Origin of the sequence: Oceanicella actignis (assembly GCF_008124525.1) — a bacterium.
Taxonomy (GTDB): domain Bacteria; phylum Pseudomonadota; class Alphaproteobacteria; order Rhodobacterales; family Rhodobacteraceae; genus Oceanicella; species Oceanicella actignis.
The window spans coordinates 164,649-207,591 of sequence record NZ_VNHJ01000007.1; the positions used below are offsets into that span (position 1 = coordinate 164,649).

Genomic DNA, 42,943 nt, shown 5'->3' on the forward strand with positions numbered 1-42,943 from the left:
GGCCCGCCTCGCGCATGCCCATGCGCCCATAGAGCGCCAGCGCCGGCGCGTTGTCGGCCGTCACGGCCAGCGCCAGGGTCCGCGCGCCGTGGTCGAGGGCGAAGCGCGCCGCGCCCCTGAGCACGCCGCGCCCCCCGCCCTGGCGGCGGCGCTCGGGGCGCACGACCATGGCATGGACCATCGCCACAGGCCCATGCACGGCGACGAAGCCCACGCCGGCCACGGCCATGTCGGTGCGCGACATGACGACCGTGCGCGGTCCCTCGGCGCGGGCCATGACGGCGCGGCGCTCGGGCCCGATGCCGGCGGCGGTCCAGATCTCGTCAAGCAGGGCGAGGCGCGCGCGCACCTCGACCGCGCGCACGCCGCGCGCCGGCTCGATCGCGGCGATGCGCTCGGCCGGGGCGACGAGGAACAGCGTTTCGTCGCGCCGCGCAAGGCCGCGGGCGGCCAGGGCGGCGTCCAGGTCCTCCTCTCCGGCGCGGATGCGGAACAGCGGCGCGCGGCCCTGCGCGCGCATGGCCGCGATGGCCGCATCCGGGTCGGCGTCCGCCCTGAGCCGCGTCGCCGCCGACACGCGCGCGCCGCCTCCGCCGCCGTCGCGCAGCCGCCAGCCCGGCGCGCTCAGCTCGTCGACGGCAAGGGGCGGCCAGGTCGCTTCGAGCGCCGCCTCGAGCGTCGCCAGATCCGCCTCCGGCGTCATCGCCTCGCCGCCCATGGCCCGTCCTCCTTGCGGCCGCGCTCAGCCCTTCTCGCGCAGAAGGCGGCTTTTCTCGCGCGCCCAGTCGCGGCGCTTTTCCGTCTCGCGCTTGTCGGCCAGCTTTTTGCCCTTGGCCACGCCGAGCAGAAGCTTGGCGATGCCGCGTTCGTTGAAATACAGCTTGAGCGGCGCCAGCGTCATGCCCTGCCGCCCCACCGCCTGCGCCAGGCGCGCCAGCTGCCGGCGGTGGACCAGCAGCTTGCGCCGGCGGCGCTCGTCATGGCCGAAGGCGCGCGCCTGATCGTAGGCGGGAATGTAGCTGTTGATCAGCCACAGCTCGCCATCCTCGATGGCGGCGTAGCTTTCCGCGATGTTGGCCTGCCCGTTGCGCAGCGACTTCACCTCGGAGCCCTGCAGCGCGATGCCGCACTCCAGCTCGTCCTCGATGAAGTAGTGGTGGCGCGCCTTGCGGTTCTCGGCCACCAGCTTGATCTTGGGATCGGCCTTCTTCGCGGCCATGTCAGGCGTCGATCAGACCGGCATGGACCATGGCCGCGCGCACGGCGGCGCGGGTCGGCTCCTCGATCTCGACGAGGGGCGAGCGCACCTCTTCCGAGCAGCGGCCCAGCAGCGAGAGCGCGTATTTCACCGGGCAGGGGTTGGGCTCGAGGAACAGCGCGACATGCAGCGGCATGAGCCGGTCCTGCAGCGTCAGCGCGCGGGCGTAGTCGCCGGCCAGGCAGGCCTCCTGGAACTCGGCGCACAGGCGCGGCGCGACGTTGGCGGTCACCGAGATGCAGCCCCGCCCGCCATGGGCGTTGAAGCCCAGCGCCGAGGCGTCCTCGCCCGACAGCTGGATGAAGTCGGGCCCGCAGGCGGCGCGCTGGCGCGACACGCGCGAGACGTCGCCCGTCGCGTCCTTGACGCCGACGATGCGCGGCAGCTGCGCCAGGCGGCCCATCGTCTCGGGGGTCATGTCGATCACCGAGCGGCCGGGGATGTTGTAGATGATGATCGGCAGGCCGCAGCAGTCGTGCAGCGCCGTGTAGTGGCGGATGAGGCCGCGCTGGCTGGGCTTGTTGTAATAGGGCGTGACGACCAGCGCGCCGTCCGCGCCGACCTTCTCGGCGAAGCGGATGAGGCTGATCGATTCCTCGGTGTTGTTCGAGCCGGCGCCGGCGATGACCGGGATGCGCCCGGCGGCGGTCTTGACGATGATCTCGACGCAGCGCTCGTGCTCGGCATGGGACAGGGTCGGGCTCTCGCCGGTGGTGCCGACGGCGACGAGGGCGTGGCTGCCCTCCTGCACATGCCAGTCGACCAGTTTCTCGAGCGCGGCCTCATCCACCTTGCCGTCCTTGAACGGCGTGACGAGTGCGGGGATGGAACCTTTGAACATGGAGCGCTCCGTGCGTTGCCCGCGCGCGGCGCGGCGGGTCTTCGATCGCGTCAGGGTCTTCGACCGCCCCGGGGCCACGCGTCGCCGCGCGTCGCGCCGCCCCGGGCGGGGTCGCCGGAACCTAGCCGCGAACGCGCGCGCCCGCAAGACGGGCCGACGCCGGCGCGCGCGCCGGGCGGCCGCCCTTCCGCCCTGCGGCGGACGCCCGCCTCGGCGCCGGACGATGCGGCGCGGGCGCCAGGGGGCGCGCCGCAACAGGCCGACGCCGGCGCGCGCCGGGCGGCCGCCGTTTTGCGTGGCGCCGAATGATGGGGGCGCGGGCTCGGATGGGCGCGGCGGGACGCGGCGGGACTCAGCCGGCGGCCTCGGGATCGCGAATCCGCGCCAGCAGCGCCGCCAGGGCGGCGGCCTCTTCGGGCGCCAGGGCGCGGGCGCAGCGGCGCTCCCACTCGGCCTCGTCGCGCGCGGCGGCCTCGAGCAGGGCCTCGCCGGCCGGCGACGGCGCGACGCTGGCGTCGGCGCCGGGCCGGGCCAGGCCGCGGGCGATCAGCGCCTCGTCCTCGGGCGCGCGCGGGCGCGGCCCCTCGGCCAGCAGCTCGAGCCGCGTCCACGCCGCCTCGTCCAGTCCCGCCGCGGCCATGGCGCGCGCGCGCGCCCGCCCCAGCAGGTCGGCGGCGCGCGCGGCGGCGCGGCGCAGCGGATCGGGCGTGGGATCGGCCGCGCCCATCACGGTGCCGAAATCGCCGCCGAAGAAGGTCAGCGGCGCGCCGCCCCGCTCGGTGCAGCGCTCGACGCGGCCGATGAACAGCTCGTGATCGCCGGCGGGGTGGATCGCCTCGTGCACGCACTCGAAGACCGCGATGGCGCCGTCAAGCACCGGCGCGCCTCCAAGGCCCGGGCGCCAGCCCACGCCCGCATAGCGGTCTTCGACGCGGCTGGCGAAGCGGCGGGCAAGCTCGGCCTGCCCCGCGCCCAGCACGTTCACCGCATAGGCCTTGGCGGCGCGGTAGGCGGGAAGGCGCTCGGAGCTGCGCGCCAGGCTCCACAGAATCAGCGGCGGATCCAGCGACACGGAATTGAAGCTGTTGGCGGTGAAGCCGATGGGCGCGCCGTCCGGGGCGCGCGCGGCGATGACCGTCACGCCCGTGGCGAAACGTCCCAGCGCGCCGCGCAGCCCGGCCAGGTCGCGCGGGTCGATCCTGTTTCCGCCTTGCCGCGCCTCGTTCATCGCCGCCCGTCTCCTTGCCCTGCGAACGCGTCCGGGGACCCGTCCGGTCCCGTCCGGCCAAGTCAGACATAGCCCGCGCGCCCGCTTTCGTCGAGGCGCGCCGGGCGCCGGCGCGGCGGGGCGGGAAGGCGGGGCGGGAAATCGTTGCGCGGCGCCAACCGATACGTTACAAAACATTCTCGAAACGCAGCAGGCTCGTAACAATAAAAGGCCGCCGCGGATCGAACGACACCTTCAGGGAGGAAGCCATATGCGCATGTTCCGCACCATCGCCGCCGGCGCCGCCGCGGCGCTGATCTCGACCGCCGCCATGGCGGCGGAATACACGCTCACCATCTCGAGCTGGGCGCCGCCGACCCATGGCATCAACGCCAAGATGTGGCCCGGTCTGATCAAGATGATCGAGGACGCCACCGACGGCCGCGTCACCGCCGAGGTCAAGCTGGGCATCGCGCCCCCGCCCGCCCAGATGGACCTGGTGCAGGACGGCGCGGCGGACATGTCGATCATCTTCCACGGCTATCAGGCCGGGCGCTTCGTCACCACCAAGCTCATCGAGCTGCCCGGCTACGAGGGCAGCGCCGAGGCCGCCTCGGCCGCCTACTGGCGCGTCTTCGAGAAACACCTGTCCAAGGCGAACGAGCATCGCGGCGTCAAGGTGATCGCGCTGCACACCCATGGCCCGGCGCAGCTGCACACCAACGTCAAGGTCACCGCGCTCGACCAAATCAAGGGGCTGAAGCTGCGCGTGCCCGGCGGCGTGGGCGGCGACGTGGGCGCGGCGCTTGGCGCGACGGGCATCAAGGTGCCGGCGCCCAAGGTCTACGAGACGCTGGCCTCGAAGGCGGCCGACGGCGTGGTGATCCCGATGGAAAGCCGCAAGGGCTTCCGCCTGGTCGAGGTCGCGCCCTATGTCTACCGCATGCCCGGCGGCTTCTACCGCGGCTCGTTCGCGATGATCATGAACGAGGACGCCTTCGCCGCCCTGCCCGAGGACATCCGCAAGGCGCTTGAGGAAAAGGTGTTCGGCGAGCCCGCCAGCCGCATGCTCGGCAAGGTCTGGGACGAGATCGACGCCATCGGCCTGGAAGAGACGCTCAAGACCCCGGGCAACGAGATCGTCGACGCCTCGGCCGAGGACGTGGCCGCCTACAAGCCCATCGCCGACAAGATCATCGCCAAGGTGCTGGACGAGGTCGCCGCCGCCGGCGTCGACGCCAAGGCCGCCTACGCCATGATCCGCGAGGAAATGGCCAAGGCCGAGTGACCCCGACCCCGACGCCGGCGCGCAGGCGCCGGCGCGATCGGCCCTGACGCCCCGGGGCCCGCGCCCCGGGGCCGCGCCCCCGCCCCCCTTTCCCGACGCATCAGCCCGGAGCCCGCGATGTCCGCGTTCCTTCGCCTTGCGCGTCTGGCCTCGCTAGCGCCCGTCGCGGCGGCCTGCGCCGCGCTCTTCGCCCTCATGCTCATGACCTTCGCCGACGTGCTCATGCGCTCGGCGCTGGACGATCCGATCGAGGCGGCCACCGAGCTGACGCGCGTCTTCATGGCGATCATCGTCTTCTCGAGCCTGCCGGTGGTTTCGGCGCGGGGCGATCACATCTCGGTCGATCTTCTGGACCCGCTGTTTCGCGGCCGCGCGCGGCGGGTGCGCGACGCGCTGGTGGCGCTGGCCTGCGGGGCGATGCTGACCTGGCCGGCGGGGCAGGCCTGGAAGCTGGCGCTGCGCGCGCGCTCCTATGGCGACATGACCGAATACCTGCACATACCCCAATACCTGCCCGCCGGCTTCGTCAGCCTGATGACCTGGGCGGCGGCGGCGGCGCTGATCGCGCGCGGGGCGCTGCTGTTGCTGGCCCCGCACGCCCTTCGCGAAGAGGAGCCGGGCGCATGACCGAGGCGCTGATCGGATTCGCCGCCGTTCTGGGGCTGGTTCTGCTGCGCGTGCCCATCGCCTTCGCCATGGGGCTGGTGGGCATGATCGGCTACGCGATGGAGACGAGCATGCGCGGCGCGGTCTCGATGGCCGGCCGGCTGCTGATCGACACGGCGCAGGATTACGGGCTGTCGGTGGTGCCGCTGTTCGTGCTCATGGGCCTGTTCGTGAACAAGGGCGGGCTGAGCCGCGAGCTTTACGCCGTCTCGCACGCCTTTCTGGGGCACCGGCGCGGCGGGCTGGCCATGGCCACCATCGTGGCGTGCGGAGGCTTCTCGGCGATCTGCGGCTCGTCGCTGGCCACGGCGGCGACCATGTCCAAGGTCGCCATGCCGCAGATGCGCCGCTACGGCTACGCCGACAGCCTGTCCACCGCCGCCATCGCGGCGGGCGGCACGCTGGGCATCCTGATCCCGCCTTCGGTGATCCTGGTCATCTACGGGCTGCTGACCGAGACCTCGATCGGCAAGCTGTTCATCGCCGGGATCGTGCCGGGGCTGATGGGCGTGCTGTTCTACCTGGCCGCCGTGGCCTGGACGGTGCGGCGCAACCCGGCCGCCGGCCCGGCGGGCGAGCGCACCGACTGGCGCGGGCGCCTGGCGGCGCTGCGCGACGTGTGGGCGGTGCTGCTGCTGTTCTTCCTGGTGATCGGCGGGCTTTACGGCGCGCTGGACGTGTGGCCGCTGCACCTGACCTTCTCGCCCACCGAGGCGGCGGGCATGGGCGCGACGGGCGCGTTCCTGATCGCGCTGGCGCGCGGCGGGCTTGACCTGCGCGGCATCTTCCAGACCCTGCGCGAGACCGCCGACACCACCGCGACGCTGTTCGCGGTGCTGATCGGGGCGTGGATCTTCTCGAACTTCGTCAACATCGCCGGTCTGCCCGAGGCCCTGCGCGCCGTGGTGCAGGAGAACGCCGTCGCGCCCTGGATGGTGATCGCGCTGATCCTGGCGGTCTATCTGGCGCTGGGCTGCGTGTTCGAGTCGCTGTCGATGCTGCTGCTGACGGTGCCGATCTTCTTTCCCCTGGTGACGGGGCTGGGCTACGATCCCGTCTGGTTCGGCATCATCGTGGTGGTGGTGACCGAGATCAGCCTGATCACGCCGCCGGTGGGACTGAACGTGTTCATCCTCAAGGGCGTGGTGGGCGACGTCGGCACCGCCACGATCTTCCGCGGGGTCACGCCCTTCTGGGTCGCCGACATCCTGCGGCTGGCGCTTCTGGCGCTGGTTCCGGCCATCACGCTGTTCCTGCCCGAATCGATGGGTCCGTAAGGCGCGGGCCCGCAGGCGGGCCGGCAAGGAGGACGCGATGAAGGACATGCAGGGCCGCCGCGCGGCGGTGACGGGTTCGGCCACGGGGCTTGGGCGGGCGATCGCGCTCAAGCTGGCCGAGCGCGGCGCGGACGTGATCGTCAACTGCGCGCGCAGCCTGGACGAGGCCGAGCGCACCGCCGACGAGATCCGCGCGCTGGGCGTCGAGGCGCGCGTGGTGCAGGCCGACGTGGCCCGCGAAGAGGGCTGCGCCGCCCTCGCCCGCGCCGCCGCCGACTGGGGCGCGCTGGACATGCTGGTCAACAACGCCGGCATCACCCGCCACGCCCCCGATCATGGCGACATGGACGCGCTGTCGGCGCAGGACTTCCTGGACGTCTACGCGGTGAACGTGGTCGGCGCCTTCATGGCCACCCGCGCCATGCGCCCCCTGCTCGAGGCGGCGGCCGCGGCGTCGGGGCGGGCCTCGGCGGTGCTCAACACCTCGTCCATCGCGGGGGTGACGGGGATCGGCTCGTCGGTGGCCTATGCGGCGTCCAAGGGCGCGCTCAACACCATGACCCTTTCGCTGGCGCGGGCGCTGGCGCCGAGCATCCGCGTCAACGCCATCTGCCCCGGCTTCATCGGCACGCGCTGGTTCCGCAAGCTGATGGACGACGACGCCTACGCCCGCCAGGTCGAGCAGGTGAAGGCCCGCACCCCGCTGCGCGCCGCCTCCGAGGCCGAGGACATCGCCGACGCCGCCCTGTTCCTGCTGTCGGACGCGGCGCGCCACGTGACGGGCGAGCTCCTGTCGGTGGATGCGGGGCTGCATCTGGGCTTCGCGCCGCTCAAGGCGCGCTGAGCCGCGCCCGGCCGCCGCGCCTCGCGGCCCCGGCCGCGCCGCCCGCGATCCGTCGCGCCCCTGATCCGTCGCCCTGCCCCGCGCCCGCGGCCCGGCCGCGTCCGGCGCCGCCCCCGCGCCGCCGCCCCGCTCCGCCCGCGCCGGCATCAGTCGCCCGCGGCCGCGCCTTGACCGGCGCCGGCGCGACCCGCGGCCGCGGCCGCCTCGTGATGTCGGCGGATCGCCTCGTAGGCCTCGTTGATGGCGGCCATACGGGCATTGGCCAGGCGGATTCCCTCTTCGGGAACGCCGCGCGCCAGCAGACGGTCGGGGTGGGTCTCGCGCACCAGCCGGGCGCGGGCGCGACGCGCCTCTTCGAGGCTGGCGCCCGGGCTCAGGCCCAGCACCTCCCACGGGTCGGGCGGCGCGCCGGGGACGTAGCGCGCGATCAGGGCGCGCCAGACCCGCTCGTCCAGGCCGAAGATCTCCCACACCCGGCGCAGGAACCCCTCCTCGGCGGGGTCGAATCGCCCGTCCGCGGCGGCGATGTGGAACAGCCCCTCGAGCAGATGGGCAAGGGGCTCCTTGCGGTCGCGGAACATGCGCGCGATGCGCCGCGCATAGCCCTCGAAGCCGGCCACGTCGCCGCGCGCCAGGTCGAAGACGCGCGCGGCCGCGGCCTCGTCGCGGGGCGGGATGCGGAACACCTCGCGAAAGGCGGCGACCTCGTCGCGGGTGACGCGGCCGTCTGCCTTGGCCATCTTGGCGCCCAGCGCGATGACGGCGATGGCGAAGCCGGCGCTCCGTTCGGGGGGCGTGCGCAGGCGGTCGAACACCGAGGCGAGCGACTCGCCCTGGCGCAACGCCGCGATCAGCTCGCCGATGCGTGACCAGATGGACATGGGCGGACCTTATCCCGCCGCGGGCCGGGCCTCCAGCCCCGCGCGCCCGCCCGCGCGCGCGTTGCGCCGCGCCGCGCCGGGCGCTAGGCATGAGGCGGGCGCCCCGCGCTTCGGGGCCCGCATGGCAGGAGGACGACGATGGAGCTTTGGGATTTCTGGATCGACCGCGGCGGCACCTTCACCGACATCGTCGCGCGCGATCCGTCCGGCGCGATCCGCACCGCCAAGCTCCTGTCCGAGAACCCCGAGCAATACGAGGACGCGGCCCTGGCCGGCATCCGCCGCTTCCTGGGCCTTGGCCGCGACGCGCCCATCCCGGCCGACCGCATCCGCTCGGTCAAGATGGGCACCACCGTGGCCACCAACGCCCTGCTCGAGCGCAAGGGCGACCGCACGGTTCTGGTCACCACCCGCGGGCTGGGCGACCAGCTGCGCATCGCCTACCAGAACCGCCCGGACCTGTTCGCGCGCGAGATCGTCCTGCCCGAGCAGCTCTACGAGCGCGTCATCGAGGCGGACGAGCGCGTGCGCGCCGACGGCTCGATCGAGCGCCCGCTGGACGAGGGCGCCCTGGCCGCTGCTTTGGCCGAGGCGCGCGCCGAGGGGATCGACGCCTGCGCCATCGTCTTCATCCACGGCTATCGCCACACCGCGCACGAGCGCCGCGCCGCCGAGCTGGCCCGCGCGGCCGGCTTCGGCCAGGTCAGCGTCAGCCACGAGGTCAGCCCGCTGATGAAGATGGTCAGCCGCGGCGACACCACCGTGGTCGACGCCTATCTGTCGCCCATCCTGCGCCGCTACGTCGACCGCGTGGCCGCCGCCTTCGAGGGCGACATGAGCGGCAAGCTGATGTTCATGCAATCCTCGGGCGGGCTGACCGACGCGCGCCGCTTCCAGGGCAAGGACGCCATCCTGTCGGGCCCCGCCGGCGGCGTGGTCGGGGCGGCGCGCACCTCGCAGATCGCCGGCGAGAACAAGATCATCGGCTTCGACATGGGCGGCACCTCGACCGATGTGTGCCATTTCGCCGGCGAGTTCGAGCGCGTGCTGCACACCGAGGTCGCCGGCGTGCGCATGCGCGCGCCCATGATGCACATCCACACCGTCGCGGCGGGGGGCGGCTCGCTGCTGACCTTCGACGGCGCGCGCATGCGCGTGGGCCCCGAAAGCGCCGGCGCCGACCCCGGCCCCGCCTGCTACGGACGCGGCGGGCCGCTGGCCGTGACCGACGCCAACGTCATGACCGGCAAGCTCAGGCCCGAATTCTTTCCCGCCATCTTCGGCCCCGACGCCGACCGGCCGCTGGACGTCGAGGCCACCCGCCGCGCCTTCGCCGACATCGCCGCGCGCATCGGCAAGACGCCCGAGGAAACGGCCGACGGGTTCCTGCGCATCGCGGTCGAGAACATGGCCGCCGCCATCAAGAAGATCAGCGTCCAGCGCGGACATGACGTGACCGAATACTGCCTGACCGTGTTCGGCGGCGCCGGCGCGCAGCACGCCTGCATGATCGCCGACACGCTGGGCATGGAGCGCTGCCTGATCCACCCGCTGGCCTCGCTGCTGTCGGCCTACGGCATGGGCCTGGCCGAGATCCGCGCCGCGCGCCAGCAGGCGGTCGAGGCGCGGCTGGACGCGGCCTCGCGGCTGCAGGCGGCGGCGGATCTGGACCGGCTGTCGGTGGCCGCCGCGGCCGAGGTCGAGGCCCAGGGCGTGGACCCGGCCCGCATCGCGCTGACGGCGACGGCGCTGCTCAAGGTCCAGGGAACCGACACCGCCCTGCCCATCCCCTTCGGCACGGAAGAGCGGATGCGCGCCGACTTCGCCGCCGCCCATCGCGACCGTTTCGGCTTCGATCCGGGCGACAAGCCGCTGGTCATCGAGGCCGTCGCCGTCGAGGCGGTGGGCCAGGCCGCCGACCTGACCGAACCCGAACACCCGTTGATCGAGCGCGACGAGGCCGAGATCGAGACCGCGCTGACCGACCGCATCTATTCCGACGGCGCCTGGCGCCCGGCCCGCTTCGTGCGCCGCGAGGCCATGCGCCCCGGCGACCGCCTGACGGGCCCCGCCGTTCTGGTCGAGCCGCACACCTCGATCGTGATCGAGGAGGGCTGGCAGGCGCGCATCACCGCCCATGACCATGTCATGCTGCGCCGCGTCAAGCCGCGCCCCGACCGCCGCGCCGTCGGCGCCGAGGCCGACCCGGTCATGCTCGAGGTCTTCAACAACCTCTACATGTCCATCGCCGAGCAGATGGGCGCCGTGCTCGAGAACACCGCCGTCTCGGTCACGATCAAGGAGCGGCTCGACTTCTCCTGCGCCGTCTTCGACGATCGCGGCGACCTCATCGCCAACGCCCCGCACATGCCCGTGCATCTGGGCTCGATGGCCGCCTCGGTGAAGGCGATCATGCGCCAGAACCCGGACATGAAGCCGGGCGACGTGTTCGCGCTGAACGCGCCCTACAACGGCGGCACGCATCTGCCCGACATCACCGTGGTCATGCCCGTGTGGAACGAGGCCGGCGACGCGCCGCTGTTCTACGTCGCCGCGCGCGGGCACCATACGGACGTCGGCGGGCTGACCCCGGGCTCGATGCCCCCCGACAGCCGCAGGGTCGAGGACGAGGGCGTGCTGATCGACAACTTCAAGCTGGTCGATCGGGGCCGCCTGCGCGAGGAAGAGACGCTGGCGCTGTTCTCGTCCGGGCCGTGGCCGGCGCGCAACCCGGCCGAGAACCTGGCCGACCTCAAGGCCCAGGTCGCCAGCTGCGCCAAGGGCGCGCAGGAGCTGCGCAAGATGGTGGCCCATTTCGGCCTCGACGTGGTGCGCGCCTACATGCGCCACGTGCAGGACAACGCCGAGGAATGCGTGCGCCGGGCCATCACGCGGCTGAAGGACGCCGAATACGTCTATCCCATGGACCCCGACTATGACGGGCGCCCGCGCGAGATCCGCGTGAAGATCACGGTCGATCGCGAACGCCGCGAGGCGACGATCGACTTCACCGGCACGACGGCCCAGCTGCCCACCAACTACAACGCCCCCGAGCCCGTGACCCGCGCGGCGGTGCTCTACGTCTTCCGCTGCCTGGTGGACGACGCCATCCCCATGAACGAGGGGGTGATGAAGCCGCTCCGGGTCATCCTGCCCAAGGGCACGATGCTGTCGCCCGAATACCCGGCGGCGGTGATCGCGGGCAATGTCGAGACGTCGCAGGCGGTCACCTCGGCGCTGTTCCTGGCGCTGGGGGTGCAGGCGGCGGCGCAATCGACCATGAACAACACCACCTGGGGCAACGCGCGCCACCAGTATTACGAGACGATCTGCGGCGGCTCGGGCGCGGGCTGGCTCAATGACGGGCGCGGGCATCACGGGACCTCGGCGGTGCACACGCACATGACCAACTCGCGCCTGACCGATCCCGAGGTGCTGGAATGGCGCTTCCCGGTGCTGCTGGAAGAGTTCTCGATCCGCCGCGGCTCGGGCGGCAAGGGCCTGTTCCATGGCGGCGACGGCACGCGCCGGCGCATCCGCTTTCTCGAGCCGATGACCGTGGCGATCCTGTCCGGTCACCGCGTCGTGCCCCCGCCGGGGCTGGACGGCGGCGCCCCCGGCGAGGTCGGGCGCACGCGCGTCGTGCGCGCCGACGGCTCGGTCGAGGAGCTGCGCTCGGCCGACAAGCGCGAGATGGCGGCGGGCGACGTGTTCTGGCTCGACACGCCCTCGGGCGGCGGCTGCGGGCGCCCGCCCGAGTGAACGGCAACCCGGGGGCGGCGCGGGCGCGCCGCCCCGCCGCCGGGCGGCGGCGCGCGAAAGGAGCGCAAGCATGGCCATTCTCATCTGGATCGGCGCGGCGATGGCGGCTGCGGGGCTGGGCGGGTTGATCTGGTGCATCGTCCAGGCGCTGCGCCTGCGCCGCCAGGCCCCCGACGCCGAAGCCGCGCGCAGGCGGCTTGCCCGGCTGCAGGCCGCGAACCTCGCCTCGGTCGCGTTGGGCTTTCTGGGGCTTGCGCTGGCGGCGGCGGGCGTCATTCTGTCCTGAGGGCGCAAGGACGCCTGACCGCGAAAGGGCGATCGATGGAAGAAGAACTGGCGCCGCTCGCCGCAAGCGCGCGCGCCCTGGCGCTCGAGGCGCTGAACTGGCTGGATGCGCGGCTCTTGTCGCTGGCCAGCGCCTACCAGCTGGCGGCCATGGCCGCGGCGCTGGCGGCGGCGTTCCTGGCGCATCGGCTGATCCGCCGCGCGCTCGAGCGCATCGCCGCGCGCCCCATGCCGCGGCTGCTTCGTCAGGCGCTGCGCACCGCCTCGTCGATCAGCCTGCCGGTGGCGTGGACGGCGGGCATGTGGATCTCCATGGCCGTTCTGCGCGACTTCGGCCAGCCCGTGGCGCTGCTGCGCCTGACCGCAAGCCTGGTGAACGCCTGGGTGGCGATCCGCATCGTCACGGTCCTGATCCCGAGCGCGGGCTGGGCGTCGGCCTTCGCCTGGTGCGCGTGGAGCGTGGCGGCGCTGAACGCGCTGGGGCTGCTCGATCCCACCGTCGAGACGCTGCGCGAGATCGGGCTGAACGTGGGCGGCGCGCGCATCACGGCCTGGTCGGCGCTCAAGGGCGCGGCGCTGACGGCGGCGCTGGTCTGGGGGGCCAACCTGGCGTCCGGGCTGCTCGAGGGCCGGCTGCAGCGCGCCCGGGCCATGAGCCCTTCGATGCGGGTGCTGATCGGCAAGGCCGCGCGCTACCTGGCGATCGCGCTGGCCATCACGGCGGGCCTCGGCGCGGCGGGCATCGACCTGACGGCGCTGGCGATCTTCTCGGGCGCGATCGGCGTGGGCATCGGCCTTGGCATGCAGCGCACCGTCGCCAACCTGGTGGCGGGCTTCGCGCTGCTGGCGGACCGCTCGCTCAAGCCCGGCGACGTGATCGAGATCGAGACCGCCTCGGGCGCCACCTATGGCGTGGTGCGGATGATGGGCGCGCGCTACGTCGCCGTGCAGGCGCGCGACGGCACCGAGACGCTGATCCCAAACGAGCTGCTCATCACCAGTCCGGTCACGAACTGGACCTACTCGAACAAGGCGGTGCGGCGCTCGATCTCGGTGGGCGTCGCCTACAGCTCGGACGTCGAGAAGGCCATGGAGCTGTGCCTGGACGCCGCCAGGCGGACGCCGCGCGTGCTCAGGGCGCCCGAACCGGTGTGCCTGCTGCGCGGCTTCGGCGACAGCTCGGTCGATCTGGAGCTGCGCATCTGGATCGACGACCCGGAGGGGGGCGTGTCGAACGTGGCCTCGGAGGTCAACCTGCACATCTGGCGCCTGTTCCGCGCGCACGGCATCGAGATACCCTTCCCCCAGCGCGACGTGAACTTCCGCACGCCGCTGCCGGTCGAGCTGCGCCGCCCGCCCCGGCGCCCCGAGGCCTGACCGCGCCATCGGCGGCCGCGGTCGGGGGTCGGAGGCGGGGGACCAGAGACGCGGGACCGGAGGCGGGGCGCGGAAGCGGGCGCGGCGGAGCGCGCCTCATCGCCCAAGGCCGCCGCGCCGTCGGGGACCGCCGCGCCGCATCGTCGGGAGCGTCACAGCGTCAGCACGCCCCAGGCCCAGCCGATGATGCGCTGCGCGACGGGCACGGTCATGCCCGGGCTGCGCAAGGCGCCGGCCAGCACATGGCGGTTCGGATCGTCGCCCGGACCGGGGGCGACCTTGTGCGCCACCTTGGGCCCGCCCCAGGCGGCGAAGACGCGCTCGGTCTCGGCGGGGTCGACCACCCGATCCTCGGGCGACCAGATGAACAGCGCCGGCGTGCGCGCCCTTGCGTAATCGGCCGCGCGCGCCGCCTTGACCAGCGCCGCCATGGGCAAGAGCGCCTCGAAGGGATAGCGCAGCGTCCACCAGCGCGCATGCCCTTCGCTCAGCGGCTCGGACACGATCTCGTCGCCCGCGACCAGGCGCAGGACCGGATCGGCGAAGGGCAGCGTCAACAGGTCCGCCCCCGCCGCGCGGACGCGGAAATTGGGCGAGACCAGCACGATGCCCCCGACGCGCGTCATCCAGTCGGGGCGCAGCGCGGCCATGGCCGCCAGCGTGCCGCCGGTCGAGGTCGCGATGACCAGGACGCGCCCGCCCAGCATGCGGCCGATCTCGAGCGCCTCGGCCGTGTCCTCGAACCAGGCGCGCGTGTCGGCCTGCGCCAGCGCCGCGCCGTCGCGCCCATGCCCGCGCAGCCGCGCGAAGAACAGGTTCGCCCCCAGCGCGCGCGCCACCAGGTCGGGAACCGGGCGCAGCTCTTGCTTGGTGGCCGAGAAGCCGTGCAGATACACAACCGAAACCGGCGTCGGCGCCGGCGCCGCCGGGTTGGCCCACACGATCTCCTTCTGCGCGCCGGGGCGCAGGCCGGGCACGGCGGCCTCGCGCGCGGCCAGCCACGCTTCCAGCCGCGCGAATTCCGGCAGGGCGGGCGGCGCGGCGGCGTCGTCGAAGCGCGCGCGCGGACCGAACAGCAGCGCCGCGGCGATCGCCACCGACAGCGCCGCCGCCAGATGGGCGCCCAGCCGCAGCCAGCGCCTCACAGCGCCCCTTCGCGCTCGAGCCGCTCGGCCAGATCGTCGAGCGTGCGGCGCGCGCGCGCGCCCAGCTCGTCGATCTCGTCCTCCGAGATCACCAGCGGCGGCGCGATGATCATCGTGTCGCCCACCGCGCGCATGACCAGCCCGTTGCGCACGGACAGGTCGCGGCACAGCGCCCCCGCGCCCACATGCTCGGGGAAGCGCGCCATGTCGGGCTTCGAGCGCACCAGCTCGAGCGCGCCGACCAGCCCGCGGCAGCGCGCCTCGCCCACCAGCGGATGGTCGGCCAGCGCGCGCCAGACCTGCGCCAGGCGCGGCGCGGCGATCCGAGCGGCGCGCTCGACCAGGCGCTCTTCCTGCATGATGCGCAGATTGGCCAGCCCCGCCGCCGCCGCCGCCGGATGGCCCGAATAGGTGAAGCCGTGGAAGAACTCGCCGGCCTTGTCGATCACCGGCCCGGCGACGCGGTCCGAGATGAGCACGCCGCCCATGGGCTGATAGCCCGAGGTCATGCCCTTGGCGATGGGCATCAGGTCGGGCTCGATGCCGAAGGTCTCGGACCCCCACCACGCGCCGGTGCGCCCGAAGCCGCAGATCACCTCGTCGGCGACCAGCAGGATGTCGCGCTCGCGGCAGATGCGCTGGATCTCGGGCCAGTAGCTGTCGGGCGGGATGACGACGCCGCCCGCGCCCTGGATAGGTTCGGCGACGAAGGCGCAGACATTGTCGGCGCCCAGCTCGTCGATCATGGCCTCGAGCTCGCGCGCGCGCGCGAGGCCGAATTCCTCGGGGGTCATGCCGCTGTCGCGCCCCTCGCCGAACCAGTAGGGCTGGCCGATATGGCGCACGCCCTCGATGGGCAGGCCGGACTGGGCGTGCATCGGCGCCATGCCCCCGAGGCTGGCCGCGGCCACGGTCGAGCCGTGATAGCCGTTGCGCCGGGCGATGAAGATCTTTTTCGAGGGCTTGCCCATGCAGTCCCAGTAGACCCGCGCAAGGCGGAACACGGTGTCGTTCGCCTCGGAACCCGAATTGGTGAAGAACACCCGGTTCATGTGCGCCGGGGCCTGGGCGCACAGGGCCTCGGCGAACTCGGCCGCGGCGGGATGGGTGCACTGGAAGAAGGTGTTGTAGTAGGGCAGCTCGCGCATCTGGCGGGCGACGGCCTCGACGATCTCTTCGCGGCCATAGCCGACGTTGACGCACCACAGCCCGGCCATGCCGTCGAGGATGCGCGCGCCTTCGCTGTCGGTCAGCCACACGCCCTCGGCCTTGACGATCACGCGCGCGCCCTTGGCGTTCAGATCCTTGGTGTCGGTGAAGGGGTGCCAGTGATGGGCGGCGTCGATGGCCTGGTATTCGGCCGTGGTTCGGATGTTGCGGTGCAGCGTCATGTCGTTTCCCTTGCAATGCGGACGGCGCGGGTCCGCCGCGAAATTTCCCTGGCCCCTCGGGCGGTTCAGGCGGCGTCGAGCCCCTCGGAGGACAGCAGCGTCAGCCCCTGGCGCACGTCGGCGCGGATGGCCAGGCGCAGCCCGGCCTCGTCGCCCGCCGCCAGCGCGGCGATGGCCTTGCGGTGATAGTCCATCACCCGGCCCATCCCGATGCGCCCATACAGGGCGCGCATGGACGGCCCCATCTGCAGCCAGACGGTTTCGGCCACGGCCAGCATCGCGGGCGCGTGGGCGCGCAGGTAAAGCGTGCGGTGGAACTCGATGTTCGCGCGCACATAACCCGCGGCGTCGCCGTTCTCGAGCATGTCGTCGATCTCGGCGTCCATGCGCTTGAGCCGCTCGATCAGGCTGAAATGCGCCCGCGGCAGGGCGCGCGCGGCCAGCTCGGGCTCGAGCAGCGCGCGGATGGCGGCCAGCTCCTCGACGCGCTGGGGCGTGAGCACAGGCGCCGAGACGCGCCCCGAGGCCGAGATCGCCAGCGCCCCCTCGGCCGCCAGGCGGCGCACGGCCTCGCGCACCGGGGTCATCGACACGCCCAGCTCGGCCGCCACGCCGCGCAGCGTCACCGCCTGGCCGGGCGCCAGCTCGCCATGCAGGATCTTCCGGCGCAGGCGCCGATAGACGCGCTCATGCGCGGTCGCCCCTTCGTCCATCTTGCTCTCCCGCCGGTTTTCCTATTTTGTGATCACAAACGCATCCCATGTCAACACGCCCGCCCAACCGGAGCCGATTCATGACCGATCCCCATCGCCGCGACTACGCCTTCATGGCCGAAGACCCCAAGGCCGTCACCCATGACGAGCAGATGTTCTCTGGCGCGCTCAGCTTCTGCCGGCGCAAATACGCGCGCGACCTGACCGGCGCCGACGTGGCGGTGGTCGGCGTGCCCTTCGACGCCTCGGTCACCAACCGGCCCGGCGCGCGCTTCGGCCCGCGGGCGGTGCGGGCGGCCTCGGCGCAGCTGGGCTGGTCGCGCTTCTGGCCCAGCGCCTTCGATCCGTTCGAGCGGCTGAACGTGGTCGATTGGGGCGACGTGCACATTCCCCACGGGCGCCCCGATTCGATTCCCGCCCAGATCGAATCGGCCATGGGCGCGATCCTGGACGCCGGCGCCACGCCGCTGGCCATCGGGGGCGATCACTTCACCACCTACCCCGCCCTGCGCGCGCATGCCGCGCGGCTCGGCCGGCCGCTGGCGCTGGTGCAGTTCGACGCGCACACCGACACCTGGAAGGCCGATCCCGACTGGATCGACCACGGCACCATGTTCCACACCGCCGTGCAGGAGGGAATCATCGACCCCGCGCGCTCGATCCAGGTGGGCATCCGCACCACCAACGACGACCCCGAGGGAATCGAGGTCTACGACGCGATCAAGGTGCATGAGCGCGGCGCGGCCGCCGCGGCCGAGGCCATCCGCCGCCGCGTGGGCGATGCGCCGGTCTATCTGACCTTCGACATCGACTGCCTCGACCCCGCCTTCGCGCCGGGCACGGGCACGCCCGTCTGCGGCGGGCTGGCCAGCTGGCAGGCGCTGGCGATCCTGCGCGGGCTGTCGGGCATCCGCCTGACGGGCATGGACGTGGTCGAGGTGGCCCCCGCCTACGACGTGGCCGAGATCACCGCGCTGGCGGGCGCGACGATCGCGCTGCAGCTTCTGTGCCTGTTCGCCGAGCGCCCCTGACGGCCCCGCGCCCCGCGGCGACGCTCGACGCGGGGCGCGGTTCGGGCTAAGGCAAGGCCATGCCGCAGACCAAGCACCCCCACCCGCTCGTCAAGATGGCGCTCGAACTCGGGCCGATCGCCGTCTTCTTCGTCACCTACAGCCGCAGCGACATCTTCACCGCCACGGCGGTGTTCGTGCCCGTGGTGCTGGCCTCGCTGGCCGCGAGCTGGGCGCTGACGCGCAGCCTGCCGCGCATGGCCGTGGTCACGGCGGTGGTGGTGACGGTGTTCGGCGGGCTGACGCTGTGGCTTCAGGACGCGACCTTCATCAAGATGAAGCCGACCATCGTGAACCTGATCTTCGCGGCCATGCTGGGCTGGGGCCTGCTGCGCGGGCAGTCCTACATCCGCTACCTGATGGGCGACGCGCTGTCGCTGACCGACGAGGGGTGGATGGCCTTCACCCGCCGCTGGGCGCTGTTCTTCGTGTTCATGGCGGCGCTGAACGAGCTGGTCTGGCGCACGCAGAGCGAAGCCTTCTGGGTCTCGTTCAAGACCTTCGGCAGTCCGCTGATCTCGCTGGCCTTCATCGCGGCGCAGACGGGCCTGCTGCGCCGCCACGCCGCGCCCGAGGACAAGGCCGACGACGCGCCCCCGCAGGGCTGAAGGGCGGCGCGCCGGCCGGCGACGGGTTCGCGCAGGCGGGTTCGCGCCGGTGGGCCGCCCCTTCGGCCGAGCCGGGGCGAAGGGCGCGGCGCCCTCAGCCCTGCCAGCCCGCGGCGCGCAGGGCGGGAAGGATCTTCGTCTCGAGATCGTCGTTCTGAATGGGGCCGACATGCTTGTAGGCGATGCGCCCCTGGCCGTCGACGACGAAGCTTTCGGGCACGCCGTAGACGCCCCACTCGATCGCCGCGCGGCCCTTCTCGTCGGCGCCCACCTGCGCGAAGGGGTCGCCCTCCTCCTCGAGGAAGCGCAGCGCATTGGCGCGGCTGTCCTTGTAGTTGATGCCGTAAACCGGCACGCCCAGCGCCTTGAGCTGCATGAGGAACGGGTGCTCGACCCGGCAGGGGCCGCACCAGCTGGCCCAGATGTTGACCATCTTCACCCCCGGCGCGCGCAGCAGCGCCGAGTCGAGCGGCGGCTCGCCCTCGCGCAGGCCGGGCAGCGAGAATTCGGGAACCGGCTTCGAGACGAGCGGGCTTGGCAGCGTCTCGTGATCGCGCCCGAGCCCGCCCCAGAACATCGCCGCGATCAGCGCGAACACGGCCAGCGGCAGCAGGGCCATGCGATGGCGGGCGAAAAAGGACGGCGGCCGTTGGGACATGGACAGGCTCCTTGCGTGGCTCGGGGCGGGCGAAAGGCGCTCAGCGCGGACGGCGCGGGGCCTCGGCCTCGAGCGCTTCCAGCTCGCGCCGCACGCGCCGCGCCTCGATGGCGCTGAACAGGGCGACGAGGCCCAGAACGGCCAGCGTCACGCCCCAGCTGCCCAGAACGTAAAGCGTGTATTTTCCAAGGTCAGGCAACATCGGCGGCTCCCTCCAGCGCGCCCTCGCGCGCCTCCTCGGCGCGGGCGCGCGCCATGCGCAGCGCGCGGATGCGGCGGCGGCGGATCTCGGTGCGCGTGCGCAGCAGCAACAGCGCCAGGAAGAACAGCGCGAAGCCCGCGATCATGGCCAGCAGCGGCCAGTAGAAGGCGTCGTCGACGTTCTCCTTCGCATCCAGCGACAGGGATGCGCCCTGATGCAGCCCCTGGTTCCAGAACAGCACCGCATAGCGCGACACCACCGCGAACACCGTTCCCACCAGGCACAGCACCGAGGTCAGGTCCGCCGCCGCGTCCGGGTCCTCGATCGCCGCCCAGAGGGCGATGTAGCCGACATAGAACAGGAACAGGATCAGGAACGAGGTCAGCCGCGGGTCCCAGACCCAGGGCGCGCCCCACATGGGCTGGCCCCACATGGCGCCCGTCGCCAGCGCGATGGCGGTCATGGCCGCGCCGATCGGCGCCGCCGCCTTCGCCGCCAGCGCCGAGACGTGATGCCTGCGCACCAGCCAGATCACCGAGGCCACGGCCATCATCGCGTAGATGTTGATGGCCATCAGCGCCGAGGGCACGTGCACGAACAGGATCTTGACAGTCGAGCCCTGCCGGTAGTCGTCGGGCGTCAGGAAGAAGCCCCAGACCGTCCCCACAAGCAGCGCCAACGCCGCGCCGCCCGCGCACCAGGGCAGCGCGGCGGCGGACAGGCGCATGAAGCGGGCCGGATTGGCCAGTTCCCAGATCGATCTCATGGCACTGCATGTAGCGACCATTGCGCCTTGCGGCAACGGCGCAATGGTCGCGCCTGCCGCTCGCCGGGCCGGCGCGCCGGTCCCTGCGCAGCCCGCAGCGGCCGCGCCCTGGCCCCCGCCCTGGCCCGTCCTGCGCGTCGCCCGTCGGCGCGGGCGGGCCGCGGCGCGCCCATGCCCCGCCGCGGCCCTTTCGCGCCCGGGCGCGAGCGGCTAAACCCTTGCCGGGCGCATCGCGCCGCCCCCGCCCTGACAGGAGCCTCGCCATGACCGCCGCCTTCGCCGTCGCCGCCGGACATCAGCTGACCGCCGAAGCCGCCGCCGCCGTGCTGCGCGAGGGCGGCTCGGCCGTCGACGCCTGCATCGCCGGCGCGCTGACCGCCTGCGTGGCCGAGCCGGTGCTGGCCTCGCTGCTTGGCGGCGGCTTCCTGACCGTGCGCCCGCCGCGGGGCAAGGCGCAGGTGCTGGACTTCTTCGTGCACACGCCGCGCCGCCGCCCCCCCGCGCGCGAGCTGGACCTGCGCGAGATCCACGCCGATTTCGGCGACGCCACGCAGGCCTTCCACATCGGCGCGGGCACGATCGCCGCGCCAGGGGTCGCGCGCGGACTGGCCGAGGCGCATGCGCGCTTCGGCCGCGTTCCCATGCGCGAGCTGGCCGCCCCCGCCGTCGCGGCCGCGCGCGAGGGCGTGGCGCTGACCGACTTCCAGGCCGAGGTGCTGCGCATCGTCGCGCCCATCTTCGGCGCCTCGGCGCCCGCGCGCGCGCTGTATTTCCGCGGCGACGCCCCCGCGCCCGCCGGCGAGACGCTGCGCAATCCCGAGCTGGCCGACGTGCTCGAGGTGTTCGCCATCGAGGGGCCGCGCTTCGTGCACGAAGGCGAAGTGGCCGCCGCGCTGCTGTCGCTTTGCGCCGAGGGCGGGGCGCTGACGGCCGAGGACCTGCGCCGATACGCCCCGATCTGGCGCGAGCCGCTGAGCGTCCGGCGCGCGGGGGCGCGGATCGACCTCAACCCGCCGCCGGCGCTGGGCGGGGCGCTGAGCGCCTTCGCGCTCGAGCTGCTCGGGCCGGGGGCGCGGGCGATCGACCTTGCGCGGGCCTTCGCGCTGAGCGCCCGCGCGCGGCTCGAAAGCGGCATCGATCAGGATGCGGCGGCCGGGGCCGCGCGGCTTCTGTCCGGGGAATCGCTGGCGCTGTGGCGCGCGCGCCTTGCGGGCGCCAGGGCCGCGACGCGCGGCACCACCCATGTCTCGGCGGTGGACCGCGACGGCTTCGCCGCGGCGCTGACGCTGTCGAACGGCGAGGGCTGCGGGCTGATCGCGCCGGGCTGCGGGATCATGCCCAACAACATGCTGGGCGAAGAGGACCTGTGCCCCGACGGCCCCGACGCCTGGCCCGAGGACGCGCGCCTTGCCTCGATGATGGCGCCGGCGGTCGTCTCGTGGCCCGATGGCGCGGTGATGGCCATCGGCTCGGGCGGCTCGAACCGGATCCGCACGGCCATGGCGCAGACGCTGCGCCTGATCCTGGACGAGGGCGCGCCCCCCGACGTCGCCCTCGCGGCGCCGCGCCTGCATGTCGAGGGCGCGCGCGATCCGCAGGTCGATTTCGAGGACCGCTTTCCCGAAGATCAGCGCGCCGAGCTTCTGGCCGCCTTTCCCGAGGCGCGCCCATGGCCGCGCGACAGCATGTTCTTCGGCGGGGTGCACGCCGCCCTGCGCGATGCGCGCGGAGGCGTGGCGGCGGCGGGCGACCACCGCCGCGACGGCGCGGCGCGGCTGGGCTAGACCGCGCCGGCCGCGCGCGCCCCTCGGCGCCCCGCCTTCAGAACAAGGCGCGGCGCAGCAGGTTCAGCCCCGCCAGCGTCAGCACCGCCAGGGTCGCCTGGCGAAAGCGCCGCTGGTCCAGCCGGTCATGGGCCGCCAGCCCCGCCGCCATCCCGGCCGCGGCGGGCAGGACCATCCACAGCGACAGCGCCCCGCCCGTTCCCGCCAGAAGCCCCGAGCGCAGATGCGCCGCCGCCAGGATCAGCGATCCCAGCAGAAAGGCGACGCCCTGCGCGCGCACCATCTCGGCCTTGGGCAGCTCGAGCGCGACCAGATACATCAGGATCGGCGGCCCCCACACGCCCGAAAGCCCGCCGAAGAAACCCGCGACCAGCCCCACCGCCGCCTCGAGCGCGGCCGAGCGCCCGCGCGGGCGCGGCGGGCGCCAGCCGGCCAGCTGAACCGCGCCGAAGGCCGTCACGCCGCAGCCCAGGATCATGTAAAGCGCCCGGTCCGACAGCATGGTGACCAGCTGCGCCGAGGCGGCGATGGTGGCGAACATCGTCGCGTTCAGCACCCAGAAGCGCCGCATGCTGGACAGGGCCGGCCGCAGCCCCTGGCGAAAGGTCTGCCAGAGGTTGGCCGCCACCGAGGGCGCGATCACCGCCGCGATCGCCAGCTGCGCCGACAACGCCGATCCCACCCCCGAGATTGCGATCATCGGCAGGGCGAAGCCGACCGCGCCCTTGGTGAAGCCGCCCAGGAACATCACGGCAAAGGCCGCCGCCACCGCCGCGGCGCCGAATTGCGTGCAAAGCTGTTCGAGCGCGTCGATCATCCGCGATCCATAGCGCGCCGTCTCGCCCCCCGCCAGTCTCCGCCGCCAGTCTCCGCCGCCAGCGCCCCGCCAGCCCGCCGGCGCGGCGGCCGCGCCCCGCGTCGTCGCCGCGCCGCCCTCGCCTCGCCCGCAAAAGCGCGCGCAAGAAAATTCCCCACCCCGCGCATCGCGCAAAACTATGTTGCCGCGCGCTTGACGCTTCCTCGGCCCGACGCTAGCTTTCGGCGCAGCGCAGCATGATTTGCGCACCGCAACATCGGCCGCCCGGCGCGGCCGCAGCAGGAAGGACGCTCGATGACCCAGGCCGCCGCCCTCGACAACGCGCCCGCCGCAGCCGCGCCCGCGGTCCTGCCCGATCTCCTCGACCTGGCCGCCGCCGCCCTGCCCGCGGCGCAGGCCGCGCTCGACGCCGCGCGCAAGGCGCTGGCCGCGCGCGTCGCCCCACAGGGCCGCCCCTCGGCCGCGCTGCTCGAGCAGGACCAGTTCGCCGCCCACGGGCTGAGCTGGTTCGCCACCTATGTCGAATCGCTGCGCGAGATGCTGGACTGGGCCCGCCGGCTCGAGGCCGAAGGGCGCCTGGGCGAGATCGAGAAGCTGATCCTGCAGATCGCCTTCGGCGAGTATCTGAGCCAGATCCACGGCGGCATCCCCATGAGCCAGGGCGAGATCGTGCGCCTTCAGGACCTTGGCGCCGACCAGCAGATCCGCCGCGCGCTCATGACCGAGGCGGTCGAGCGGCTGACCGCGCATGGCGCCTCGGACGCCGCCCGCCGCCGCCTGGTCGAGCTGATGGTCGCCCAGGACGGCGCCGCCACCTTCGGCGCGACGGGGCTCGACGAGGAATTCGAGATGATCCGCGACCAGTTCCGCCGCTTTGCGGACGAGAAGGTCGCCCCCTTCGCCCATGAATGGCACCTGAAAGACCAGCTCATCCCCCTCGAGCTGATCGACGAGATGGGCGCGCTGGGCGTGTTCGGCCTGACGATTCCCGAGGAATATGGCGGCTCGGGCATGGGCAAGACGGCGATGTGCGTGGTCTCGGAAGAGCTCTCGCGCGGGTATATCGGCGTCGGCAGCCTGGGCACGCGTTCCGAGATCGCGGCCGAGCTGATCCTGTGCGGCGGCACGCCCGAGCAGAAGGCGAAATGGCTGCCGAAGATCGCCAGCGCCGAGATCCTGCCCACCGCCGTGTTCACCGAGCCCAACACCGGCTCGGACCTGGGCAGCCTGCGCACCCGCGCCGTGCGCGAGGGCGACGAATATGTCGTCACCGGCGCCAAGACCTGGATCACCCATGCCGCGCGCGCCGACGTCATGACGCTGCTGGCGCGCACCGATCCGAACACCGACAATTACGCGGGGCTGTCGATGTTCCTGGCCGAGAAGCCCCGCGGCACGGAGGAAGACCCCTTCCCCGCCCCCGGCATGACCGGCGGCGAGATCCCCGTGCTGGGCTATCGCGGCATGAAGGAATACGAGCTTGGCTTCGACGGCTTCCGCGTCAAGGCCGAGAACCTGCTGGGCGGGGTCGAGGGCCAGGGCTTCAAGCAGCTGATGCAGACCTTCGAATCGGCGCGCATCCAGACGGCCGCGCGCGCCATCGGCGTGGCGCAGAACGCCATGGAGCTGGCGCTGCGCTATGCGCAGGAGCGCAAGCAGTTCGGCAAGCCGCTCATCGCCTTCCCGCGCGTCTACTCCAAGCTGGCGATGATGGCGGTCGAGATCATGATCGCCCGCCAGCTGACCTATTACGCCGCGCGCGAGAAGGACGCCGGCCGGCGCTGCGACCTCGAGGCCGGCATGGCCAAGCTGCTGGGCGCGCGCGTCGCCTGGGCCTGCGCGGACAATGGCCTGCAGATCCATGGCGGCAACGGCTTCGCGCTGGAATACCCGATCAGCCGGGTGCTGTGCGACGCGCGCATCCTCAACATCTTCGAAGGCGCGGCCGAGATCCAGGCCCAGGTGATCGCGCGCCGCCTGCTCGAGGCTCGGCCCTGAACCCGCCCCGCATCATGGGCGCGGCCCGCCCCGCAAGACGGGCCGCGCGCGCCCTGGCGCTGGCCGCCGCGGCGCTGTCGGCCGCCTGCGCCGCCCCCGCCCCTCGCCAGGCGCCGCCCGAGGCGCGCGCCGCCGCCCCGCGCGCGCCCGAAGACGCGGTGTGGCTGCTGGCGGCCATCGACGGGCGCCCCGCCCGCGCCGCGACGCGGGCGGTCTTCGCCGACGGCGCCGTCAACGCCCAGGGCCCGTGCAACGCCATCCGCGGCCGCTACCGGCGCGAGGGCGCGGCGTTTCACGTCGTGGGCCTGGCGGTGACGCGGGCGACCTGCCCCGACCAGGACGAGGAGAACCGCCTGCTCGACGGCCTCCTGAGCGCCCGCAGCGCCGAGGTCCGGGACGGACGGCTGGTCATCCGCGCATCCGCCGGCCCGACCCTGACCTTCGAGGCCGCCCGCCCCGGACAATGAGGCGCGGCGGGCAAGGCCCGGCCCGAACGCCCCGGCATGCGCCCCGCGGCCAGGGCGGGCCGGCCCCGCGCCGCCGACCCCGCGCCGGTTGCAATGCGCTGGAACGCTTCCCATATTTGCCTCGAGAGCGGTCGCCTGAGCAGGGGCCGCCCTCGCAGTCGCTTGCAACAAGGACACGCCCGATGTCGAAGATGACATTCGCCTCGCACCCCTTCCTCCTGGGCTTCGAACAGCTCGAACGCCTGGTGGAGCGCACCGCCAAGTCGGGCGCCGACGGCTACCCGCCCTTCAACATCGAACAGACGGGGCCGAGCGCCTACCGCATCACGCTGGCGGTGGCGGGGTTTTCGGAAGACGACCTGTCCGTCACGCTCGAGGACAGCCAGCTGGTGATCCGCGGCCGTCAGTCGGACGAGGACGCCGAAAGGCGCGTGTTCCTTCATCGCGGGATCGCATCGCGTCAGTTCCAGCGCAGCTTCGTGCTGGCCGACGGGATGGAGGTGGTCGGCGCCCGGCTCGAGCGCGGCCTTCTGCACATCGACCTCGAACGCGCGCAGCCCGAAACCGTGGTGCGCAAGATCGAGATCGCCCGCGGGAAAGGATGATCAGGGAAGGAACCGAAACATGCCCAAACAGCCGTTCTTCATCGAGGGTCTGGGCCCGGACGACAAGCGGATCGTCTATGTGCGCGAGCTGCGTCAGGACGAGCTTCCGCCCGAGGCGGTCGCGTCGGGCAACAGCCGCATCTACGCCATCCACGACGCCGCTTCGGGCGCGCGGCTGGCCTTGACCGACGATTGCAAGCTGGCCTTCAAGCTGGCGCGCCAGCACGACCGCAAACCGGTCCACGTGCACTGAGGGCGGCCTCGCCGCCCTTGGCCCGCCCCGCCGGCGCCCCCTCAGGCGGCGTTCGACGAGGCCAGATCCTCGACCAGCAGCGCGTAGTGCGCCGCCGGATCCGAGGTCGATCGCAGCTTGGCGCAGCGCCCCTCGTCGCGCAGCAGGCGCGAGACGCGCGCCAGGGCGCGCAGATGGTCCGCGCCCGCATTCTCGGGCGCCAGCAGCATCATCACCAGATCCACCGGCAGACCGTCGGGCGCGTCGTAGTCGACGGGCTTTTCGAGGCGCGCGAAATAGGCGGTCATGCGATCGACGCCCGGCATGCGGGCATGGGGAATCGCCACGCCCCGGCCCATGGCCGTCGCGCCCAGACGCTCGCGCTCCATCAACGCGTCGAACAGGCTGCGCGCGTCCAGCGCGTTGCGCTCGGCCACGCGGTTGGCCAGCTCCTGAAGCATCTGCTTCTTGCTCGACGCGCGCAGGGCGGGGGCGATCGATTCGGGGTCGATCAGCTTTTCCAGATCCATCTGTGCCTCAGCCTCGTTTTCGGAAGAGCAGGCGACGCGCGTCTTCCATCTCTTGCGCGGAGCGGCGTTGACGCGCCGCCCCGCTTGATCGTCGCGGCGGCCCGGCCGCCGCGACGCGTCAGGTCCTGGACAGATTCGCCGGATCGATCCAGCCGATGTTTCCGTCCTGGCGCCGATATACCACATTCAGGCCGCCATTGGCCTCGTTCCTGAACACAAGGAAGGTCTCGTCGGCCATTTCCATCTGCATCACGGCCTCGCCCACCGACAGGCTTTTGATCTGCGCCTTGGTCTCGGCGATGATGACAGGCTGGAGCGAGTCGGGTTCGTTCTCTTCGTCGGCGCTGCTGATGACGTAGGACGGCGCCTCGAGCGCCTCGACCGGCTCGCTGCGCTTCTTGTGGTGGTCCTTCAGCCGGCGCTTGTAGCGCCGCAGCTGCTTCTCGAGGCGGTCGCACGCATCGGCGGCGGCGGCGTAGGGCTCGGTCGCGCGGCCTCGGGCCTTGGCGGTCAGGCCGGTGGACAGGTGCACCAGCGCGTCGCACAGGATCTCGTGCCGATCGCGGGAGAAGGTGACGATGCACTCGGTCGGCCGTTCCGCGTATTTGGTCACAGCGGCGCCGAAATGCTCCTCGACATGAGTGCGCAAGGCGTCGCCCACGTCGATCTGCTTGCCGTTCACCTGAATAAACATCTCGTCTCCCTTGATTCGGAGTTGGCGGTCAGCCGGACCAGGATCCGGCCGGGCATGAACCCCCTCTCCGGCGCGGCGCGCGGAACCTAGGCGGGGCGTTCGGGCGTGTCAACCAAGGGGGGAAAGACCCCTTCGCCCGACGCCTGCCGGCGCCTCAACCCAGCGAAGCGTTCTGGCGTTTGCGCTGCACCGACGAAGGGATGTCCATGCCCTCACGATATTTCGCCACGGTCCGGCGCGCAACATCCACGCCTTCGGCGCGCAAGAGCCGCGTGAGCGCGTCGTCGGACAGGGGGCGGGCGGGGTTTTCGGCCTCGATCAGGGCGCGGATGCGCGCGCGCACGGCCTCGGCCGCCAGGGCCTCGCCCCCGTCGGCGGCCGCCAGCGCCTGCGAGAAGAAGAAGCGCATGTCGAAGGCGCCGCGCGCGCAGGCCAGGCGCTTGCCCGCCGTCACGCGGCTGACGGTGGATTCGTGCAGCCCCGTCTCCTGCGCCACGTCGCGCAGCGTCATCGGCCGCAGGGCTGCGACCCCCTCTTCGAAGAAGCGGGCCTGCAGGCGCACGATGGCGGTCGAGACCTTGAGGATCGAGCGCGCCCGCTGCTCGAGGCTGCGCACCAGCCACAGCCCCTCGCGGCGGCGCTCGGCGACGTAGCTGCGGGCCTCTTCGCAGCCGCCGGCCATGACCCGCGCCGCGAAGACGTCGTTGACCAGCACCCGCGGCAGCGCCTCGGAATTGAGCTCGACCGCCCAGCCGCCCGCCGGGTCGCGGCGCACGAAGACGTCGGGCGGCGCCAGGCGCAGCGGGGCGTGGTCGAAGACGCGGCCGGGGCGCGGATCCAGCCGGCGCAGCCGCGCAAGCATCCGCCCGACCTGCTCGGGAGCGACGCCGCACAGGCGCGAAAGCGCCTTCAGATCGCGCCGCGCGGCCAGCGGCAGATGGGCCAGCAAGGCGCGCATGGGCTCGTCCAGCGCGCCTTCCTCCTCAAGCTGCAGGGCCAGGCACTCGGCCAGGTCGCGGGCGCCGATCCCCGTCGGCTCGCAAGCCTGAAGCACGCGCAGCGCATCGAGGGCGGCCCCGGGATCCGCGCCCAGCCGCGCCGCGACCTCGCGCGGGTCCGCGCGCAGATAGCCGTCCTCGTCCAGCTCGCCGGCCAGCGCGGCGGCCAGCATGCGCACGCCCGCCGGCGCGGGCGAGAGGGCGATCTGGGCGTGCAGGCGCTCGAGCATCGACGGCGGCTGGGCCACGCGCTCGGCGGCCGAGGGGCCGTCCCATTCGCCCGCCGCGGCGCCGCCCGCGCCCGGGCGCGGCGCGGCGCGGTCGGCGTCGAACAGGTTCTCGGCCGCCAGACCCTCGAGCGCCGGCGAGGCCGCCATCGCCTCGGGCGAGGCGGGCGAGGTGGGCGAGGCTGGCGCGGAAGGCGCCGCGGCGGGCGCGGGGTCCGCGCGCCGCAGCGGCGCGGGCGCCTCGGCATCCTCGGCGCGCTCGAGCAGCGGGTTGCGCTCGATCTCGGCCTCGACATGGGCGGCCAGCTCGGCCGCCGACATCTGCAGCATGCGGATGGCCTGCCGCAGCTGCGGCGTCATGGTCAGCCGCTGGCCTTGCCGAAGTTCAAGTCCCGGTCCGATCGACATGCACGCTCCGTCTTCGGGGCCGCCCGCCGCGGAACCCCCTGCTGCGGGCGGGTCAGATGCGGAAGCCGTCCCCGAGATAGACGCGCCGCACGCGGTCGTCCTCGACCACGTCCTGCGGGGCGCCGCTCATCAACACCTGCCCGTCATGCAGGATATACGCCCGGTCGATGATGCTCAGAGTCTCGCGCACATTGTGGTCGGTGATCAAGACCCCGATGCCGCGATCCTTCAAATGCGAGACAAGCTGACGGATCTCGGCCACGGCGATCGGATCGACGCCGGCGAAGGGCTCGTCCAGCAGCACATAGGCCGGGTCCGAGGCCAGGCAGCGGGCGATCTCGACGCGCCGGCGCTCGCCGCCCGACAGGGCCTGGGCGGGCGTGTTGCGCAGATGGGTGATCGAGAACTCGGCCAGCAGCTCGTCAAGGCGGGCGTTGCGCCGCGCGCGCTCGGGCTCGCGCAGCTCGAGAATGGCGCGGATGTTCTCCTCGACCGTCAGACCGCGGAAGATCGAGGCCTCTTGCGGCAGGTAGCCAAGGCCAAGGCGCGCGCGCCGATACATCGGCAGCTCGGTCACGTCGCGCCCGTCCAGCTCGATCGCGCCGGCATCTGCGGCGATGAGGCCGGTGATCATGTAGAAGCACGTCGTCTTGCCCGCGCCGTTGGGCCCGAGCAGGCCCACGGCCTCGCCGCGGCGCAGCTCGAGCGACACGCCGCGCACGACCGGGCGGCGGCGGTAGCTCTTGGCGATGTCGCGGGCGCGCAGGCCGGCCTCGGCCCGCGCAGGAGCGTCCTGCGTCATGGGAGCGGTCACTTGTCCTTGCCGGCCGCGCCGGGGGTGAACACCGACTGCACGCGCCCGCCCGAGATCTGGCCGACCCCGGCGTTGAGGTCGATGCTCAGCCGCTCGCCGCGGATGGCGTTGTCGCCCTGGGTCAGGGTGACGCCGCCGCCCATCTCGACCTTGCCGCCGACCACGTCGTATTCGGCCCAGGCGCCGCTGGCCGTCTCGGCGCCGTTGGACAGGAACACCGAGCCTTCGGCGCGCAGGCGGTCGATGCGCCCGGTTCCCGGCGCCGCCCCCTGGCCGCCGCCCTCGCCGCCGTAGGAGACCACCACCTTGTCGGCCGTCAGGCGCAGCGTGCCCTGCCCCGCCACCACATTGCCCGAGAAGGTCGCCTGCCGGCGCGCGCTGTCGACCATCAGGCTGTCGGCGGTCACCTCGATCGGCTGCGTCGCGTCATGCTTGAACGAGCCGAAGGGATTCGCGCTTTGCGCCGCGGCGCCCGCCCCGACAAGCGCCGCCATGCCGGCGGCCGCGACGATCGATCTGAGCAAGGCCATGCGCGTCAAACTCCCCCTTCGGCGCCCGCTGCGGGCCGGCCGCTTCGTCAAGCCCCGCGCGCGCCCTTCGCGCGCGTTCGTCAATCCCTGCGCGCGCGCCCTTCGCGCGCGGCGGCAGGATCATACGTCACCCTTACCCGCTTCTCGAACCAAAAGTAATCGCCCGGCGCAAGGCCCTCGGGGACCGCGGCGCCGGGGCGCGGCGCCTCGACACGCGCGGCGCGAAAGGCGCCGGCCTCGATCGCGCCGGCCGGCCCGACCGCGCGCACCGGCCCCGGCGCGCTCACCGAGCGCCCGCGCAGATCCGCGCTCAGGCTGGGCGCGGTCACCTCGTAGCCGTCCGAGCTGCGCAGCACCACCCCGCCCTCGAGCGCCAGCGTCTGCTCGTGCACGCCGATGCGCCCCTGCGCCGCGCTCAGCGTCACCTGCGCGCCGTCGCGCCGCTCGAGGCTGGCCTCGACCCGCTCGAGCGCCACCTCGGCCGGATCGGGCGCGTCCGGGCGCGCCACCGCCGCGCGCACGACGAAAGGCTCGCCCTGTTCCGTGCGGCCGGTGAAGCTGGGGCTCTCGACCGCCATGCCCTGCCCCAGCCGCGCCAGATCCGCGGTCGAGTAGCGCAGCCCCGACACCGGCCCGCGCGCGCGCGGCCACAGGAACAGCGCGCTGAGCAGGGCCAGCGCCATGAGGGGCAGCGCGATCTTGAGCCGCCGCACCATGCGCGAGCGGCCCGCATATGCGGCGCGGGCCATCGGCTCAGACCTGGTCGAGCCCGGCGCGCAGGCAGTCATGCACGTGCAGCAGCCCCAGCGGCCGGCGCCCCTGCGCGGGATCGACCACGAACAGCGCCGTGACCTTGCGCTGGTTCATCAGCGCCAGCGCCTCCTGCGCAAGGCGGTCGGGGGCGATGGTGGCGGGCGCGCGGGTGGCCACCTGCCCGGCGACGCGCGCCAGAAGCCCTTCCATGTTGCGCCGCAGGTCGCCGTCCGAGATCACCCCGACAAGGTCGCCCGCCGCATCCACCACGCCGGCGACGCCGAAGCCGCGGCGCGTGATCTCGAGCAGCGTGTCCGTCATGGGCGCGTCCTCGGCCACCAGCGGCAGCTCGTCCTCGGGATGCATCAGGTCGCGCACATGCACCAGCTGCGCGCCAAGCTTGCCGCCCGGATGGAACAGGCGGAAATGCTCGGCCGTGAAGCGGCGCCGCTTCATCAGCGCCACCGCCAGCGCATCCCCCAGCGCCATGGTCAGCGTCGTCGAGGTGGTGGGCGCCATGCCCACCGAGCACGCCTCGGGCGCGCGCGGCAGCACCAGCGCGATGTCGGCCGCGCGCAGAAGCGGGCTTTCGGGCCGGCTGGCCACGCCGATCAGCGGAATGCCGAAGCGGCGGGTATGCGCGATGACGTCGGCCAGCTCGGGCGTGCCGCCGGAATTGGACAGCACCAGCGCCACGTCCTGGCGCGTCAGCATGCCCAGATCGCCATGGCTGGCCTCGGCCGGATGCAGGAACTGCGCCGGCGTGCCCGTCGAGGCCAGGGTGGCGGCGATCTTGCGCGCCACATGGCCCGACTTGCCCATGCCCGAGACCACGATGCGCCCCTTGCAGTCGATCATGGCCTGCACCGCGTCGGCGAAGCTGTCGCCCAGCGCGCCCTCGAGCTGGGCCAACGCCTGCGCCTCGATTCGCAGCACCTCGCGCCCGGCGGCGATGTCGGCCGCGCGCTGGGCGGCGGGGTCGGCGGGCCGGGCGCGGCCGGCTTCGATCAGGGCGTCGATCACTGGTTCCTCTCCCGCGGTCGCGGCCGGAGCGCCCGGCCGTGGCGTTCAGATCAGATAGGCCTTCGCGCCGCCCGCCGCCAGCCCGGCGGCCCGAACGGCGCGGATCAATGGGCGAAGATGTCCTCTTCCGGCCAGCCCTCGAGGTCCAGAAGGGCCCGGTCGGGCAGGAACTCGAAGCACGCGGCCGCGAGGCGCGCGCGCCCCTCGCGCTCGAGCATGCGCTCGAGCTCGGCCTTGAGCCGGTGCAGGTGCAGCACGTCCGACGCGGCGTAGTCGAGCTGGGCGCGCGTCAGCTCGGCCGCGCCCCAGTCCGAGCTTTGCTGCTGCTTCGAGATGTCCACCCCGATCAGCTCCTGGCACAGGTTCCGCAGCCCGTGGCGGTCGGTGTAGGTGCGCACCAGCTTCGAGGCGATCTTGGTGCACCAGACGGGCCGCGCCACCACGCCGAAGCGATGCGCCAGCACGGCGATGTCGAAGCGGCCGAAATGGAACAGCTTGAGCGTTCCCGGATCGGCCAGCATGGCGGTCAGGTTCGGCGCCTCGTAGCTGTCGGGCGGGATCTGGATCACATGCGCGTCGCCGTCCCCGGCCGAAAGCTGCACCACGCACAGCCGGTCGCGATGGGGGTTGAGGCCCATCGTCTCGGTGTCGATGGCCACGACCGGGCCCAGATGCAGCCCGTCGGGAAGGTCGCCGATGTGGTGATGAACCGTCATGCTCTCCTCGCTGATGGGCCGCGGCTCTTGCGCCGTCCGGCCTTCGGCCGCGGGAGAGATATGGTGCCCAGGAGAAGACTCGAACTTCCACGTCCTTTCGGACACTAGCACCTGAAGCTAGCGCGTCTACCAATTCCGCCACCTGGGCAGGTGTCGCTCGGTGAGCGGGCTTCTAGGAGAGTCGGCGCGCCGTGTCAACGCCCCTTTCGCCGATTTTTTCGCCAAGCCAATCACGGCCCGGCGCCGCCCGCCCCGCGCCCGGGCCGAAGGCGGGCCGGAGCCGCGAAATGGACCGCGGGAGGGCCGCGCCCCGCCCCCGCGCGGCGCGGAACGTTGCGGCGCGCGCGAACGATGCGGCGCGCGCGTCGGTCGCCCCCGCCGCCGCGCAGCGCCTCGCCGACCGGCCGCGACGCGGGGCCATCCGGCCGCCGGACCCGCCGGCGGGGCGCCGCCGCATGGGGCGCGGCAAGCGCGGACGATTCCCGCGCGCCCGGCGTCGCCGCCGCCCCCCGCCCCACGCGGCGGGGCGCGGATGGGCGGGAATCGGGCGCAAATCACTTGTTCCGCGCCGCGCCAGCGCATAATCAGGGCGCGAGTTCGACCGCGGCCGCGCAGCCGCGGCGCGCCCCGGCCCGCCGCGCCCGCCGCACGCGTTCAGAGAACCGGCCGCCGGCCGGCCCGCGCAAGTGAGAGGCAGACATGACGAAGACGGCTCCCATCGTCACCATCTTCGGCGGCTCCGGCTTCATCGGCCGCTACGTCGTCCAGCGCATGGCGCGCCGCGGCTGGCGCGTGCGCGTGGCGGTGCGCCGCCCCAACGAGGCCCTCTTCACCCAGACCTACGGCGATGTCGGGCAGGTCGTGCCCATCCAGGCCAACATCCGCGACGACGCCTCGACGCGCGCGGCGATCCGCGGCGCGGACGCGGTGATCAACTGCGTGGGCATCCTGTTCGCCGAACCGCGCCAGGGCTTCGACGACGTGCATGTGGCGGGCGCCGAGCGCGTCGCGCGAATCGCGGCCGAAGAGGGCGCGCGCACGCTGGTCCACGTCTCGGCCATCGGCGCCGACCCCGAATCGGACAGCGACTATGCGCGCTCGAAGGGGCTGGGCGAGGCGGCGGTGCGCAAGGCCTTCCCGGGCGCGACCATTCTTCGGCCCTCGGTGGTGTTCGGCCCCGAGGACCAGTTCTTCAACCGCTTCGCGGCCATGGCGCGCATCTCGCCGGTCTTGCCGATCGTGGGCGGGCGCACGCGGCTGCAGCCGGTCTATGTCAACGACGTGGCCGAGGCCGCCGCGCGCTGCGCCGCCGGCGAGGCCGCGCCGGGGACCTACGAGCTGGGCGGCCCCGACATCCGCACCTTCCGCGAGCTGATGGAGCTGATGCTGCGCATCATCCGCCGCCGCCGCCTGATCGTGGACGTGCCGCTTGCGCTGGCGCGGCTGATGGCGCGCACGCTGTCGGCGGTCGAGACGATCACCTTCGGGCTTGTCCCCAACCGCGTGCTGACGCTGGACCAGATCCGGCAGCTGTCGCGCGACAACGTCGCCGCGCCCGACGCGCCGGGCCTTGCGGCGCTGGGCATCGCGCCGACGGCGCTCGAGGCCGAACTCGAGGCCTATCTCTACGTCTATCGTCCCTACGGCCAGTATGCGCGCGTGACCGAGCAGGCGCGGCGCCTGCGCCACCTGCGCGGCTGACCCGCCGCGCGCCGGGCCGTTTCGGCGGCCGCAAGGGCCGGGGCCGTCCGGGCGGACGCCCCGGCCTTTTCGCGGCCTTTTCGCGCCCCCTCGCGCCCGCCCTTCAGGCGTAGACGTAGATCATCAGCGCCGCGCCCAGGGCGAAGCGGTAAAGGACGAAGGGCGTCATGCTCCAGCTGCGCAGCATGCGCATCATCGCCCACAGCGCCAGCAGCGCCGCCGCAAAGGACAGCCCCGCGCCGATCGCCGCATCCAACCCGAGCCCGGAGTCGCCCGAGCGCGCCAGATCCCGCGCCGTCAGCGCGCCGGCGGCGATGATGGTGGGCGCCGACATCAGCAGCGACAGCCGCGCCGAATCGGTGCGCTCGTAGCCCAGCCATCGCGCCGCCGTCATCGTCACGCCCGAGCGCGACACCCCCGGAACCAGCGCCAGCGCCTGCGCCGCGCCCATCAGCGCCGCGTCGCGCCAGCTCCACTCGCGCCAGCCGCGGCGGCGCGGGGCGTAGCGATCCGCCGCCCACAGCAGCGCGCCGAAAACGATCGTCGTCCAGGCGATGACCTCGACCGAGCGCATGGCCTCGTCGGCGCCGCTCAGCTTCACGGCCAGCCCCGCCGCGACCACCGGAAGGGTGGACAGCGCCAGCAGCAGCGCCAGCCGCGCCTGCGCCGTGCCGAAACGGCCCCGCAGCACATGCGCCGCGCCGACGAAAGCCTCGGCGAACTCGGCGCGGAAATAGATCAGCACCGCCGCCAGCGTGCCCACGTGAACGGACACGTCCACCGCCAGGCCCTGATCGGCCTCGCCCGTCAGCGCCGGAAACAGGATCAGATGCGCCGAGGACGAGATGGGCAGGAACTCGGTGATTCCCTGTATGATCGACAGCAGGATCAGGTCCAGAAACGGCATCGGGCGGCCTTTCGCGCGGATGAGGGACGACGCGCGATGTAAACCGCGCCGGGCGCGCCGCCGCAAGCGCCAAGGCCGACGGCAAATCATAGGTCAGCCATTATGCCATTTCCCGACCCGCGGCGGCGCAACGCCGCGCCGCCCTCGCGACGGGGATCGCACTTTACGTCAGCAATAATGACTTTTCAGGGCGCCGCACTTGCGCTAAAAGACCCCGCAGCCGCGCAGCCGACCGCCGCGGCCACCCCGCGACGCACAGCCAGGGAGGGCGAACGACATGGCCGAGAAGATGCTCAAATTCGTGGACGTCCCGCGCGCCATGCCGGAAAAACGCCCGCCCGAAGAGCGCCGCCGCGATTTCCACGAGATCTACCGCGAGTTCGCCGACGCCAAGGCCGCCGAGCAGGCCGCGCGCTGCTCGCAATGCGGCGTGCCCTTCTGCCAGGCGCATTGCCCGCTGCACAACAACATCCCCGACTGGCTCAAGATGACCGCCGAAGGCCGCCTGCAGGAGGCCTACGAGCTGGCGCAGCTGACCAACACCTTCCCCGAGATCTGCGGCCGCATCTGCCCCCAGGACCGCCTTTGCGAGGGCAACTGCGTGATCGAGCAGTCGGGCCACGGCACCGTCACCATCGGCGCGATCGAGAAATACATCACCGACGAGGCCTGGGAGCGCGGCTGGGTGCGCCCCATCGCCCCCGCCGCCGAGCGCGCGGGCAGCGTCGGCGTGATCGGCGCCGGCCCCGGCGGGCTGGCCGCGGCCGACTCGCTGCGCCGCATGGGCTTTCAGGTGACGGTCTACGACCGCTACGACCGGCCCGGCGGGCTGATGACCTACGGCATCCCCGGCTTCAAGCTGGAGAAGGACGTGGTCATGCGCCGCATCGCCCAGCTCGAACAGGGCGGGGTGCGCTTCGTGCGCAACTGCAACGTCGGCGGCGACGGCCCCGACGATCTGTCCTTCGCCCAGATCCGCGAGCGTCACGACGCCGTGCTGATCGCCACCGGCGTCTACAAGGCGCGCGACATCGGCGGCCCCGGCGCGGGCCTGCCCGGCATCGTGCCGGCGCTCGAATATCTGACCGCCGCCAACCGCAAGTCCTTCGGCGACGAGGTTCCGGCCTTCGACTCGGGCGAGCTGAACGCCGCCGGCAAGGCCGTGGTGGTGATCGGCGGCGGCGACACGGCCATGGACTGCGTGCGCACCGCCATCCGCCAGGGCGCGAAATCGGTCAAGTGCCTCTACCGCCGCGACCGCGCCAACATGCCCGGCTCGATGCGCGAGGTCGCCAACGCCGAGGAAGAGGGCGTCGAATTCGTCTGGCAGACCGCGCCCAAGGGCTTCGTCGGCGACGAGCGCGTGCGCGGCGTGCGCGTGATCCGCATGCGCCTGGGCGACCCCGACGTCAGCGGCCGCCGCGCCCCCGAAGAGATCCCCGGCTCCGAGTTCACCGAACCGGCCGACCTGGTGATCAAGGCGCTGGGCTTCGAGCCCGAGGACCTGCCGGCCCTGTGGAACGAGCCCGCGCTCGAGGTCACGCGCTGGGGCACCATCCGCGCCGACCACCGCACCCATCGCACGGCCATGCCGGGCGTCTGGGCCGTGGGCGACATCGTGCGCGGCGCCAGCCTGGTGGTGTGGGCCATCCGCGACGGCCGCGAGGCCGCCGAGGCCATCGCCGCCGAGCTGGAAGCCGCCGAGCGCCGCCCGGCCGCCGCCGAATGAGCCGCGCGGCGCCCGCCGCGGCGCCGCGCTTCGCACTCGCCACGCCATGCGCCGCCGCGCGCGCCCGACATGCCGCGCCGCCGCCGCGCACCCGCCGCAGGGGACCAAGACCATGACCAAGTATGACGCCGAATGGGCCGCCCGCCACGAAGCCGCGCGCAAGCGCCTTGCCGCCGAGGGCATGTATCGCGAAGAGGACGAGCATGCCTCGTGCGGCGTCGGCCTCGTCGTCGCCATCGACGGCAAGCCGCGCCGCCAGGTGGTCGAGGCGGGCATCGCCGCGCTCAAGGCCGTGTGGCATCGCGGCGCGGTCGACGCCGACGGCAAGACGGGCGACGGCGCGGGCATTCACATCCAGATCCCGGTCGCCTTCTTCCACGACCAGATCCGCCGCACGGGCCACGAGCCCGACGACCGCCTGATCGCCGTCGGCCAGGTGTTCCTGCCGCGCACCGACTTCGCCGCGCAGGAGGCGTGCCGCACCATCGTCGAGAGCGAGGTGCTGCGCATGGGCTACTACATCTACGGCTGGCGCCATGTGCCGGTGGACGTCTCGTGCCTGGGCGAGAAGGCCAACGCCACCCGCCCCGAGATCGAGCAGATCCTGATCTCGAACGCCAAGAACGTGGACGAGGAGACCTTCGAGCGCGAGCTCTACGTCATCCGCCGCCGCATCGAGAAGGCGGTGGCCGCGCGCCAGATCAACGGCTTCTACATCTGCTCGCTGTCGTGCCGCTCGATCATCTACAAGGGCATGATGCTGGCCGAGCAGGTCTCGGTCTTCTACCCCGACCTGATGGACGAGCGCTTCGAAAGCGCCTTCGCCATCTATCACCAGCGCTATTCGACCAACACCTTCCCGCAGTGGTGGCTGGCGCAGCCCTTCCGCATGCTGGCCCATAACGGCGAGATCAACACCCTCAAGGGCAACCTCAACTGGCTCAAGAGCCACGAAATCCGCATGGCGTCGAACTATTTCGGCGACATGGCCGAGGACATCAAGCCGATCGTGCCCAACGGCTCGTCGGACTCGGCCGCGCTCGACGCGGTGTTCGAGGTGATGGTGCGCGCCGGCCGCTCGGCCCCCATGGCCAAGACCATGCTGGTGCCCGAGGCCTGGTCCAAGACCGCCACCAAGATGCCCGAGGCGTGGGAGAAGATGTATGCCTATTCGAACTCGGTCATGGAGCCCTGGGACGGCCCCGCCGCCCTGGCCATGACCGACGGGCGCTGGGTGTGCGCGGGGCTGGACCGCAACGGCCTGCGCCCCATGCGCTACGTGGTCACGGGCGACGGGCTGGTGATCGCCGGCTCCGAGGCGGGCATGGTGCCCACCGACGAGACCACGGTGAAGGAGAAGGGCGCCCTTGGCCCCGGCCAGATGCTGGGCGTGGACATGGCGCGCGGCGTGCTGCTGCATGACGCGCAGATCAAGGACGAGCTGGCCGCCTCGGCCCCCTTCGGCGAGTGGGTCGAGAAGGTGGCCGATCTGAGCGCCACCGCCAAGGCGCCCGAGCCGCGCCTGTTCGCCCGCGACGAGCTGCGCAAGCGCCAGATCGCCGCCGGCTACACGATCGAGGAGCTCGAGACGATCCTTCACCCCATGGCCGAGGACGGCAAGGAGGCCATCGCCTCGATGGGCGACGACACGCCCGCCGCGGTGCTGTCCGAGCGCTATCGCCCGCTGAGCCACTTCTTCCGCCAGAACTTCAGCCAGGTCACCAACCCGCCCATCGACAGCCTGCGCGAGCATCGCGTGATGTCGCTCAAGACGCGGTTCGGCAACCTGAAGAACGTGCTCGACCAGGACGGCAGCCAGACCGAGATCCTGATCCTCGACAGCCCCTTCGTCTCGAGCGGCCAGTTCGAGAAGCTGCTCGAGGCGTTCGGCGACTCGGCGCGGCGCATCGACTGCACCTTCCCCGTCGGCCGCGGCAACGACGCCGAGGGGCGCAGCACGCTGCGCATCGAGCTGCAGCGCATCCGCGCCGAGGCCGAAGAGGCCGTGCGCGCCGGCGTCGGCCACATCATCCTGACCGACGAGGGGCAGAACGCCGAGCGCGCCGCCATGCCCATGATCCTGGCCACCTCGGCGGTGCATTCCTGGCTGGTCAAGCAGGGGCTGCGCACCTTCTGCTCGCTGAACGTGCGCTCGGCCGAGTGCATCGACCCGCATTATTTCGCCGTGCTGATCGGCTGCGGCGCGACCACGGTCAACGCCTATCTGGCGCAGGACAGCCTGGCCGACCGCATCGAGCGCGGCCTTCTGGACATGTCGCTGGACGAGGCGACGGCGCGCTATCGCAACGCGATCGACCAGGGCCTGCTGAAGATCATGTCCAAGATGGGCATCTCGGTCATCTCGTCCTATCGCGGCGGGCTGAACTTCGAGGCCGTGGGCCTGAGCCGCGCCATGGTGGCCGAGTATTTCCCCGGCATGCCCTCGCGCATCTCGGGCATCGGCGTGGCCGGCATCCAGCGCAAGATCGAGGCGCTGCACGCCGAGGCCTTCCGCCGCGGGCGCGACGTGCTGCCCGTGGGCGGCTTCTACAAGGCGCGCAAGAGCGGCGAGGTCCACGCCTGGGGCGCGCAGCTGATGCACATGATGCAGAAGGCCTGCGCCACCGGCGACTACGATCTCTGGCGCCGCTACTCGGAGGGGATGCGCGCCCAGCCGCCCATTCACCTGCGCGACCTGCTGGACTTCAAGCATGACCGCAAGCCCGTGCCGCTGCACGAGGTCGAGAGCATCACCTCGATCCGCAAGCGCTTCGTGACGCCGGGCATGAGCCTTGGCGCGCTCAGCCCCGAGGCGCACCGCACGCTCAACATCGCTATGAACCGCATCGGCGCCAAGTCGGACAGCGGCGAGGGCGGCGAGGACCCGCGCCACTTCCACCCCCTGCCCAACGGCGACAACGCCTCGGCCAAGATCAAGCAGGTGGCCTCGGGCCGGTTCGGCGTGACGGCCGAATACCTGAACCATTGCGAGGAGCTCGAGATCAAGATCGCCCAGGGCGCCAAGCCCGGCGAAGGCGGCCAGCTGCCCGGCTTCAAGGTCACCGAGATGATCGCCAAGCTGCGGCACTCGACGCCCGGGGTGACGCTGATCTCGCCGCCGCCGCACCATGACATCTACTCGATCGAGGACCTGGCGCAGCTGATCTACGACCTCAAGCAGATCAACCCCGACGCCAAGGTCTGCGTGAAGCTGGTCGCGGCCACGGGCGTGGGCACCATCGCGGCGGGCGTGGCCAAGGCCAAGGCCGACGTGATCCTGATCTCGGGGCACAACGGCGGCACGGGCGCGTCGCCCGCCACCTCGATCAAGTTCGCCGGCCTGCCCTGGGAGATGGGGCTGAGCGAGGCGCATCAGGTGCTGGCGCTGAACAACCTGCGCGATCGCGTCACGCTGCGCACCGACGGCGGCCTGCGCACCGGGCGCGACATCGTGATCGCGGCCATGATGGGCGCCGAGGAGTTCGGCATCGGCACCGCCGCGCTCATCGCCATGGGCTGCATCATGGTGCGCCAGTGCCAGTCCAACACCTGCCCGGTGGGCGTCTGCACCCAGGATCCGCGCCTGCGCGAGAAGTTCACGGGCACGGCCGACAAGGTGGTGAACCTGATCACCTTCTACGCCCAGGAGGTGCGCGAGATCCTGGCCTCGATCGGCGCGCGCTCGCTGGACGAGGTGATCGGCCGCGCCGACCTGCTGGCGCAGGTGTCGCGCGGGGCGGCGCATCTGGACGATCTGGACCTCAATCCGATGCTCGTCACCATCGACGAGGCCGAGCACATCCGCTACGACCGCAACCGCCCGCGCCAGGAGGTGCCCGACACCCTCGACGCCCAGATCGTGCGCGACGCCCAGCCCTTCTTCAAGGACGGCGAGAAGATGGAGCTGAGCTACACCGTGCAGAACACGCTGCGCTCGATCGGCACGCGCGTGTCCTCGCACATCGTGCGGCGCTTCGGCATGCGCAACGAGCTGCAGGAGGGGCACCTGACGGTCAAGCTCAACGGCTCGGCCGGGCAGAGCCTGGGCGCCTTCGCCGCGCCGGGCCTCAAGCTCGAGGTCCACGGCGACGCCAACGACTATGTCGGCAAGGGGCTGTCGGGCGGCGTGATCGTCGTGCGTCCGCCGCTGGGCTCGCCCCTGCGGCCCGAAGAGAACACGATCATCGGCAACACCGTCCTTTACGGCGCCACGGCCGGCAAGCTGTTCGCCAACGGCCGCGCGGGCGAGCGCTTTTGCGTGCGCAACTCGGGGGCGAAGGTGGTGGTCGAGGGCTGCGGCTCGAATGGCTGCGAATACATGACCGGCGGCCTCGCCGTCATCCTGGGGCGCGTGGGCGACAATTTCGGCGCCGGCATGACCGGGGGCATGGCCTTCGTGCATGACGCCGACGGCGACTTCGTGGCGCGCGCCAACATGGAGACGCTGATCGTTCAGAAGCTGCGCTCGGTGCATTGGGAGGCCGTTCTGCACGCCATGATCGAAGAGCATGTCGAGCAGACCGGCTCGCCGCTGGGCAAGCGCATGCTGCGCGACTGGGAGAACGAGCGCGAACGCTTCGTGCAGGTCTGCCCGAAGGAGATGCTCTCGCGGCTCGAGCACCCGCTCACCGACGAGGCGGCGGCGGGGGTCGCCTGACGCGGCGCGCGCGCCCCATGCGGCGCGCGGCGCGGCTGGCCGGGCGCGTCCTGGCCAGCCTTGCGGCGGCGGCGACGCTTTGGGTCCTGGCCTATCGCTTCGTCGACCCGCCGACCACGCCGCTCATCGAGGCCGAGCGCGCGCGCCTGGGCGCGGTGCGCCGCGCGCCGGTGCGCCTGTCGACGCTGCCGCCCCATGTGCCGCTGGCCTTTCTGGCGGCCGAGGACGCGCGCTTTTGCGACCATTGGGGCATCGACTGGACGGCCGTTCGCGCGGCGTGGCGCGACAACGCCCGGGGCGGGCGGCTGCGCGGGGGCTCGACCATCACGCAGCAGACGGCCAAGAACGCCTTCCTTTGGCCCGCGCGCAGCTGGGCGCGCAAGGCGCTCGAAGCGGGCTTCGCGCTGCTGATCGAGCCCCTGTGGCCCAAGCGGCGCATTCTCGAGGTCTATCTGAACATCGCCGAAACGGGCCCGGGCCTGTTCGGGATCGAAGCGGCGGCGCAGGCCTGGTTCGGCCGCCCGGCGGCGCGCCTGACGCCGCGCCAGGCGGCGCTGATCGCCGCCGCCCTGCCCGCCCCCAGGGACCGCGACCCGACGCGCCCGTCGCCCTTCATGCAACGCCGCGCAGCCGCCATCGCCGCGGGCGCGGCCGACCTGGCGCAGACGGGCTGCGGCGCCTGCGCCCTGCCCTGACCGGTGCCCCGCCCATCCGCCCCGCCCGCAAGGACGCCGCCCGCGCGCCGGCGATGGGGCGAAGGATGGCTCATACCAACGTGCACGGATCAGGACCCATGCGCCCAGTCGCGCATGCCGATCGTCATGATGCGCCACGGCTGGTCCACGAGCTTGTTCCATGCTTGGCAGCACAGAGCGACGATGTCGTCGTAGTCTCGAAAGACCCGGTTCGAGAGCCAGTTGTCGCGCATGAACTGCCAGACGTTCTCGACTGGGTTCAGTTCTGGCGACCGAGGCGGCAACGGCAGCAGCGTCACGTTGTCCGGCACGACCAGGTCTCGCGACATGTGCCAGCCCGCCTGATCAAGGATCACGACGGCATGGGCGCCTGGGTCGACGGCCCGGCTGATCTCGGCGAGGTGCAGGCTCATGGCATG

The 42,943-nt window shown here is 72.5% G+C and carries 40 protein-coding genes and 1 tRNA gene (1 of these 41 running past the window's edge); 18 read left to right on the top strand and 23 right to left on the bottom strand.

Annotated elements, in window-relative coordinates:
* The 4 genes from LY05_RS11150 to LY05_RS11165 all read right to left on the bottom strand — a co-directional run.
* Positions 1-718, bottom strand: the 5' portion of a protein-coding gene (locus tag LY05_RS11150; RefSeq protein WP_091764224.1) for a GNAT family N-acetyltransferase. The gene continues 62 nt to the left of window position 1, outside the view; only the first 718 of its 780 coding nucleotides appear in the window; its start codon is at positions 716-718; the stop codon falls past the left edge of the window.
* A 24-nt stretch (positions 719-742) separates the two neighbouring features.
* Positions 743-1,219, bottom strand: a complete 477-nt coding sequence (gene smpB / locus LY05_RS11155) for an SsrA-binding protein SmpB (protein WP_072747485.1) — start codon at positions 1,217-1,219, stop codon at positions 743-745.
* Between the two features lies 1 nt (position 1,220).
* Entirely contained in the window at positions 1,221-2,099 is an 879-nt protein-coding gene (dapA, locus tag LY05_RS11160) for a 4-hydroxy-tetrahydrodipicolinate synthase (RefSeq protein WP_072747484.1), read from the bottom strand.
* A gap of 352 nt (positions 2,100-2,451) precedes the next feature.
* Positions 2,452-3,327, bottom strand: a complete 876-nt coding sequence (locus LY05_RS11165; RefSeq protein ID WP_148923217.1) for a flavin reductase family protein — start codon at positions 3,325-3,327, stop codon at positions 2,452-2,454.
* Positions 3,328-3,583: 256 nt separating this feature from the next.
* Between LY05_RS11165 and LY05_RS11170 the strand changes: the two genes are divergently transcribed.
* The 4 genes from LY05_RS11170 to LY05_RS11185 all read left to right on the top strand — a co-directional run bounded on the left by LY05_RS11170 (position 3,584) and on the right by LY05_RS11185 (position 7,381).
* Positions 3,584-4,594 carry a TRAP transporter substrate-binding protein gene (locus tag LY05_RS11170; RefSeq protein WP_249041934.1) on the top strand — a complete coding sequence of 337 codons (1,011 nt, stop codon included), beginning with the start codon at positions 3,584-3,586 and terminating at the stop codon, positions 4,592-4,594.
* 117 nt (positions 4,595-4,711) lie between these two features.
* Complete coding sequence (locus tag LY05_RS11175) at positions 4,712-5,221, top strand: TRAP transporter small permease (protein ID WP_148923219.1); 510 nt, start codon at positions 4,712-4,714, stop codon at positions 5,219-5,221.
* A complete protein-coding gene (locus LY05_RS11180) occupies positions 5,218-6,537 on the top strand; it encodes a TRAP transporter large permease (protein WP_148923220.1) in 1,320 nt (439 codons plus the stop codon). Before LY05_RS11175 ends, LY05_RS11180 begins: the two co-directional genes overlap by 4 nt.
* A gap of 37 nt (positions 6,538-6,574) precedes the next feature.
* Positions 6,575-7,381, top strand: a complete 807-nt coding sequence (locus LY05_RS11185; protein WP_148923221.1) for an SDR family NAD(P)-dependent oxidoreductase — start codon at positions 6,575-6,577, stop codon at positions 7,379-7,381.
* Between the two features lie 146 nt (positions 7,382-7,527).
* Here the strand turns inward: LY05_RS11185 and LY05_RS11190 are convergent, their stop codons facing one another.
* Entirely contained in the window at positions 7,528-8,262 is a 735-nt protein-coding gene (locus LY05_RS11190; RefSeq protein WP_148923222.1) for a tellurite resistance TerB family protein, read from the bottom strand.
* A 138-nt stretch (positions 8,263-8,400) separates the two neighbouring features.
* Here LY05_RS11190 and LY05_RS11195 point away from each other — a divergent pair, with 138 nt between their 5' ends.
* The 3 genes from LY05_RS11195 (at position 8,401) to LY05_RS11205 (ending at position 13,686) form a co-directional block, all read left to right on the top strand.
* A complete protein-coding gene (locus LY05_RS11195; RefSeq protein ID WP_148923223.1) occupies positions 8,401-12,024 on the top strand; it encodes a hydantoinase B/oxoprolinase family protein in 3,624 nt (1,207 codons plus the stop codon).
* A 70-nt stretch (positions 12,025-12,094) separates the two neighbouring features.
* Positions 12,095-12,310 (top strand): hypothetical protein, encoded by a 216-nt coding sequence (locus LY05_RS11200; RefSeq protein WP_072747475.1) that lies wholly within the window; start codon positions 12,095-12,097, stop codon positions 12,308-12,310.
* Between the two features lie 35 nt (positions 12,311-12,345).
* A complete protein-coding gene (locus LY05_RS11205; protein WP_148923224.1) occupies positions 12,346-13,686 on the top strand; it encodes a mechanosensitive ion channel family protein in 1,341 nt (446 codons plus the stop codon).
* 152 nt (positions 13,687-13,838) lie between these two features.
* Here the strand turns inward: LY05_RS11205 and LY05_RS11210 are convergent, their stop codons facing one another.
* The 3 genes from LY05_RS11210 to LY05_RS11220 form a co-directional block, all read right to left on the bottom strand.
* On the bottom strand, positions 13,839-14,831 hold the full coding sequence (locus LY05_RS11210; RefSeq protein WP_148923225.1) for an alpha/beta hydrolase: 993 nt from the start codon (positions 14,829-14,831) through the stop codon (positions 13,839-13,841).
* A complete protein-coding gene (locus LY05_RS11215) occupies positions 14,828-16,222 on the bottom strand; it encodes an aspartate aminotransferase family protein (protein ID WP_072747473.1) in 1,395 nt (464 codons plus the stop codon). The genes LY05_RS11210 and LY05_RS11215 overlap by 4 nt, the downstream gene beginning before the upstream one ends.
* Positions 16,223-16,287: 65 nt before the next feature.
* Complete coding sequence (locus tag LY05_RS11220; protein WP_072747472.1) at positions 16,288-16,935, bottom strand: GntR family transcriptional regulator; 648 nt, start codon at positions 16,933-16,935, stop codon at positions 16,288-16,290.
* An 80-nt stretch (positions 16,936-17,015) separates the two neighbouring features.
* Between LY05_RS11220 and speB the strand changes: the two genes are divergently transcribed.
* Positions 17,016-17,966 carry an agmatinase gene (gene speB / locus LY05_RS11225; RefSeq protein WP_072747471.1) on the top strand — a complete coding sequence of 317 codons (951 nt, stop codon included), beginning with the start codon at positions 17,016-17,018 and terminating at the stop codon, positions 17,964-17,966.
* Between the two features lie 59 nt (positions 17,967-18,025).
* Positions 18,026-18,613: a septation protein A gene (locus LY05_RS11230; protein WP_148923226.1), complete on the top strand. Its 588-nt coding sequence runs from the start codon at positions 18,026-18,028 to the stop codon at positions 18,611-18,613.
* 94 nt (positions 18,614-18,707) lie between these two features.
* Here LY05_RS11230 and LY05_RS11235 read toward each other — a convergent pair whose 3' ends face one another.
* The 3 genes from LY05_RS11235 to ccmC are packed head-to-tail and all read right to left on the bottom strand — an operon-like array spanning position 18,708 to position 20,239.
* A complete protein-coding gene (locus tag LY05_RS11235; protein ID WP_245728509.1) occupies positions 18,708-19,271 on the bottom strand; it encodes a DsbE family thiol:disulfide interchange protein in 564 nt (187 codons plus the stop codon).
* A gap of 40 nt (positions 19,272-19,311) precedes the next feature.
* Positions 19,312-19,473 carry a heme exporter protein CcmD gene (gene ccmD / locus LY05_RS11240; RefSeq protein WP_072747469.1) on the bottom strand — a complete coding sequence of 54 codons (162 nt, stop codon included), beginning with the start codon at positions 19,471-19,473 and terminating at the stop codon, positions 19,312-19,314.
* Positions 19,463-20,239 carry a heme ABC transporter permease CcmC gene (ccmC, locus tag LY05_RS11245; protein ID WP_072747468.1) on the bottom strand — a complete coding sequence of 259 codons (777 nt, stop codon included), beginning with the start codon at positions 20,237-20,239 and terminating at the stop codon, positions 19,463-19,465. The genes ccmD and ccmC overlap by 11 nt, the downstream gene beginning before the upstream one ends.
* Positions 20,240-20,502: 263 nt before the next feature.
* On the opposite strand from ccmC, the gene LY05_RS11250 reads away from it, so the two are divergent.
* Positions 20,503-22,023 carry a gamma-glutamyltransferase gene (locus LY05_RS11250; protein WP_148923227.1) on the top strand — a complete coding sequence of 507 codons (1,521 nt, stop codon included), beginning with the start codon at positions 20,503-20,505 and terminating at the stop codon, positions 22,021-22,023.
* 37 nt (positions 22,024-22,060) lie between these two features.
* Here LY05_RS11250 and LY05_RS11255 read toward each other — a convergent pair whose 3' ends face one another.
* Positions 22,061-22,840, bottom strand: a complete 780-nt coding sequence (locus LY05_RS11255; RefSeq protein ID WP_148923228.1) for a sulfite exporter TauE/SafE family protein — start codon at positions 22,838-22,840, stop codon at positions 22,061-22,063.
* 294 nt (positions 22,841-23,134) lie between these two features.
* Here LY05_RS11255 and LY05_RS11260 point away from each other — a divergent pair, with 294 nt between their 5' ends.
* The 4 genes from LY05_RS11260 to LY05_RS11275 all read left to right on the top strand — a co-directional run bounded on the left by LY05_RS11260 (position 23,135) and on the right by LY05_RS11275 (position 26,163).
* Positions 23,135-24,838, top strand: a complete 1,704-nt coding sequence (locus LY05_RS11260; RefSeq protein ID WP_148923229.1) for an acyl-CoA dehydrogenase family protein — start codon at positions 23,135-23,137, stop codon at positions 24,836-24,838.
* 14 nt (positions 24,839-24,852) lie between these two features.
* Entirely contained in the window at positions 24,853-25,305 is a 453-nt protein-coding gene (locus LY05_RS11265; protein ID WP_148923230.1) for an META domain-containing protein, read from the top strand.
* A gap of 182 nt (positions 25,306-25,487) precedes the next feature.
* The gene (locus LY05_RS11270) at positions 25,488-25,910 is read left to right on the top strand and encodes an Hsp20 family protein (protein ID WP_072747463.1); all 423 of its coding nucleotides are present in this window, start codon (positions 25,488-25,490) and stop codon (positions 25,908-25,910) included.
* Between the two features lie 19 nt (positions 25,911-25,929).
* The gene (locus LY05_RS11275) at positions 25,930-26,163 is read left to right on the top strand and encodes a DUF1150 family protein (RefSeq protein ID WP_072747462.1); all 234 of its coding nucleotides are present in this window, start codon (positions 25,930-25,932) and stop codon (positions 26,161-26,163) included.
* 41 nt (positions 26,164-26,204) lie between these two features.
* Here LY05_RS11275 and LY05_RS11280 read toward each other — a convergent pair whose 3' ends face one another.
* The 9 genes from LY05_RS11280 to LY05_RS11320 all read right to left on the bottom strand — a co-directional run bounded on the left by LY05_RS11280 (position 26,205) and on the right by LY05_RS11320 (position 32,983).
* Positions 26,205-26,672 carry a PTS sugar transporter subunit IIA gene (locus LY05_RS11280; RefSeq protein WP_072747461.1) on the bottom strand — a complete coding sequence of 156 codons (468 nt, stop codon included), beginning with the start codon at positions 26,670-26,672 and terminating at the stop codon, positions 26,205-26,207.
* A 118-nt stretch (positions 26,673-26,790) separates the two neighbouring features.
* Entirely contained in the window at positions 26,791-27,366 is a 576-nt protein-coding gene (gene hpf / locus LY05_RS11285; protein ID WP_072747460.1) for a ribosome hibernation-promoting factor, HPF/YfiA family, read from the bottom strand.
* A 154-nt stretch (positions 27,367-27,520) separates the two neighbouring features.
* The gene (rpoN, locus tag LY05_RS11290) at positions 27,521-28,999 is read right to left on the bottom strand and encodes an RNA polymerase factor sigma-54 (protein ID WP_148923231.1); all 1,479 of its coding nucleotides are present in this window, start codon (positions 28,997-28,999) and stop codon (positions 27,521-27,523) included.
* A 52-nt stretch (positions 29,000-29,051) separates the two neighbouring features.
* Positions 29,052-29,801 carry an LPS export ABC transporter ATP-binding protein gene (lptB, locus tag LY05_RS11295; RefSeq protein WP_072747458.1) on the bottom strand — a complete coding sequence of 250 codons (750 nt, stop codon included), beginning with the start codon at positions 29,799-29,801 and terminating at the stop codon, positions 29,052-29,054.
* Positions 29,802-29,809: 8 nt separating this feature from the next.
* Positions 29,810-30,343, bottom strand: a complete 534-nt coding sequence (locus LY05_RS11300; protein WP_148923232.1) for an LptA/OstA family protein — start codon at positions 30,341-30,343, stop codon at positions 29,810-29,812.
* An 80-nt stretch (positions 30,344-30,423) separates the two neighbouring features.
* The gene (lptC, locus tag LY05_RS11305) at positions 30,424-31,092 is read right to left on the bottom strand and encodes an LPS export ABC transporter periplasmic protein LptC (protein ID WP_072747456.1); all 669 of its coding nucleotides are present in this window, start codon (positions 31,090-31,092) and stop codon (positions 30,424-30,426) included.
* A gap of 4 nt (positions 31,093-31,096) precedes the next feature.
* Positions 31,097-32,119: a KpsF/GutQ family sugar-phosphate isomerase gene (locus LY05_RS11310; protein ID WP_428842404.1), complete on the bottom strand. Its 1,023-nt coding sequence runs from the start codon at positions 32,117-32,119 to the stop codon at positions 31,097-31,099.
* A 104-nt stretch (positions 32,120-32,223) separates the two neighbouring features.
* Positions 32,224-32,835, bottom strand: coding sequence for a ribonuclease D (locus tag LY05_RS11315; protein ID WP_072747455.1), 612 nt, complete (start codon positions 32,833-32,835; stop codon positions 32,224-32,226).
* A 61-nt stretch (positions 32,836-32,896) separates the two neighbouring features.
* A tRNA-Leu gene (locus tag LY05_RS11320) sits at positions 32,897-32,983 on the bottom strand.
* Between the two features lie 551 nt (positions 32,984-33,534).
* Between LY05_RS11320 and LY05_RS11325 the strand changes: the two genes are divergently transcribed.
* Entirely contained in the window at positions 33,535-34,536 is a 1,002-nt protein-coding gene (locus LY05_RS11325; protein WP_072747453.1) for a complex I NDUFA9 subunit family protein, read from the top strand.
* 103 nt (positions 34,537-34,639) lie between these two features.
* Here the strand turns inward: LY05_RS11325 and LY05_RS11330 are convergent, their stop codons facing one another.
* Positions 34,640-35,443, bottom strand: coding sequence for an undecaprenyl-diphosphate phosphatase (locus LY05_RS11330; protein WP_072747452.1), 804 nt, complete (start codon positions 35,441-35,443; stop codon positions 34,640-34,642).
* 277 nt (positions 35,444-35,720) lie between these two features.
* Between LY05_RS11330 and LY05_RS11335 the strand changes: the two genes are divergently transcribed.
* The 3 genes from LY05_RS11335 (at position 35,721) to mtgA (ending at position 42,524) form a co-directional block, all read left to right on the top strand.
* Positions 35,721-37,172: an NAD(P)-dependent oxidoreductase gene (locus LY05_RS11335; RefSeq protein WP_148923233.1), complete on the top strand. Its 1,452-nt coding sequence runs from the start codon at positions 35,721-35,723 to the stop codon at positions 37,170-37,172.
* A gap of 112 nt (positions 37,173-37,284) precedes the next feature.
* Complete coding sequence (gltB, locus tag LY05_RS11340; protein ID WP_148923234.1) at positions 37,285-41,829, top strand: glutamate synthase large subunit; 4,545 nt, start codon at positions 37,285-37,287, stop codon at positions 41,827-41,829.
* Positions 41,830-41,846: 17 nt separating this feature from the next.
* On the top strand, positions 41,847-42,524 hold the full coding sequence (gene mtgA, locus LY05_RS11345; protein WP_148923235.1) for a monofunctional biosynthetic peptidoglycan transglycosylase: 678 nt from the start codon (positions 41,847-41,849) through the stop codon (positions 42,522-42,524).
* 89 nt (positions 42,525-42,613) lie between these two features.
* Here the strand turns inward: mtgA and LY05_RS11350 are convergent.
* On the bottom strand, positions 42,614-42,943 hold a 330-nt coding region (locus tag LY05_RS11350), incomplete at its 5' end, for a transposase (RefSeq protein ID WP_211356321.1).

Coding starts and splice junctions, on each gene's coding strand:
- smpB (WP_072747485.1), bottom strand. CDS start 1,219: ATGGCCGCGAAGAAGGCCGATCCCAAGATCAAGCTGGTGGCCGAGAAC.
- dapA (WP_072747484.1), bottom strand. CDS start 2,099: ATGTTCAAAGGTTCCATCCCCGCACTCGTCACGCCGTTCAAGGACGGC.
- LY05_RS11165 (WP_148923217.1), bottom strand. CDS start 3,327: ATGAACGAGGCGCGGCAAGGCGGAAACAGGATCGACCCGCGCGACCTG.
- LY05_RS11170 (WP_249041934.1), top strand. CDS start 3,584: ATGTTCCGCACCATCGCCGCCGGCGCCGCCGCGGCGCTGATCTCGACC.
- LY05_RS11175 (WP_148923219.1), top strand. CDS start 4,712: ATGTCCGCGTTCCTTCGCCTTGCGCGTCTGGCCTCGCTAGCGCCCGTC.
- LY05_RS11180 (WP_148923220.1), top strand. CDS start 5,218: ATGACCGAGGCGCTGATCGGATTCGCCGCCGTTCTGGGGCTGGTTCTG.
- LY05_RS11185 (WP_148923221.1), top strand. CDS start 6,575: ATGAAGGACATGCAGGGCCGCCGCGCGGCGGTGACGGGTTCGGCCACG.
- LY05_RS11190 (WP_148923222.1), bottom strand. CDS start 8,262: ATGTCCATCTGGTCACGCATCGGCGAGCTGATCGCGGCGTTGCGCCAG.
- LY05_RS11195 (WP_148923223.1), top strand. CDS start 8,401: ATGGAGCTTTGGGATTTCTGGATCGACCGCGGCGGCACCTTCACCGAC.
- LY05_RS11200 (WP_072747475.1), top strand. CDS start 12,095: ATGGCCATTCTCATCTGGATCGGCGCGGCGATGGCGGCTGCGGGGCTG.
- LY05_RS11205 (WP_148923224.1), top strand. CDS start 12,346: ATGGAAGAAGAACTGGCGCCGCTCGCCGCAAGCGCGCGCGCCCTGGCG.
- LY05_RS11215 (WP_072747473.1), bottom strand. CDS start 16,222: ATGACGCTGCACCGCAACATCCGAACCACGGCCGAATACCAGGCCATC.
- LY05_RS11220 (WP_072747472.1), bottom strand. CDS start 16,935: ATGGACGAAGGGGCGACCGCGCATGAGCGCGTCTATCGGCGCCTGCGC.
- speB (WP_072747471.1), top strand. CDS start 17,016: ATGACCGATCCCCATCGCCGCGACTACGCCTTCATGGCCGAAGACCCC.
- LY05_RS11230 (WP_148923226.1), top strand. CDS start 18,026: ATGCCGCAGACCAAGCACCCCCACCCGCTCGTCAAGATGGCGCTCGAA.
- LY05_RS11235 (WP_245728509.1), bottom strand. CDS start 19,271: ATGTCCCAACGGCCGCCGTCCTTTTTCGCCCGCCATCGCATGGCCCTG.
- ccmD (WP_072747469.1), bottom strand. CDS start 19,473: ATGTTGCCTGACCTTGGAAAATACACGCTTTACGTTCTGGGCAGCTGG.
- ccmC (WP_072747468.1), bottom strand. CDS start 20,239: ATGAGATCGATCTGGGAACTGGCCAATCCGGCCCGCTTCATGCGCCTG.
- LY05_RS11250 (WP_148923227.1), top strand. CDS start 20,503: ATGACCGCCGCCTTCGCCGTCGCCGCCGGACATCAGCTGACCGCCGAA.
- LY05_RS11255 (WP_148923228.1), bottom strand. CDS start 22,840: ATGATCGACGCGCTCGAACAGCTTTGCACGCAATTCGGCGCCGCGGCG.
- LY05_RS11260 (WP_148923229.1), top strand. CDS start 23,135: ATGACCCAGGCCGCCGCCCTCGACAACGCGCCCGCCGCAGCCGCGCCC.
- LY05_RS11265 (WP_148923230.1), top strand. CDS start 24,853: ATGGGCGCGGCCCGCCCCGCAAGACGGGCCGCGCGCGCCCTGGCGCTG.
- LY05_RS11270 (WP_072747463.1), top strand. CDS start 25,488: ATGTCGAAGATGACATTCGCCTCGCACCCCTTCCTCCTGGGCTTCGAA.
- LY05_RS11275 (WP_072747462.1), top strand. CDS start 25,930: ATGCCCAAACAGCCGTTCTTCATCGAGGGTCTGGGCCCGGACGACAAG.
- LY05_RS11280 (WP_072747461.1), bottom strand. CDS start 26,672: ATGGATCTGGAAAAGCTGATCGACCCCGAATCGATCGCCCCCGCCCTG.
- hpf (WP_072747460.1), bottom strand. CDS start 27,366: ATGTTTATTCAGGTGAACGGCAAGCAGATCGACGTGGGCGACGCCTTG.
- rpoN (WP_148923231.1), bottom strand. CDS start 28,999: ATGTCGATCGGACCGGGACTTGAACTTCGGCAAGGCCAGCGGCTGACC.
- lptB (WP_072747458.1), bottom strand. CDS start 29,801: ATGACGCAGGACGCTCCTGCGCGGGCCGAGGCCGGCCTGCGCGCCCGC.
- LY05_RS11300 (WP_148923232.1), bottom strand. CDS start 30,343: ATGGCCTTGCTCAGATCGATCGTCGCGGCCGCCGGCATGGCGGCGCTT.
- lptC (WP_072747456.1), bottom strand. CDS start 31,092: ATGGCCCGCGCCGCATATGCGGGCCGCTCGCGCATGGTGCGGCGGCTC.
- LY05_RS11315 (WP_072747455.1), bottom strand. CDS start 32,835: ATGACGGTTCATCACCACATCGGCGACCTTCCCGACGGGCTGCATCTG.
- LY05_RS11325 (WP_072747453.1), top strand. CDS start 33,535: ATGACGAAGACGGCTCCCATCGTCACCATCTTCGGCGGCTCCGGCTTC.
- LY05_RS11330 (WP_072747452.1), bottom strand. CDS start 35,443: ATGCCGTTTCTGGACCTGATCCTGCTGTCGATCATACAGGGAATCACC.
- LY05_RS11335 (WP_148923233.1), top strand. CDS start 35,721: ATGGCCGAGAAGATGCTCAAATTCGTGGACGTCCCGCGCGCCATGCCG.
- gltB (WP_148923234.1), top strand. CDS start 37,285: ATGACCAAGTATGACGCCGAATGGGCCGCCCGCCACGAAGCCGCGCGC.
- mtgA (WP_148923235.1), top strand. CDS start 41,847: ATGCGGCGCGCGGCGCGGCTGGCCGGGCGCGTCCTGGCCAGCCTTGCG.